This window comes from Haemophilus paracuniculus (genome assembly GCF_002015115.1).
In the GTDB taxonomy this organism is placed as follows: domain Bacteria; phylum Pseudomonadota; class Gammaproteobacteria; order Enterobacterales; family Pasteurellaceae; genus Haemophilus_E; species Haemophilus_E paracuniculus.
Map to the genome: position 1 here is coordinate 150113 of NZ_MUYA01000004.1, position 57671 is coordinate 207783.

At 42.6% G+C, this 57671-nt stretch carries 59 protein-coding genes and 1 other RNA gene (2 of these 60 running past the window's edge); 25 read left to right on the forward strand and 35 right to left on the reverse strand.

What is annotated here, in order from left to right; all coding sequences use genetic code 11:
* From rfbD to plsY, 19 genes are all read right to left on the reverse strand, one after another.
* Positions 1-556, reverse strand: partial view of a dTDP-4-dehydrorhamnose reductase gene (gene rfbD / locus B0187_RS03325; RefSeq protein WP_078236436.1) — the 5' portion only. It extends 317 nt beyond the left edge of the window; only the first 556 of its 873 coding nucleotides appear in the window; it begins with the start codon at positions 554-556; the stop codon falls past the left edge of the window.
* Positions 549-1433 carry a glucose-1-phosphate thymidylyltransferase RfbA gene (gene rfbA, locus B0187_RS03330; protein WP_078236437.1) on the reverse strand — a complete coding sequence of 295 codons (885 nt, stop codon included), beginning with the start codon at positions 1431-1433 and terminating at the stop codon, positions 549-551. Before rfbA ends, rfbD begins: the two co-directional genes overlap by 8 nt.
* The gene (gene rfbB / locus B0187_RS03335) at positions 1433-2524 is read right to left on the reverse strand and encodes a dTDP-glucose 4,6-dehydratase (RefSeq protein ID WP_078236438.1); all 1092 of its coding nucleotides are present in this window, start codon (positions 2522-2524) and stop codon (positions 1433-1435) included. The genes rfbA and rfbB overlap by 1 nt, the downstream gene beginning before the upstream one ends.
* Positions 2525-2533: 9 nt before the next feature.
* Positions 2534-3799, reverse strand: coding sequence for an O-antigen ligase family protein (locus B0187_RS03340; RefSeq protein WP_078236439.1), 1266 nt, complete (start codon positions 3797-3799; stop codon positions 2534-2536).
* Between the two features lie 2 nt (positions 3800-3801).
* Positions 3802-5712 (reverse strand): polysaccharide biosynthesis protein, encoded by a 1911-nt coding sequence (locus B0187_RS03345; RefSeq protein WP_078236440.1) that lies wholly within the window; start codon positions 5710-5712, stop codon positions 3802-3804.
* 43 nt (positions 5713-5755) lie between these two features.
* Positions 5756-6895 carry an aminotransferase class I/II-fold pyridoxal phosphate-dependent enzyme gene (locus B0187_RS03350; RefSeq protein WP_078236441.1) on the reverse strand — a complete coding sequence of 380 codons (1140 nt, stop codon included), beginning with the start codon at positions 6893-6895 and terminating at the stop codon, positions 5756-5758.
* A complete protein-coding gene (locus B0187_RS03355) occupies positions 6892-7533 on the reverse strand; it encodes an HAD family hydrolase (protein ID WP_211272703.1) in 642 nt (213 codons plus the stop codon). The genes B0187_RS03350 and B0187_RS03355 overlap by 4 nt, the downstream gene beginning before the upstream one ends.
* The gene (locus tag B0187_RS03360) at positions 7526-8488 is read right to left on the reverse strand and encodes an ATP-grasp domain-containing protein (protein WP_078236443.1); all 963 of its coding nucleotides are present in this window, start codon (positions 8486-8488) and stop codon (positions 7526-7528) included. Before B0187_RS03360 ends, B0187_RS03355 begins: the two co-directional genes overlap by 8 nt.
* A 1-nt stretch (position 8489) precedes the next feature.
* Positions 8490-9089, reverse strand: a complete 600-nt coding sequence (locus B0187_RS03365) for a sugar transferase (RefSeq protein WP_078236444.1) — start codon at positions 9087-9089, stop codon at positions 8490-8492.
* A 3-nt stretch (positions 9090-9092) separates the two neighbouring features.
* Positions 9093-10232, reverse strand: coding sequence for a glycosyltransferase family 4 protein (locus B0187_RS03370; RefSeq protein WP_078236445.1), 1140 nt, complete (start codon positions 10230-10232; stop codon positions 9093-9095).
* Positions 10233-10235: 3 nt separating this feature from the next.
* On the reverse strand, positions 10236-11675 hold the full coding sequence (locus B0187_RS03375) for an oligosaccharide flippase family protein (RefSeq protein ID WP_078236446.1): 1440 nt from the start codon (positions 11673-11675) through the stop codon (positions 10236-10238).
* A gap of 3 nt (positions 11676-11678) precedes the next feature.
* Positions 11679-12740 (reverse strand): glycosyltransferase family 4 protein, encoded by a 1062-nt coding sequence (locus B0187_RS03380; RefSeq protein WP_078236447.1) that lies wholly within the window; start codon positions 12738-12740, stop codon positions 11679-11681.
* Positions 12740-13789, reverse strand: coding sequence for an NAD-dependent epimerase/dehydratase family protein (locus B0187_RS03385; protein ID WP_078236448.1), 1050 nt, complete (start codon positions 13787-13789; stop codon positions 12740-12742). Before B0187_RS03385 ends, B0187_RS03380 begins: the two co-directional genes overlap by 1 nt.
* A gap of 4 nt (positions 13790-13793) precedes the next feature.
* Positions 13794-14513, reverse strand: a complete 720-nt coding sequence (ispD, locus tag B0187_RS03390) for a 2-C-methyl-D-erythritol 4-phosphate cytidylyltransferase (protein WP_078236449.1) — start codon at positions 14511-14513, stop codon at positions 13794-13796.
* 29 nt (positions 14514-14542) lie between these two features.
* Positions 14543-15502 carry a WaaS/CpsH family glycosyltransferase gene (locus B0187_RS03395; protein WP_143413757.1) on the reverse strand — a complete coding sequence of 320 codons (960 nt, stop codon included), beginning with the start codon at positions 15500-15502 and terminating at the stop codon, positions 14543-14545.
* A 33-nt stretch (positions 15503-15535) separates the two neighbouring features.
* Positions 15536-16615, reverse strand: coding sequence for an EpsG family protein (locus tag B0187_RS03400; RefSeq protein WP_078236451.1), 1080 nt, complete (start codon positions 16613-16615; stop codon positions 15536-15538).
* Positions 16616-16626: 11 nt separating this feature from the next.
* A complete protein-coding gene (locus B0187_RS03405; protein WP_078236452.1) occupies positions 16627-17538 on the reverse strand; it encodes a LicD family protein in 912 nt (303 codons plus the stop codon).
* 12 nt (positions 17539-17550) lie between these two features.
* Positions 17551-18675, reverse strand: a complete 1125-nt coding sequence (locus B0187_RS03410; RefSeq protein ID WP_078236453.1) for an LPS O-antigen chain length determinant protein WzzB — start codon at positions 18673-18675, stop codon at positions 17551-17553.
* Positions 18676-18764: 89 nt separating this feature from the next.
* On the reverse strand, positions 18765-19361 hold the full coding sequence (plsY, locus tag B0187_RS03415) for a glycerol-3-phosphate 1-O-acyltransferase PlsY (protein WP_078236454.1): 597 nt from the start codon (positions 19359-19361) through the stop codon (positions 18765-18767).
* Between the two features lie 77 nt (positions 19362-19438).
* Here plsY and folB point away from each other — a divergent pair, with 77 nt between their 5' ends.
* Together folB and cdd are read left to right on the forward strand one after the other, a co-directional pair.
* Positions 19439-19795 carry a dihydroneopterin aldolase gene (gene folB / locus B0187_RS03420; RefSeq protein ID WP_078236455.1) on the forward strand — a complete coding sequence of 119 codons (357 nt, stop codon included), beginning with the start codon at positions 19439-19441 and terminating at the stop codon, positions 19793-19795.
* A 22-nt stretch (positions 19796-19817) separates the two neighbouring features.
* Positions 19818-20711 carry a cytidine deaminase gene (gene cdd / locus B0187_RS03425; RefSeq protein ID WP_078236456.1) on the forward strand — a complete coding sequence of 298 codons (894 nt, stop codon included), beginning with the start codon at positions 19818-19820 and terminating at the stop codon, positions 20709-20711.
* Between the two features lie 69 nt (positions 20712-20780).
* On the opposite strand, the gene nagA is transcribed toward cdd, so the two are convergent.
* The 4 genes from nagA to rsmD all read right to left on the reverse strand — a co-directional run bounded on the left by nagA (position 20781) and on the right by rsmD (position 24218).
* Positions 20781-21929 carry an N-acetylglucosamine-6-phosphate deacetylase gene (gene nagA, locus B0187_RS03430; protein WP_078236457.1) on the reverse strand — a complete coding sequence of 383 codons (1149 nt, stop codon included), beginning with the start codon at positions 21927-21929 and terminating at the stop codon, positions 20781-20783.
* Positions 21930-21940: 11 nt separating this feature from the next.
* Positions 21941-22735 carry a glucosamine-6-phosphate deaminase gene (nagB, locus tag B0187_RS03435; protein ID WP_078236458.1) on the reverse strand — a complete coding sequence of 265 codons (795 nt, stop codon included), beginning with the start codon at positions 22733-22735 and terminating at the stop codon, positions 21941-21943.
* Positions 22736-22854: 119 nt separating this feature from the next.
* Complete coding sequence (locus B0187_RS03440; RefSeq protein ID WP_078236459.1) at positions 22855-23628, reverse strand: phosphotransferase; 774 nt, start codon at positions 23626-23628, stop codon at positions 22855-22857.
* The gene (gene rsmD / locus B0187_RS03445; RefSeq protein ID WP_078236460.1) at positions 23628-24218 is read right to left on the reverse strand and encodes a 16S rRNA (guanine(966)-N(2))-methyltransferase RsmD; all 591 of its coding nucleotides are present in this window, start codon (positions 24216-24218) and stop codon (positions 23628-23630) included. The genes B0187_RS03440 and rsmD overlap by 1 nt, the downstream gene beginning before the upstream one ends.
* A gap of 87 nt (positions 24219-24305) precedes the next feature.
* Here rsmD and ftsY point away from each other — a divergent pair, with 87 nt between their 5' ends.
* Genes ftsY through ftsX form a run of 3 tightly spaced genes read left to right on the forward strand, consistent with a single transcriptional unit; the run spans position 24306 to position 27315 of the window.
* Positions 24306-25718, forward strand: coding sequence for a signal recognition particle-docking protein FtsY (ftsY, locus tag B0187_RS03450; RefSeq protein ID WP_078236461.1), 1413 nt, complete (start codon positions 24306-24308; stop codon positions 25716-25718).
* Positions 25711-26370, forward strand: coding sequence for a cell division ATP-binding protein FtsE (gene ftsE, locus B0187_RS03455; protein ID WP_078236462.1), 660 nt, complete (start codon positions 25711-25713; stop codon positions 26368-26370). Before ftsY ends, ftsE begins: the two co-directional genes overlap by 8 nt.
* Before the next feature lie 9 nt (positions 26371-26379).
* Positions 26380-27315: a permease-like cell division protein FtsX gene (gene ftsX, locus B0187_RS03460; RefSeq protein ID WP_078236463.1), complete on the forward strand. Its 936-nt coding sequence runs from the start codon at positions 26380-26382 to the stop codon at positions 27313-27315.
* 70 nt (positions 27316-27385) lie between these two features.
* Here the strand turns inward: ftsX and glmM are convergent, their stop codons facing one another.
* The 4 genes from glmM to B0187_RS03480 form a co-directional block, all read right to left on the reverse strand.
* Entirely contained in the window at positions 27386-28720 is a 1335-nt protein-coding gene (gene glmM, locus B0187_RS03465; protein ID WP_078236464.1) for a phosphoglucosamine mutase, read from the reverse strand.
* A 111-nt stretch (positions 28721-28831) separates the two neighbouring features.
* Positions 28832-29428 (reverse strand): 5-formyltetrahydrofolate cyclo-ligase, encoded by a 597-nt coding sequence (locus B0187_RS03470; protein ID WP_078236465.1) that lies wholly within the window; start codon positions 29426-29428, stop codon positions 28832-28834.
* Positions 29429-29619: non-coding RNA, 6S RNA (ssrS, locus tag B0187_RS03475), on the reverse strand. It lies immediately after the preceding gene.
* Between the two features lie 126 nt (positions 29620-29745).
* Positions 29746-30054 carry a cell division protein ZapA gene (locus B0187_RS03480; protein ID WP_078236466.1) on the reverse strand — a complete coding sequence of 103 codons (309 nt, stop codon included), beginning with the start codon at positions 30052-30054 and terminating at the stop codon, positions 29746-29748.
* 86 nt (positions 30055-30140) lie between these two features.
* On the opposite strand from B0187_RS03480, the gene B0187_RS03485 reads away from it, so the two are divergent.
* The 5 genes from B0187_RS03485 (at position 30141) to ubiD (ending at position 34558) form a co-directional block, all read left to right on the forward strand.
* Positions 30141-30692 carry a UPF0149 family protein gene (locus B0187_RS03485; RefSeq protein WP_078236467.1) on the forward strand — a complete coding sequence of 184 codons (552 nt, stop codon included), beginning with the start codon at positions 30141-30143 and terminating at the stop codon, positions 30690-30692.
* A gap of 214 nt (positions 30693-30906) precedes the next feature.
* On the forward strand, positions 30907-31971 hold the full coding sequence (gene hemE / locus B0187_RS03490; protein ID WP_078236468.1) for a uroporphyrinogen decarboxylase: 1065 nt from the start codon (positions 30907-30909) through the stop codon (positions 31969-31971).
* A gap of 68 nt (positions 31972-32039) precedes the next feature.
* Complete coding sequence (locus B0187_RS03495) at positions 32040-32630, forward strand: YjaG family protein (protein WP_078236469.1); 591 nt, start codon at positions 32040-32042, stop codon at positions 32628-32630.
* 111 nt (positions 32631-32741) lie between these two features.
* Positions 32742-33014 carry a non-specific DNA-binding protein Hbs gene (gene hbs, locus B0187_RS03500; RefSeq protein ID WP_078236470.1) on the forward strand — a complete coding sequence of 91 codons (273 nt, stop codon included), beginning with the start codon at positions 32742-32744 and terminating at the stop codon, positions 33012-33014.
* Positions 33015-33091: 77 nt separating this feature from the next.
* The gene (gene ubiD / locus B0187_RS03505) at positions 33092-34558 is read left to right on the forward strand and encodes a 4-hydroxy-3-polyprenylbenzoate decarboxylase (protein ID WP_078236471.1); all 1467 of its coding nucleotides are present in this window, start codon (positions 33092-33094) and stop codon (positions 34556-34558) included.
* 32 nt (positions 34559-34590) lie between these two features.
* Here the strand turns inward: ubiD and trmL are convergent, their stop codons facing one another.
* A complete protein-coding gene (trmL, locus tag B0187_RS03510) occupies positions 34591-35070 on the reverse strand; it encodes a tRNA (uridine(34)/cytosine(34)/5-carboxymethylaminomethyluridine(34)-2'-O)-methyltransferase TrmL (RefSeq protein ID WP_078236472.1) in 480 nt (159 codons plus the stop codon).
* A gap of 25 nt (positions 35071-35095) precedes the next feature.
* Positions 35096-35653: a KdsC family phosphatase gene (locus B0187_RS03515; protein ID WP_078236473.1), complete on the reverse strand. Its 558-nt coding sequence runs from the start codon at positions 35651-35653 to the stop codon at positions 35096-35098.
* Positions 35654-35711: 58 nt separating this feature from the next.
* Here B0187_RS03515 and B0187_RS03520 point away from each other — a divergent pair, with 58 nt between their 5' ends.
* A complete protein-coding gene (locus tag B0187_RS03520) occupies positions 35712-36404 on the forward strand; it encodes a YggS family pyridoxal phosphate-dependent enzyme (RefSeq protein ID WP_078236474.1) in 693 nt (230 codons plus the stop codon).
* 71 nt (positions 36405-36475) lie between these two features.
* Here the strand turns inward: B0187_RS03520 and tehB are convergent, their stop codons facing one another.
* The 6 genes from tehB to sucA form a co-directional block, all read right to left on the reverse strand.
* Positions 36476-37336 (reverse strand): SAM-dependent methyltransferase TehB, encoded by an 861-nt coding sequence (gene tehB, locus B0187_RS03525; RefSeq protein WP_078236475.1) that lies wholly within the window; start codon positions 37334-37336, stop codon positions 36476-36478.
* Between the two features lie 110 nt (positions 37337-37446).
* On the reverse strand, positions 37447-37938 hold the full coding sequence (gene hpaC, locus B0187_RS03530) for a 4-hydroxyphenylacetate 3-monooxygenase, reductase component (protein WP_078236476.1): 492 nt from the start codon (positions 37936-37938) through the stop codon (positions 37447-37449).
* Positions 37939-37950: 12 nt separating this feature from the next.
* Positions 37951-38262, reverse strand: coding sequence for an HI1450 family dsDNA-mimic protein (locus B0187_RS03535; RefSeq protein ID WP_078236477.1), 312 nt, complete (start codon positions 38260-38262; stop codon positions 37951-37953).
* Between the two features lie 84 nt (positions 38263-38346).
* Complete coding sequence (odhB, locus tag B0187_RS03540) at positions 38347-39561, reverse strand: 2-oxoglutarate dehydrogenase complex dihydrolipoyllysine-residue succinyltransferase (RefSeq protein WP_078236478.1); 1215 nt, start codon at positions 39559-39561, stop codon at positions 38347-38349.
* 28 nt (positions 39562-39589) lie between these two features.
* On the reverse strand, positions 39590-39826 hold the full coding sequence (locus B0187_RS03545; protein WP_158078222.1) for a hypothetical protein: 237 nt from the start codon (positions 39824-39826) through the stop codon (positions 39590-39592).
* A gap of 53 nt (positions 39827-39879) precedes the next feature.
* Positions 39880-42699 (reverse strand): 2-oxoglutarate dehydrogenase E1 component, encoded by a 2820-nt coding sequence (gene sucA / locus B0187_RS03550; protein WP_078236480.1) that lies wholly within the window; start codon positions 42697-42699, stop codon positions 39880-39882.
* 243 nt (positions 42700-42942) lie between these two features.
* Here sucA and adk point away from each other — a divergent pair, with 243 nt between their 5' ends.
* The 14 genes from adk to sucD form a co-directional block, all read left to right on the forward strand.
* Positions 42943-43587, forward strand: a complete 645-nt coding sequence (gene adk, locus B0187_RS03555; RefSeq protein ID WP_078236481.1) for an adenylate kinase — start codon at positions 42943-42945, stop codon at positions 43585-43587.
* Positions 43588-43880: 293 nt separating this feature from the next.
* On the forward strand, positions 43881-46100 hold the full coding sequence (gene priA, locus B0187_RS03560; RefSeq protein ID WP_078236482.1) for a primosomal protein N': 2220 nt from the start codon (positions 43881-43883) through the stop codon (positions 46098-46100).
* Between the two features lie 151 nt (positions 46101-46251).
* Positions 46252-47514 (forward strand): serine hydroxymethyltransferase, encoded by a 1263-nt coding sequence (glyA, locus tag B0187_RS03565; RefSeq protein WP_078236483.1) that lies wholly within the window; start codon positions 46252-46254, stop codon positions 47512-47514.
* Positions 47515-47549: 35 nt separating this feature from the next.
* Entirely contained in the window at positions 47550-47825 is a 276-nt protein-coding gene (locus tag B0187_RS03570; protein WP_078236484.1) for a DUF1294 domain-containing protein, read from the forward strand.
* The gene (locus tag B0187_RS03575) at positions 47815-48291 is read left to right on the forward strand and encodes a PNPOx family protein (protein ID WP_078236485.1); all 477 of its coding nucleotides are present in this window, start codon (positions 47815-47817) and stop codon (positions 48289-48291) included. The genes B0187_RS03570 and B0187_RS03575 overlap by 11 nt, the downstream gene beginning before the upstream one ends.
* A 5-nt stretch (positions 48292-48296) precedes the next feature.
* Positions 48297-49172 (forward strand): NAD(+) kinase, encoded by an 876-nt coding sequence (locus tag B0187_RS03580; protein WP_078236486.1) that lies wholly within the window; start codon positions 48297-48299, stop codon positions 49170-49172.
* A gap of 120 nt (positions 49173-49292) precedes the next feature.
* Entirely contained in the window at positions 49293-49733 is a 441-nt protein-coding gene (gene dksA, locus B0187_RS03585; protein ID WP_078236487.1) for an RNA polymerase-binding protein DksA, read from the forward strand.
* A gap of 57 nt (positions 49734-49790) precedes the next feature.
* Positions 49791-51347 carry a polynucleotide adenylyltransferase PcnB gene (gene pcnB / locus B0187_RS03590; RefSeq protein WP_425432432.1) on the forward strand — a complete coding sequence of 519 codons (1557 nt, stop codon included), beginning with the start codon at positions 49791-49793 and terminating at the stop codon, positions 51345-51347.
* Positions 51348-51596: 249 nt separating this feature from the next.
* Positions 51597-52712: a spermidine/putrescine ABC transporter ATP-binding protein PotA gene (gene potA, locus B0187_RS03595; protein WP_078236489.1), complete on the forward strand. Its 1116-nt coding sequence runs from the start codon at positions 51597-51599 to the stop codon at positions 52710-52712.
* Positions 52699-53565, forward strand: coding sequence for a spermidine/putrescine ABC transporter permease PotB (gene potB, locus B0187_RS03600; protein ID WP_078236490.1), 867 nt, complete (start codon positions 52699-52701; stop codon positions 53563-53565). The genes potA and potB overlap by 14 nt, the downstream gene beginning before the upstream one ends.
* On the forward strand, positions 53565-54329 hold the full coding sequence (gene potC, locus B0187_RS03605; protein ID WP_078236491.1) for a spermidine/putrescine ABC transporter permease PotC: 765 nt from the start codon (positions 53565-53567) through the stop codon (positions 54327-54329). The genes potB and potC overlap by 1 nt, the downstream gene beginning before the upstream one ends.
* A 296-nt stretch (positions 54330-54625) precedes the next feature.
* On the forward strand, positions 54626-55921 hold the full coding sequence (locus B0187_RS03610; RefSeq protein ID WP_078236492.1) for an NCS2 family permease: 1296 nt from the start codon (positions 54626-54628) through the stop codon (positions 55919-55921).
* A gap of 42 nt (positions 55922-55963) precedes the next feature.
* Positions 55964-57130: an ADP-forming succinate--CoA ligase subunit beta gene (sucC, locus tag B0187_RS03615; RefSeq protein ID WP_078236493.1), complete on the forward strand. Its 1167-nt coding sequence runs from the start codon at positions 55964-55966 to the stop codon at positions 57128-57130.
* Positions 57130-57671 carry the 5' portion of a succinate--CoA ligase subunit alpha gene (sucD, locus tag B0187_RS03620; protein WP_078236494.1) on the forward strand. It continues 328 nt past the right edge of the window, so only the first 542 of its 870 coding nucleotides appear in the window; it begins with the start codon at positions 57130-57132; its stop codon lies beyond the right edge, outside the window. Before sucC ends, sucD begins: the two co-directional genes overlap by 1 nt.

Genomic DNA, 57671 nt, shown 5'->3' on the forward strand with positions numbered 1-57671 from the left:
CGTAAGTGGGCGATCCTTTTTGATCGGCGACCACGCCGAGGCTGTCTCGTTCTTTGCCTAAGCGGATCATCGTTTTGACAAAATTATGCCCGATTTCGCCGAAAACCCAAGCGGTGCGTAAAATCACGGAACGCGGGTTTGCCTGTTGCACGGCGATCTCGCCTGCGAGTTTGGTTTCGCCGTAAACGCTTTGTGGATCGGTCGGATCGCTTTCCAAATAAGGCTGCGAACCTTGTCCGTTGAACACATAATCGGTGGAAATATGCAACATCACCGCTCCGACTTTGGCACTTGCCTCGGCGAGATATAATGCCCCTTTTTCGTTCACCGCTTGGCAGAGTTCGGTTTCTGTTTCCGCTTTATCCACCGCCGTGTAAGCGGCGGCGTTAATCACTACATCAGGGCGATAGCTTTCAATCAGGGAACTGACCGCTTGCGGATCGGTAATATCAAGCTCGTTGCGATCCACCGCTAGAAATTCGGCTTTCCCCGTAAGTTGTTGCACGAGGCAATGTCCAACTTGCCCCTTGCTACCTGTAATCAGAAATTTAGCCATTGCGAGCGTCCCTCACTAAGCGTAGCAGATATTGCCCGTATTCGTTTTTTGCCATTGGCTTGGCAAGTTTTTCGACTTGCTCGCTCGAAAGCCAGCCATTTCGCCACGCAATTTCTTCAAGGCAGGCGACGCGTAAATTTTGAATATGCTCAACGGCTTTCACGAAAGCGGCGGCTTCGTGCAAGCTATCGTGCGTGCCAGTGTCTAGCCACGCAAAACCTCGACCGAGAATTTGTACGTTGAGCGTGCCGTCTTCCAAATACATTTGGTTGATGGTGGTAATTTCGAGTTCGCCACGGTCAGACGGTTTAACCTGTTTGGCAAATTCCACGACACGATTATCGTAGAAATATAAGCCTGTTACCGCCCAGTCAGATTTTGGTTTGAGCGGTTTTTCTTCGATAGAAAGTGCTTTGAAATTTTCGTCAAATTCGACCACACCGAAACGTTCAGGATCTTTCACTTGGTAGCCGAAAACCGTTGCCCCTTTTTCTTTCACGTTTTCGACCGCTTGTTTGAGGGTAGCGGTGAAACTTTGTCCGTAGAAAATGTTGTCGCCAAGCACGAGACAGACACTATCGTTGCTGATAAATTTTTCGCCGATAATAAAGGCTTGGGCGAGACCGTCTGGGCTAGGTTGGATTTCGTAGCTAAGATTGATGCCAAAATCTGAACCATCGCCGAGTAAGCGTTTGAAACTGTCGCTATCTTCGGGGGTGGTGATGATTAAAATATCGCGGATTCCTGCCAGCATTAGTACGGAAAGCGGATAGTAAATCATCGGTTTGTCGTAAACGGGCAGCAGTTGTTTTGACACGCCACGGGTGATTGGATAAAGGCGAGTGCCAGAGCCGCCCGCCAGAATAATGCCTTTCATTATTTGTTTACCCCCAAACGTTGCCCTGCGTAACTGCCATCTTGAATTGGCTTCCACCATTGTGGGTTGTTGATGTACCATTCCACCGTTTTGCGTAAGCCTGTTTCAAAGGTTTCTTGCGGTTTCCAGCCGAGATCTTTGCCGATCTTAGTGGCATCGATCGCATAGCGTTTGTCGTGCCCTGGGCGATCTTGAACGTAGGTAATTAAGGATTTGAAATCGTCAATATGGGCGATTTTGTCGGCGTAAGCGGTCAGTTTCCCCTCTTTTTTCGCCAGATTGAGGATTTCGCAAATTGCCGTAACCACTTCGAGGTTAGTTTTTTCATTGTGCCCGCCGATGTTGTAACTTTCGCCGAGTTTGCCCTCGTTTAAGACCAAATATAAGGCACGGGCGTGATCTTCCACGAATAACCAGTCGCGGATTTGATCGCCTTTGCCGTAGATCGGCAAGTTTTTACCGTGAATGGCATTGAGGATCACGAGGGGGATCAGTTTTTCTGGGAAGTGGAAAAAACCGTAGTTATTTGAGCAGTTTGTAAGCACGACTGGCAAGCCGTAGGTGCGATGCCACGCTCTGACTAAGTGATCGCTTGCGGCTTTTGAGGCTGAGTATGGGCTACTCGGCTCGTAAGGGGTGGTTTCCGTGAAAAGATCTGTTGTGCCGTCTAGATCGCCAAAAACTTCATCGGTAGAAATATGGTGAAAACGGAAAGTGGATTTTTTCTCGCCGTCAAGTTGGTTGTAGTATTGGCGAGCGGCTTCCAGCAGTGTGTAAGTGCCGACAATGTTGGTCTCAATAAAAGCAGCAGGCCCGTCAATTGAGCGATCAACGTGGCTTTCAGCGGCAAGGTGCATAATCGCATCGGGCTGATATTTGCTAAATAATTCAGCAATCTTACCGCTATCACAAATATCCACTTGTTCAAAATGGTAACGTGGGTTACTACTCACACTTTCAAGCGAGGACAAATTCCCCGCATAGGTAAGCTTATCAATATTAACCACAATGTCTTGGGTGTTGTTAATAATATGGCGAACAACCGCAGAACCGATAAAGCCTGCACCGCCGGTGATGAAGATTGTTTTCATAATTTTTCTCTATTTTACGATTTGATTAACGTAATTCTGCTTTTGAATATATATTGCTGAATAAAGTACGAACAATACAAAGAAATAGAAAATATTGCCTGAATTATGAGCTAAAAAACTTTGAGTCAAGCTATAACTCATTACTGAAATAATATGTACTATTCCTAAGGTAGATAATAATTTAAGTTCGACAGTATTATGGTATTTCCTTAATGTATGGATAAAAAATACCAATGGAATAATAAAAATAGCAAGTAGTCCTATTAAACCATTTATTCCTCGTTTGGCTAAGGCATCTATATATTGGTTATGTGCGTGAGTATAATTTTCAACTCGTTTTGCCAGTTTCTTTTCGCTAACCAATTTCTTTTGATTTTCTAAGAAACCTTCTTCGCCCCAACCAAATAATGGCTTTTCTTGGAAAGAGAAGTAAGCTCCTTTCCACATTTCAAAACGTTCACCCGCAGATGAGTTAATTTTATTTTGAGTGGAAAATCTTATTACTTCGTTCGTTGAAATAATAATTCTATCCATTATTTTTGTTTGAGAATTGAATAAAAACAAGCTTCCTATGAGTAGCGAGACGATAATAATCATCTTAGAAAGTAGTTTTTTATTTAATTCTTTACGATAAATGAACAATATAACAGCAAGTAGCAATGGAACACCAATCCAGCCACCTCTTGCCTGTGATAATACACTTGCTAAAATTCCACCAAAACTTGCAAGAAGAGTAATAAGTGCGTATTTATTCTGCTTTTTATGGCCAAAATATAATGCAATAACTAGGCTAAGCATACCTAATGACATTGAAATATCGCCTAGTTGTATTTTCATTTGTAGTCTAAATGCAGATGGAAGATTAAGAATGAATCTATGGTAAAGCGCTACTATGCCAGCAACCACAGAACCAATAGGAATACTCCAAACTAAAAATTTGTAATTAAATTTATGATGGCATAGAAAAATTACTATGGTAAATAATAGTAGAACTCTTAGTGGATTATCTAATTGTTTGAATGCACCTTTATTGAATATCCAAGAAATAAAAAATCCCACAAAATAAAACAATACGGTATAAAATAGCCATTTATGCTGAATGTTTATTTTTTTATTCTGGATAAGATAATAAATCCCATATAAAACAGAAACAACAAGTAATATATTTGCTGAATTATAACCTTTGGGAAAGGCGAGTAACACGATGAAAAAAAGTGCCACAAGCCAATTTGCGCCCAATGGGATATATCTCATCATATTTTTTATAGATGACATAATTAATATCTAATTCCTGAACAATGTACCACATCAACAATATCTGTGGTTGGATTAAAACCAGTTGGTGCATCAAGCAAAATTTGTCGGATTTTGCTATATTCAGATGCTTCGCAAGCATTGTCTAATTGTTCTAATACTGCAAGCAATTCATCAAAAGAGAGGGAAACCTCTTCCGAGGTCATAATGCGATCGTGCTGGGTTTGTTGAACATTATCGCCCGCAATAAGTAACTCTTCATAAAGTTTTTCGCCAGGTCTTAAACCTGTATAGGTAATCTCAATATCACCAGTTGGGTTATCTTCTGTTTTTAGTTTTAAACCAGATAATTCAATCAGATTTTTGGCTAACTCAACAATACGAACTGGCTCACCCATATCAAGAATAAAGACATCCCCGCCTTTTGCCATTGCACCCGCTTGTATTACAAGTTGGGCAGCTTCTGGGATGGTCATAAAATAGCGAATGATATCAGGGTGAGTAACAGTAATTGGACCACCTTTTTGTATCTGTTTTCGGAATAGTGGGATAACAGATCCCGATGAACCTAACACATTTCCAAATCTAACCATACTAAAACAGGTGTCCGTCTCTTTTGACATTTGCTGAGCTAATGCTTGCAAACATAATTCAGCCATTCTTTTCGTTGCACCCATAACATTAGTTGGTCTTACTGCTTTATCCGTTGAAATAAGCACGAATGATTTCACATTATACTTAGCGGCAAGTTTAGCTGTATAGTATGTACCAAAAATATTATTACGAACACCCTCAATGATATTGTATTCAACGAGCGGAACGTGCTTATAAGCGGCTGCGTGATAAATAGTATCAATTGGGAATGTCGATAATACTTTGTCTAAACGCTCAATATTTTGCACATTTCCTAAAATAGGAATAATTTCAATAGCGTCTAGTTTTTCTCTCTTAATGATTTCTTGTAATTCCATTTGAATGGAATATAAAGAAAACTCAGAAAGTTCAAATAAAATAAGCTTTTTAGGTGAGTTTCTAACAATTTGACGGCAAAGTTCGGAACCAATAGATCCACCAGCCCCCGTTACCATAACAACTTGGTCAAAAACGTTTTTTTGCAATAAATCCTTATTTGGTTGAACAGGATCTCGACCTAATAAATTTTCAATTTTAACTTCGCGTAATTCATCAATTTTTGCAGTCCCTTGCAAAATTTCTTCCATATCTGGGATAGTCTGAATTTTGAGCTTTAATGATGATAAATGCTTAATAATTGCTTTACGCTCAGCTCTTGAAGCACTTGGAATAGCTAATAAAATCGTTTTGATTTGATATGCACCAACTAATTTTTCAACATCATCAAGTGAATATACCCTTTTTCCAAGAATGTGAGTACCTTGTAGTTTTTTATTATCATCAATAAAACCATGAATACGATAGCGGTAAGCGTGTCTTAACATTACGGCTAATTGTCTGCCATTTGAGCCAGCACCGTAAATTAAAATAGATTCACTATCTTTATCTAAAATTAAGCCTATATAGTATCTCGCTAAAATGCGAATACTACTACATAACATAAACACATAGGCACAATAAATAATTGGAACTGTTTTAGGAATAAAAGAATCTGTTAATAGTGATAATAAGGTAACACAAATAGCAGAAACAATAGACCCTAAACCAATTAAAGCTAATGTTCTAAACGAAATATATCGTAATATTGCTTGATATAGCCCTAATTTAGCAAAGACAAGAATAGTAACAATCACTGTTCCAGATAAAACAATTAATACTTCATTAGTTTCAAAAGTATTAATATTTCCTAGCCTTGTCCAATAAGCAAGCAAAAAAGAAAACACGATAAGTAATGTATCAACAAACAGACTTATCATTTTCTTAATTGTTCTTGATAGATTAAAAATAATATAATCAATCATAATTTGTTTCGTCTATAAAATTGATAAAAGTATTAATCTTTAATTATCCTTGGAAGAAGGAAATAATTATTTGATCGATTTCTTGTAAATCTTGTTCTGTTAAATTTGATCCAGATGGAAGGCACAAACCATTTTGGAATAATTTTTCTGCCACACCGTTTCCATAGTACTCACAATCTTTAAAGATTGGTTGTAAGTGCATCGGTTTCCACAATGGTCTTGATTCAATACCTTTTTCCAATAATGCAAGACGCAACCCTTCCCGATCTTTTCCGTTTGTTAAAGTTGGATCGATAAGGATAGTCGTAAGCCAGTAATTTGAATAGTAATCTTCACTTGGCTCTGAAAGAATTGTTACACCCTTGATGTCTTTAAATAACCGACGATAATGCTGATTTATAGCACGTCTAGCATTAACTCGATCTGTCAATACTTCCATTTGACCACAACCAATTCCAGCACAAATATTACTCATTCGGTAATTGTAGCCAATGTTGCTATGCTCATAATGTGGTGTATTATCCCTAGCTTGCGTAGATAAGAAAGTCGTTTTTTGCTTATCTTGTTGTGAATGGCAAACTAAGGCACCACCACCTGATGTTGTAATGATTTTGTTGCCATTAAATGAAAGCACACCAAATTTTCCGAATGTACCACATTGTTTGCCTTTGTAAGTTGAGCCAAGTGCTTCCGCAGCATCTTCAATAAGGGGGATATCATATTTTGCACAAATTTCTTCAATTTTATCTGCTTTGAAAGGCATACCATATAAATGTACAGCAATAATTGCCTTAGGCTTTTTGCCTTTCTCTATGCAGCCTAAAATAGCTTTTTCGAGTGATTCAGGGCAAATATTCCAAGTGTCTTCTTCTGAATCTACGAATACAGGGGTAGCACCAAGATAAACAATAGGATTCGCAGATGCAGCAAAAGTCATTGACTGGCAAATAACAACGTCATTTTTTTGTACATCACATTGGACAAGAGCTAAATGCAATGCAGCTGTACCCGCAGAAAGAGCCGAAACATAGGTATTATCACCCAAAAAAGTTTCTAGCTTTTGTTCAAAATTATTAACATTGGGACCAAGCGGTGCGATCCAGTTTTGTTCAAATGCTTCGTGAATATAATTGAGTTCATTTCCACCCATATGTGGGGAAGATAAATAAATTCTAATGCTCATAATAAGTCCTTTAATTCGGAAATAGTTTGTATTTTATATTTTGGTAAGTACTCACTGCTTACTTGATCAAAATTTTGAGGATGAATGTTTCTTCCTCCATCAAGTAAGCATACTGTATCCCAACCTAGTTTATTTGGTGCTAAAAAATCTTTACGAGGATTATCTGCAATATAAATATACTTTTCGATATCATATTCGTTATCCATAAAGACTTTATAATTCTCTGGATTTGGTTTTTCTGAACCAAATTCCTCAGAAATAATGATTTTCTGAAAAATTGAATCCAGTCCTAATGCAATAATTTTATTTCTTTGAGTTAGACTACGTCCATCTGTTATTATTCCAAGTAAGTAGTCATTTTCTTTACAAAAATTAAGAACTTCGTTTGTCTCTTGGGATAATGAAATTGCTGGCATATGTTCTCTATACAATTTCAATAGAGTTTGCTTTTCTATATTAGGATAATGAGCAATTAGCCAATCAAACACATTTTCACTTAGGTGATACTTTTCTTTCATTTTAGAAAATAAGTTAGCATCTGGTGAAATATAATTTGCAATTTCCTTATAGGCTGAATAAAGAAAATCTATTTCATTATATAGAGTATCATCTAAATCAAAGACAACATATTTATTCATAATTTTCGACTAAAACTTCGGCATCATATCGTAACATTAATAGGTTATTCTTCCATTCAGCGAAAAATCCAATTTTTTGATTCAATAAGTATTCTTGAATAATGTACTTAGGATAATTAGCCCCTGCTAGGTAACTTAATGGATATCCTCCACCAAACCTTGGGTTTATTTCGATTCCTAGTATTTTATCTTTTTGCTTATGGAAAAATACTTGAATCGTTAAGCAACCTTTTGCACCCTCTAAATACGATAAATTTTCTTTAAAATAGGTTACAATAAAATTATTTTTAGTAACAGCTTTATTTACTTCGCCAGCTCTCACAAAAATTCTCTTTCTAGGCACAACACATTTTAATTCAGAATTTTTATCATAGTAGCAATCTACGGTAAATTCATCGTATTCTCCATTAGAGATCAATTCCATAAACATTAACTTTTCATTTGAAAAGTGTTCATCGGTTAAATCTTCTTTTTTCTTAGCAATAAAAATCCCTTTACTTAAACTTCCATCGCAAGGTTTTACAAAAAGTGGAAAACTTAATGAATTGATATCGTATTGTTTAGGAATTTCGATATGATGATTTAAAAATAGTTCATTCGTTTTTCTTTTATCTCTACACTGCATAATAAGAGAAGGCGAACTCACTATAATATTGACACCTTTATCTTTAAATAAATTTATATTTTCACTTAAAACCAACAATTCTGTATCAATAGTTGGAATAACTAGACTAATTTTGTTATTTAAGCAAATAGATAAAAGCTCAGGAATATAATTTTCGTCTAATACCTTAGGTACAGAAAAATAACCATCAGATATATGACAAGCGGGCGCTAACGATGGATTATTATCCACAGTAAAAACTTTTCCTTCTGGGAAAATTGCTTTAAGTTCTTTTTGAAAAAATTGAACTAAGGATACTCGTTGCCCAGCAGATGAAATTAAAATATTCATATTATTTACTTTGATTCCCCGTAAACTTAGGCATTGTTGCATCATTTTCCGCAGAAATGCCATCTTTAATAATTACTTTTTTTACTGTTTTGAATAGGATTTTTATATCTAACCAGAATGTTTGATTTTCTACATACCAAGCATCCAATTTAAATTTTTCTTCCCAGCTAATTGCATTTCGCCCATTAACTTGTGCATAACCAGTAATACCCGGGCGAACTAAATGCCGTTTAGCTTGTTCTTCATTATAAAGAGGTAAGTATTCCATCAGTAATGGGCGAGGACCAACCAAACTCATATCGCCTTTTAGAACATTCCATAACTCAGGTAATTCATCTAGGCTAGTTGCTCGTAGCTTTTTCCCAAATGGCGTCAAACGCTCGGAATCAGGTAAAGGTTCACCTTTTTCATCAATAGCATCTCGCATTGTACGAAACTTAATCATTTCAAATGGCTTACCATTCAGCCCCGGTCTTGTTTGACGAAATAAAACTGGACTACCTAAACGTTTCTTAACTAGGTAAGTAAGAATAGCATAGATCGGTAATAAAGTAACTAAGGCAATACTAGATACAATGATATCAAAAAGTCTTTTTAGCATAGGTTAAGCCTCAATAATGTCTATCAATCGTTGATTGACTTTGGTTATATCGAATTTTTGTTGTGCAATACGGTAACTTTCTTGCCCCATTGTAACAATAGAATGTGGGTTTTTGATAAAAAATTCCATCTTATCAGCTAAATCTTGGGCATCCCAAGGTTTAACAAGGAATCCATTAACACCATCTTCAACAGTTTCACGACATCCTGGTACATCAGTTGTGATAATCGCTCGCCCAATAGCCATTGCTTCTTGGGTACTTCTTGGTACACCTTCTCGATAGGATGGTAAAACGAAAATATGGCTTTTAGTGATCCATTCTACGATGTTAGTAACTTGCCCAGGATATTCAATAATTCCTAAATTGATAAGCGCATTCAGTTGTTCTTCTGAAATCGCCCCCAAATTTTCCTTATCAATACTACCTAATACGGTAAATTTTGTCTGAGGATACTTAGATTTTATATATTTTGCTGCTTGAATAAATTCATTGATGCCTTTTTCTTTAAGTAATCTTCCTATAAATAGGAAATTTACCTTATCATCTATATTGTTTGAATCAATTTCAGAATAAGGGTATTCAGATAAATCGATCCCTATGCCACCAAGTATGTGCTTTTCTTTAACCGTGATACCATACTTCTCTAATAGATCTTTTTCATCATCTGGGTTTAACACAATAAATTTATCTAATAGAGGTAAAGACAGCTTATATAGAACAATCTGAATTAGTTTAATAATTTTAGTTTTTAGTCTAATCCCATCTGGTTGCTCGGTAAACGTAAACCCTAGCCCTTCAAGCATTCCAATGATCTTAGGGGTTTTAGCTAGTTTAGCGGCAAATGTGCCAAAAATAACCGCTTTGGTAAAGAAACTAAATACCACATCTGGATTGATTTGTTTTAAATGCTTAGATAATGTAATTGAAGCTAATATGTCCGCAAAAGGATTTAGCCCCCCTCTTTTTAGTGGGTAAGTAATAACTTCCACACCCATTGATTTAATCTTTGTTAGTTCTTGTTCTGAATATTCAGAAACAAAAGCATAAATAGTGTACCCCTCTTGTAATAACTGTTTAATGAGAGGTCCTCTGAAACCATAGATGCTAGATGCTACGGTGGTTACGAAAGCAATTTTTTTCATATGTTAAATTTTCCGATGACGTACAATGTTATTTGTGATTTTTAAAATACTTGCATTGAATAGTTTTATAGCAAGTAAATAGAAAATAGAACCTAATAATATATAGGCTATAATTTCATATAGCTTGTTATTGAATGATATAATTGCTGATCTTTGTATGAAATAACAACTACTATACATAATTAAGCTTGAAAAGAAATATTTGTGAAATTCGGAAAAAACAAATCCTAGCTTAAAAAATCTATTTGTGTATATTATCTGAATAATAGTTATTGATAGTTCTCCTAAAAGAACTGAATAGCTCGCTCCGATAGCTCCATATTGAGGAATAAGGTATAAAGAACATAATCCAGAAATAATTATGGCAATAGATAAAGAAATAGTAATTCCCATTGGTTTATTAATTGCAATAAGTAATTGATTTCCTATAACTGAAGATATTCCCATTAGTATTAACTGAAATGAAAGTATGTTGATTACTAAATCTATACCATCAAACTTGTCGCCAAAAAATAAAATTGAAAATGGTTTACTAATTAATAATAATCCTAGAGCAGCTGGAAACGATACTAAATTAACCAAATCAAAAGTTAATTTTAGGTATTTTCTTACATTATCAAGATCATTTATATGATAGCTATACGCAACCCTAGGAAATATAACAGCACCAATAGCAAATATAAATGTCATTACTATTCTAATAAATTTATCAGCATTATCAAAGAATCCTATTTGGCTTAATGTTGATTGATCCTCTAATATTATTCTATTTAGAGCCATATAAGTTGATGACATTAATTGAGAAAGAAAAATAGCAATTAATGAACTGATATGTTCAAGTAAGTTAATTTCCGATAATTTAGGAAACTTCACATATTTACTCAAATATGGCCATAATGAAATGTTACCTAGAAAAGTAGATATTGCTAGTATAAAAATATATAAACTTAGGTCTTGTTCATTTTTTACTAATAAAAAAATCAATATACAAGAAGATAATTTTACAAAAATATTTCTTAATACTGATTTTTTAAACTCTTCTAAGCCTATGAAAAACCAAGATATATCCAACGAAACCGAAATGATGGATATGGCTTGTATAATAAAGTATTCATAGTAATTAGACTTAAAATTATTAATAAAAATAAAGAATAATATTAGTGATAAAATTGATGAAAATAATTTTATTATAACAATTTCCCCAAACTTCTTATTCAACATTTTAGGATCATTTTTGTAGTATGCAATGGTTCTATTACCATAAATGGATATACCTAAACTAGCTAACAACGTAAAATATGTTGATATAGAAGATGTGTAAGATACTATTCCTAATGATTCTGCCCCTAAAATACGAGATACATATGGAATAGTTATAAATGGAACAAGAATTCCAATAATTTGATTACTAAAACTATAAATATAATTAATTAGAATTTTCAAAAGTTATTCTTCCATTTTTAATATTTTATCTAGATTTCTTACCTGATTTTTCCAAGATATATTATTAATATCTACAACAGCTTGAGTTGCTAATTGAGATCTTAAATCGTCATTTTCTATTAGTATTATGATATTATTAGCTAATGCACTAGAATCATCAACTGGGGATAGTAGAGAATTTTTATTATGAGTTGCATATTCAAATACTCCACCATAATCAGTTGAGGCTAGAGCACAACCACAAGCCATACTTTCAGCTCCGGTTAACCCAAATCCTTCATTACGACTTGCACAGATAAATATTGCACATTTGTTATAGAGCTCAAGAAGTTGATCTGAATTTGCATGTTTAGTATAAGTTATCCAACTAGGCAATTCATTGGGATATTCAAATGCTCCAAACATATTTAAATGAATATTAGGGTATTTTTCTTTAACTTTTTCTAAAGCAGAAAAGGCAATATCAACTCCCTTATGTTCACTAGTATGGTATAACAGACCCAATTCTAATTTATCTCTCTTTTCTGGGGATATTTTAGGATAGAATTTATCTGTATCGATAGGATTAGATAAGACTATTGCATTTTCCTTAGATTTTGTTAGTACCATATCTTTTAGCCAATTTGAAATAACAATATTCTTCATTCCCAACTTATATGTTGAGATTACATGTTCATCAGAAAAACTCCAATTCTCGAAGCCTTGTATTAAATAAAATTTTTTTCCTTTATTATTTGGTAATTGAGAAACAACTTCAGCTGTTTCAACAGCTGTTGCAAAAATAATATCAGACTCAGGAAAATCTCTGCTATCTAAATATGGGGTAGCAATTTTTTTTATTTTAGGATCTAGTGTAAACCAATTGGGGTATTTATTTAGAAAAAATGAGCTGATTCTTTTATTTATCCATTTTGATTTAATATACTTTTTATAATGATTATTTGTTAGGAATACTATGGATACAACATGTCCATTTTCTGTTAATCTATTAGCATATTCAAAGACGATTTTAAATCCTCCACATGCTCTTTTCATCATTGATGGTAAACAAAATGTAATTTTCATTAATATTCCTCACTTTGCCACGACATAATTAAATTTTTAAACATTAATTCTGTATTTGTTGTTGCCTTCCAACCTAATTTTTCTAATTTCTCAGTTTTTAATTTTATTTTAACAACTGGGTTATAGCCAAGTGATTGACTATCTTTTAACTCAATAACAACTTTAACAGAATTTGTAGGATCTAATTTAGCAACCATTTCTGCCATCTTCTTGATAGAAATCATTGTATTTTCGTTGGCTACATTATAAGCATTACTAATATTTCCTTTAAGTAAAATATATAGTAATGCTGAAACAGCATCTTTGGTATAACAGTAATTACGTTCTGTCTCGCCAGTTGTATGTAAAACAATATCTTTTTTCTCAATCATTGAACGAGCAAACTGGGCAAAAACACGATTATCATTGTAATCAACACCAGGACCAAATGTTTGAGCTAAGCGAGCAATTTTTACTGGAATATTAAATTGGCTTGAGTAGGAAATACATAAACATTCCGCCATTCTTTTGCCTTCGGAATAACTACTACGCACATTGGTAAAGTCAATGTATCCAAAATCTTTTTCAAATACATCTTTTTTATCCACTGTTCCGTATACTTCCAAAGATGATAAATAAACGAATGATTTCACCTCTTTCTCTTTGGCAAGATTTAATAAATTTTTAGTTCCTTGCAAAGAAATTTCAATGGTATCTACTGGTTTTTTTACAAAATCGGATGAAGAGGTAATACTTGCACCGTGAATAATATAGTCGATATTCTGAGTAATAGTTGGTAAAGCTAATACATCCCCATTTATTAGTTCTAGCCCATTTAATGCTGTATATTTACCAAATAATGATTTGGCTTTTTCTAAATTCCTAATTAAAGCTAATACTTGGATATTAAGTTGATACCTTTTGTTTGCTTCTAAAATAGAGTAAACAAGATGTGATCCAATTAAACCCGTAGCACCTGTAATAAGTATTGTAGAATTTGCTAAACTATTAAGTAACTCGTCATTTTCAATAAGAAATGAATTAACGTCAGCTTCGATATATTTGTTCATAATATTATCCTAGGATTTGTGCATTTTCTCTTAATTCTGAGATAGCTCGGAAGATATAAAAATCAGATGGGGTCGTAATCTTAATATTTTCACTGCTACCCATTATAGTATAGAGTTGTTTGCCATAGTAACGCATTAACGTAGCAGAATCTGTAAAATCAAATAAATTTTCTTTTTGAGCATTTAAATGAGTTTGATAGATATCTTTAAGAAAAAAGCCCTGTGGGGCAACAGCAGTTTGGCAACTATCTCTATCAATAACATTAGTAATACTGTTATTATCATTTACTTGAATTACCGTTTCGATAACGGGTTTTACGGTAATAGCATTACCATTTTGTTTAATGCAATCAATATTATTTGAAATCGTTAATTCATTGATAAGAGGGCGGACACCATCGTGAATCAATACAATATCCTGATCGGATTCTTTTATATCATTTAAAGCATTTAATCCATTAAAAATGGACATTTGTCCTGTTTTTCCACCAGGTACGATTTTACTTACTTTTTTAATGTGGAATTTCTCTAAAAGCTCTTGAAGATAATCAATCCACTCTTCAATGCAAACTACAACAATATTATCTATTTTAGGGTGAGATTCAAAATGTTCTAATGTGTAGATGATAATCGGCTTTCCGTGTAATTCTAAAAATTGTTTAGGTTTAGTTGAACTCTTCATTCGAGAGCCTGTTCCGCCAGCAAAAATTACTGCGTTAATCATAATTCATTCCTCATTTATCTTGTTTAGAATTAAACGTTTTCTGCAATATGATCAATTAACTTCGTTGCAGAAAATTCATTGTTATAGCAATAATCAACAATAGTCTTATCTTGAATCCAGTCAAGATCTATTTGGTCTAAATTATCAATAATCACCATATTTTTCTCATTAAAAAATGGTAAATTGACAATATTCTTATTTGTGGTAATCAATTTTTTATTGTAAATAATCGCCTCTTGGTATCTTAATGAATTACCAGATTGTTTATGTTGCAATAATTCTAATATTACATTAGATTTTAGAATGTTACTTACGTTTTCAATGTAAGGAATATAATCAGAGTATATCCCTAATTTTCTAAAACTATCTTCTTCGGTTTGATTATCTGGCAAAACTTTAATGTTAAGTTTAAGCTGTTTATGATATTTTTCATAAAACTTTGCTAATTCACTACCTCGACCTTTACTTCTTCCTAGAAAATACAGATCATAGTCATTTTCACTAATTCCCTCATTCTTTAAATTCTGTTTTGCAATAGGTTGAACAAAATAAGTAAACTGATATTTTTTACAATCTTCATTATCAAAACTATAAATACGAGTAAGTATATTATATTGGAATAAGTATTGTCTTACTTCATATCCTCGATAAGTATTAACAGAATCAAGCATATAGAGATAAAAATCAATATTATACTGTTTTTTTAGATTTCTAAGATATTCAATATTATATTTAACAATAGATGTATTAATAAATATGATATGATACTTAACATCTTTACTGAAATTTATCGTAGATAAAGATAACGTCTTGTCCCATATTCCTCGTAATGGTAGTTCAACTTTCTTATTAATTTTAGTCGCCAGATGAATCTTTCTAAAATTATCAAGTAAAGATGAAATAGGATTTAATGGTTTTTCAAGATAAATAACTCTTTCATCAAATTTTAAATCACCAAAAACAAGAGGGGCTTCTGGTCCACCTGACATTACCATTATGTATTGTATTTTCATATAATACTCTTAATTTATACCTATTAGACTATTATTTTCTATAATAGTCTGAAAAACAGCTTCTGCAAAAGGAATATCATTACTTGCTCTGAAATAGTATTGAAAGAATATATATCCAAATATAGTCGCTGAAAATAGAATTGATAATAAAATTTTCTTTATTTGATTAACGCTATTAGTTGCTAAAATATTGAAATACAGTATATAAGAAAGTAAGTATCCTAATCGTGAGTATCTCTCAAATTCATTACTAAATAAAATGGCTATACTACTGAGTAATAAAATTAATATAGCAACATTAGCAAGAGTATTATCATATTTTGATATGGCACCATCTTTTATTAGCGTATATTTTAGGCTGGCAATAAGGATAATACTTGCCATTCCAATTGAAATTGTACGTATAACTTTATTTAATGTAATGTAATTATTTTCTGTATAGCTATCTAGTTTTCCTACTGATATTGTATTGATTAGATCAACTAAAAAAGGTGAGATAGCGATAAGTAATATAAAAGCTAAAATCCCTAGGATTAATATATAAACTCTATTTCTAATAAAGAAAATAAGCAAAATACCAAAGAATATAGAACTTAAATGTAAAGAGGTTGCTAAGACAATCGCAGTAATAAATTTAGCTATATTTTTGAAATTTCTTTCAGTTAAATATTGTAGGGCATAAACAATAATAAGCAGAGCTAAGAAAGATCTTAACTGGATGATGTTGATAAATAGAGGATAGAGTAAAATTAAACTCAGTACTGCATTTGGATAGGCACTATATTTATTGACAATTTTAAGTAGAAGTAATGCTGTAACCCCAAAATAGACAATTAAAAAATCTGCATAAGTTAATCCAAATGAATTTCCTAAATTAACTAATGCAACATAGCCAAAATCTGTGATCCAACCACCATAAGTTCCATTCCCAATGGCATTATACATATTCTGATAATTTTCAAAATCAGCGTTATATGTATTGAATGCCATTAGAATGAAAATATAACTAATGAGCAAGTATTTTACTAGGCAATTTCTCTTAAATATAAAACCTAAGAAAAACATAGCCCAAAACAATAAATAAATCATTTTAACAATATCTATTTAGTTTTTACTTTTTCAAAATAGACCACAGAATGTGTGTATTTTTTTTCAGGAATCTGCATATAAGTATTTCCATATAGCATTGTGAGATAATCTTCTATTTTATGAAATACTTTAACAGATAATTTATCAAATGGTTGCATTCTCAATGGAAGAACAATATCCCGTGAGATAATTTCGCCTAAGTAATGTTTAGATCCCATAGCACTTGTTATAAATTTGCTGTTTTGATCATCATTCTTCACAAAATTATCAATAATATCAAACCATTGTGAATGGGATCTGAATGAAAAAATTTTCCCAATCAGCGTTCTAATTTGATAATTAATTTTTCCTTTTTGAGAAGAATAAAACATCTCTTTGGTTGTTGGATCATTCTTTTCAACAATACCCACACAAGACGCAATTAACATTAGAGCATCAGATGTTACACCTTTTATTGTTCGAATAAATTTATTATCATTTACCGAATCATAAGGGAATATATCTAAGAATACCATTTGCCATTCAGGGCTACTACCGTTATGGATAGTCTTTAAAATGGTATTTTTATGATATAGCTGTAAGAATCTATTCGGATTATTTTGAGAATAATTCGGTGCTTTCAAAATATATTTTTGAGAAAGTGCAGAATTTTCAAATAATGAAATAAACTTACTATAATCAGAACGCAACATTCCTAAATCAATATCATCATCCCAAGGAATGAATCCATTATGTCTAATTGCACCGAGGGATGTACCACCAACAGCAAAAATATCTAATTGGTGCTGATCGCAAAATTGAATAACATCTTCATACATTTCCAGTAATGTTGCTTGTAGGTCTTTTAAATTCACATCATTACTTGGTATAGCATTCGTAAATTGAAGTGCCGTATTTTTGATTGAAAACCATTTTTTTAGCATATTCTAGCCCAATTACGATTTTTTATTAAAGATAATATGTTTAGCTAAAATAAATACTGAGGATAATAATAATCCGAAAACAAAACCAAGCAATAGAATTAACGCTCTTTTCGGTTTATCCTTAGATACAGGATAATCTGGCGAGGATAAGTATCTAAATGTACTCGTTTTTGCTGTTTCCAATTTCTTAAAGAGAGGTAATAATTCTCTTAATTGCTCTTGTATTTGATAATATCTTGGTGGATAAATAACCTTATCTTTATTTACCACATCAATTTGTGCTTTTAGATATTTCTCACCTAACATAAAGAGATATGAACCATCACTTAATTTCGAATCAGATAATGGAATTTTTGCATCACTAATCGCAAGAGCTTGATTGATATCATTATTTCCTAATGTTTTAGAATACTCTTTGATACCAGCTTTCTCTGCGATGTTGTAAGCTTTGTCTAAATTCTCTAATTGTACTGTTTTTGCAATGGATAGATCTTTTTCTAACATTGCTTTTTCATATTCTAAATCTTTGATTTTTTCTTGAAATCCAATTGTGAAATTTTGTTTTTCAGCTTGGTAAGTTTTGTTGTCGATAAATTGGATAAATTGTTCTAATGTACTTCTTGCCTCTTGAGCTGTTGTAGCAGAGAAAGATATTTTATATCCAATCATATCATCTTCTTTTTTAGGATCTGGTTTAGTAATCACTAAGTCTTTATTGATCATATCAGCCAGAATTGAACGTTGTTTTTTTTCATCAACATTTTCAATTTCTTTCTTATAGAAAGCAGAATTTTTAAAAAATTCTTCTCTCTCGTCTAGTGAGTTGGCGAGTTGATTAAAGTTTAGAAAGAAACCATTAATTAATGATAAATAATCTAATTCAGTATTGGTAATACGAGCATATTCTTGTCTAATTTCATAATAATTCCCGAGATCGACCAACTTAGGACGAATAATTTCAGCCGTTGAAGTCCAACGCTCTTTGGCTGTAAAAGCATAAATTCCTGCAAGCAGAGTAAATACAATAGTAAACAGCCCTATCCATAACTTTTTAGACCAAAGTAGTTGGGCTAATTCGATTAGATCAAGCTCAGATGCCTTGCCATTTGAAGATTGCGTATGTAAGTCTTTATTCATTTTAATAGCCTAAATAAGGGGGAAAGATCTTTGTTGCATTCTACTTGAATCCATTTAGCAAGTAAAACAAAAACCGAGAGAGGGAAGCCTTAAATTTTGTTTCTTTTAATAAGAGGTAGTTCTTGCCCCCGCCATAACCTTTGTATGTTGTCGTGGTGGCGATAGATGAGTAGGCAACATACCAATGCAACAGGAAAGGTAAATTCAGGTTTAAACCACCAAACAAAGGCTGGCAGGATGAGTGAAACCACTACCGCACTTAACGATGAGTAGCCAAAAATTAGAAATATCGAAAGCCAAACTAACACCGCAAGCCCTGCAATTTCATAGCCGAATGGAATAATTGTGCCAAAAGCTGTTGCCACGCCTTTTCCGCCTCTGAATTTGAAGAAAATAGGGAAAATATGCCCTAAACAGCTGGCAAGGGCTATCAAGCCGATTGCCGTTGGCGATAATTCAAGTTTGAATGCGATTGCCACGGGCAACATTCCTTTTAAAATATCGGCAAGTAACACGCCCAACGCAGACAGTTTTCCGCCGATGCGTAACACATTGGTCGCCCCTGGATTTTTCGAGCCTTCGGTGCGAGGGTCAGGCAAGCCCGCTAACTTACAAAAGAGAATTGCACTAGAAATTGAGCCTAATAAATAAGCGAAAACAATCATAAAATAGGCAATTACACTCATAATTTGTCCTGTATCAGTAAAATCTTGTGCTATTCTAGCCGAATATGAGCGAAAAAAATATAATTAAAGGAAAACCTATGAGCGACAAAGTTTTTATCCACGAATTAACCGCTTTTGCTTCGATTGGGGCTTATGAGTGGGAACACACTATCAAGCAACGTCTTATGTTTAACATTGAAATGGCGTGGGATTTCAGCCAAGCGGTCGCCACCGATGATGTACAATACTGCTTAAATTATGCGGAAATTTCCGAAAAAGTGTTGAAATTTGTCGAATCTCAACCCTTCAAATTAGTGGAAACGGTGGCTCATCAGGTGGCTGAAAAATTACAACAAGAGTACCAACTCAAATGGTTACGCATCGAATTACACAAACCGAAAGCCGTTGCACAAGCGACTAGCGTTGGTGTGATCGTGGAACGGGGATCATTATAAAAACATCAAAAAAGGGGGAAAAATGCCAAATCTTGCCGCCATTTCGCAACGTTTACACAATGTTGTGCAAACGCAAAATAATCCAGTAACCACCCACTTGTTCGAGCAACTTGAAAAGCAACAATTCAAAGGGCAATTCTCGTCTGATTTTATTGCTGAATGTCAGCAAGAGTTTGGATTATCGACTATCGAACTTGCCCTACACTGCGTGCCGTTGTCTGCTTGCTACGCCTATGTTCCCGTTTCAGAATTTTATGTTGGGGCTGTGGCAATTGGGCAATCTGGCACATTCTATTTTGGGGCGAACCAAGAGTATTCTGCGGTTGCCATTCAACAAACGGTACACGCCGAACAGAGTGCCATTTCCCACGCGTGGTTGGCTGGCGAAACAGCCATTACCGATATGGTGGTGAATACCACCCCGTGTGGACATTGCCGTCAATTTATGAATGAACTCAACACCGCCGAAAATTTGCAGATTCATCTGCCACACAGCCAAAATAATTTATTGCATAGCTATCTGCCCGATTCTTTCGGCCCGAAAAATTTGGCGATTGAAAAGGTATTGTTCGATCCACAAAATCACCCCGTTACCGTGCGAGGCGATCTTCTCACCCAAACCGCCATTCAACAAGCGGCACAATCCTATGCCCCATATAGCGGTGCGATCAGTGCGGTGGCAATCCAAGTGGGCGAGCAAATTCTCGCAGGGCGTTATGCTGAAAATGCTGCCTTTAACCCAAGTTTCTTACCGCTACAATCTGCGATCAACTATCAGCGATTACTAGGATTGAGTGATCAAAAAGTCAGCCGAGTTGTTTTTGCCGAACGAAAAGGCAAATCCAGCCATCTAGCGATTACCCAAGCATTGTGTCGAAGCCATTTCGGCTTAGAACTGGAAGTCATTGAAATTTAAATAAAAATCCCTTGAAATTCATTTCAAGGGATTTACAAGGGGTAGGATTAGCCAAAATTTCTGAGAATCCTACCCCTTGTTGGCTTTCCATTCCCCATTCACCGCCGTGCCGATCACTTCAAATTGATGATTGAAGGCGGTGAGGTTGGCGATTTTGCCGACTTCGATTGAGCCAAGTTTGTCGCTCACCCCAATCGCTCGGGCTGGGTAGAGGTTGCACATTCTTAGCACTTCATCGAGCGGCACATCGGTGTGTTGCGCCATATTGCGGACGGATTCGATCATTGTGATCGCTGCCCCACCGAGAGAGCCGTTTTCGTCAAAGCATTTGCCGTCTTTCACAAACACTTTTTTGCCGACAAAAATAAAGGATTCCATTTTCGTGCCAGCAGGGGCAACCGCATCCGTTACGATAATCAATTTGTCGCCTTTCACTTTTTTGGCGATCCGCACATTGCCCCATTCAACGTGTAAACCGTCTACGATAATGCCCGTATAAATATCACTATCTAGCACCGCCCCGACTACGCCTCCGTCTCGCCCCGAGCTGACGGGCGACATTGCATTATGTAAGTGAGTGGCGAAGTTGATCCCCTCGGCGATCCGCTGTTTGGCTTGGGCGTAAGTGGCGTTGGAATGTCCGATTGAGACGATAATCCCCGCCTCACGGAAACGGGGAATATAATCCGCCGTTGGATTTTCTGCCGCCAAGGTGATTTTGCTGATCACGTCGCTATTTTGGCAAAGAAAATCGATCATCTCACCGCTTGCAGTGCGGATATATTCAGGGCGGTGAACACCTTTCTTGGCAATGCTCAAATAAGGGCCTTCCAAGTGCAAGCCGAGGGCTTGATTTTGGTATTTGGCGAGGTATTCACGCATTACCGCCACCGCTTGCTTCATTCCCTCATCGGGGGCGGTGATAAAGGTAGGCAAATAGCTAGTCGTGCCTGATTTAAGGTTGGTTTCCTGCATTATTTCAAGGGTGCGGACGGTAGTTTCCTCATTGAACATCACGCCACCGCAACCGTTGAGTTGCAAATCAATAAAACCTGCGGTGAGATTTGCCCCTTGCAAATCAATACGAGGCAAATCGTCCGCTAAATTTTGCTCGGAAACCACCGCTTCTATTTTGTCGTTTTTGACGATCACGGCGTGCTGATAAAGCACCTGCGACCCCGTGTAAATCACGCCATTGGTGAGTGCGTAATGGTTCATTTTATCCTCTCTTAACGAGCGACATTTTGCTCTAACTGTTTGAAATATTTGACGGTTTTAACTTTGAGTTCTTGGGTAGCAGGCTCATCGCACACCACAATCGCACGGCGGTGCAACTGCAAGGCACTGATCGTCCACAAATGATTGACCGCCCCCTCAACGCAAGCCTGCAACGCCAACGCCTTATTATGCCCCGTAACCAAAATCATCACTTCTTCCGCATCAAGCAAAGTCCCCACCCCAACCGTTAGGGCAAATTTCGGCACTTGATTGACATCATTATTGAAAAAGCGAGAGTTCGCAATCAGTGTATCTTCGGTCAAGGTTTTAATGCGAGTGCGAGAACTTAAAGACGAAGCTGGCTCATTGAAGGCAATATGCCCATCCACCCCAACACCGCCCATAAACAGATGAATTTTACCGTAAGCACGGATTTTATCCTCATAACGCTGACATTCCGCTTCCACATCGTCCGCCATTCCGTTTAGCAAATTGATATTTTGCGGTTGAATATCCACGTGATCAAAGAAATTTTGGTGCATAAAAGTGTGGTAGCTTTCTGGGTGTTCTTTTGGCAAGCCGACATATTCGTCCATATTGAACGTAACCACGTTTTTAAAGCTCACTTCCCCTGCTTGATAGAGTTTTATTAACGCTTGATAGGTTTTTTGTGGCGTGCCGCCCGTTGGCAAACCTAGCACAAACGGCTTATCGGCAGTCGGTTGGAAAGCATTGATTCGATCAACAATATGACGAGCCGCCCAATGGCTCACGTCTTCGGCAGTATTTAATGGTACTAAACGCATAGTGTTCCCCTTTTAGATAGTTTATTGTTAGATAATTTGATAACCTTACTTCAATCCAAAAGATTATAATGAAGTTTTACTATGTTTTGTAGTTTAAATCGACAATTTTTCGATCAAAATCAATTTCTAGCCAATAATGCCCAAAGCTGATTCAGTTGAGTTACAAGCGGTTGGTATTCGCCAATTTTAGCTAAAAATAACGTTTTTTCCCAACCAGTTTGAGACAAATAGCGACTTAATAGCCTGTTTTGCTGATCTTGATTAAAGGGATTATTCGCCCACAATAACGCAAATTCTAAGGCAGGATCGGAAAGTGCCGCATATTCCCAGTCGATCAAATAAATATGATCGCCTTGTTGGATCAGATTACCTAAATGTAGATCGTGATGGCAAATTGCCTCGCCAAACGGCTCAATATGAGGAAACGGGGGCGAAAAGGGCAGGGCCTGCTGCTGGCAAGGCGAAAGCTGTTCCCACAAGAACTGGCAACGTTCCGCCAGGTTAAGGCGTGTTGAAATTTGGCGGAATCCTACCGCTTGTAATGGCGAAAATTGGTGTAATTTGGCAAGTAGATCGGCAAGTTGTATCAGCAAATGGTCGCTAAATTCGCGAGGGGATTGCCCCTCAATCCATTGCAACAGGCTAAATGTTTCCGTGTGAGCCACAACTTGCGGGGCAATGTTGAGAGGGGCGATCAGGCGTAAAATCTGCACTTCTTGCTGAAAATCCACCCCCAAATTGATGGCTCGCTGACTAGGCTGGCGTAGCACATACTGCTCGCCATCGGTGGTTTCAAGTTTGTGGCTACATCGGGTTTGCCCGTCTAAAATTTGGCAGGATCGCACCCCTTGCAAACGATTTTCCGCCAGCCATTGAGCGACTTTATTTTCCATTAGCTCGCACCATTTATCCGTACTAAGCGGCTCACCACCTGCCCTGCGGTTTTCTCTTTAAGGATCTGCCAGCCTTCGGGCAGAGTGAGAGGGGCGTGATCTTTTTCCGTCTCGATATAAAGCAATGCATTGTCGGCAAGCCATTGATTTTTTGCTAATAAATCAATCACTTGTGGAACTAACCCACAATGAAAAGGCGGATCGATAAACACCAGATCAAAAGGGGCATTTGGATTGGGTTGAGCGAGATAGCCTAAACTATCCGTCTGCACCACCGTGCCATTTGCCGATTTAAGGCTTGCCAAATTTTTGTTGAGTTGGTTCGCAGCAGGGGCAAATTTTTCGAGGAAAATCACCGCTTGTGCTTGACGAGACAACGCCTCAAAACCTAGTGAGCCACTGCCTGCAAAGCAATCCAAACAGCGAGCGTTGGCGATGTCCATCATCAACCAGTTAAATAGGGTTTCTTTGACACGGTCGGTGGTGGGACGTAAGCCCTCAGCATTTAACACGGGCAATTTTCGCCCCCGCCAAAGCCCTGCGATAATCCGCACCTCGCCCATTGCGTGAGAATGACGATTTTTTTTCATACAACACAAATAAAAATGATAAACTACGCAAGTTTAGTCCATTTTGGTGCAAAATGGGCATTTTTATGATGTCGAGAGAGCAAAAATATGTCAGAGAAGAAGAAAGGATTTTGGTCGTGGCTCGGTTTTGGTAAAAAAGAGCAAGCCGAACAGCCAGTCGAACAACAAGCCGAACAGGTTGAACACACAACAGAAATTGAAAACCTCAATCAGAGTATTGAACAACTGAACCAAACCACCGAGCAGTTGGCGGATCTTGCCGAACAACAAGAAAACGAGCAAACCGCACAAATCGAGCCAGAACAAGCGGTCAGTTCCGATGAAATTTTAGCTGAACCTGCAACCGTTGAGCCAGCAGTGGCAGAAGATGTTGAGCCAAAAATCGAGGAAATCGCACCGCTTGCCGAGCAAGAAACTGATTTTAACCAAGCACAAGCGGTCGTTTTCGAGCCAGAAACCGAAACTTTTGAAATTGAAGCTGAGGAACAAGTCGATCCGATTGAAACAGCAATCGAAGCCGAACCCGAAACTGAACTAGAAAGTGAACAATATCAAGAAAAACCAAGCGAGGGCGGATTTTTTAGCCGTTTAATCAAAGGCTTAATCAAAACCAAGCAAAATATCGGCTCGGGTTTCCGTAATCTGTTCCGTGGCAAAAAAATTGACGATGATCTGTTTGAAGAATTGGAAGAACAGCTGTTGATCGCCGATTTGGGAATGCCAACCACCCAAAAAATCATCAACAACCTCACCCAACACGCCAGCAAACAGCAGCTGCGTGATGCGGAATTGCTTTACCAACAGCTTAAAGTGGAACTTGCCAACGTGCTTAAACCTGTGGCTCAACCCCTCGAATTGAGCGACAAAAAACCTTATGTGATCTTAATGGTGGGCGTGAACGGCGTGGGCAAAACCACCACCATTGGTAAGCTGGCTCGCAAATTCCAAAGCGAGGGCAAATCGGTAATGTTGGCGGCGGGCGACACCTTCCGAGCGGCAGCCGTTGAGCAGTTGCAAGTTTGGGGCGAACGCAACAACATTCCTGTGGTCGCCCAAGCAACGGGGGCGGATTCCGCTTCGGTGATTTTCGATGCAATGCAATCAGCGGCAGCGAAAGGGATCGATGTGTTGATCGCTGACACCGCAGGACGTTTGCAAAATAAAAATCACTTAATGGACGAATTGAAAAAAATCGTGCGAGTGATGAAAAAATATGACGAAACCGCCCCGCACGAAATTATGCTCACCCTTGACGCTGGCACAGGGCAAAATGCGATCAGCCAAGCCAAACTGTTTAATGAAGCGGTGGGCTTGACGGGAATTACCCTCACCAAACTCGACGGCACAGCAAAAGGGGGCGTGATTTTTGCAATTGCTGATCAGTTCAACATTCCGATCCGCTTTATCGGGGTCGGCGAGAAAATTGACGATCTTCGCCCATTCCACGCCGAAGAGTTTATCGAAGCCCTGTTTGCCCACGAGGACGAAAAAAATGATTAAATTTAGTAACGTGAACAAAGCCTATATGGGCGGCAAGCAAGTTGCCTTGCAAAATATCAGTTTTGAATTGCCCGCAGGTAGTATGACTTATCTAACAGGGCATTCAGGGGCGGGCAAAAGTACCCTGCTCAAATTGATTATGGGAATTGAGCGAGCCAATGGCGGGCAAATTCTGTTTAACGGACACGATATTACCCGCTTGGCAAGCCACGAACAGCCGTTCTTACGCCGCCAAATTGGAATGGTGCATCAAGATTACCGTTTGTTGTCGGATCGCACCGTGTTGGATAACGTTTCGTTGCCGTTGATTGTGCGAGGTATCAGCCCAGAAATCGTCAAGCGTGAGGCGTATTATGCGTTGGAATGTGTCGGTTTAGAGGCGAAAGCGAACTATCTGCCGCACCACCTTTCGGGCGGCGAACAGCAACGGGTGGATATTGCCAGAGCAATTATTCATCGCCCTCAATTACTGCTTGCCGATGAACCGACGGGTAACCTTGACGAAAAATTATCCTTTGAAATTTTCCGCCTGTTTGAAGATTTCAACCGTCAAAATGGCACAACGGTGCTGATTGCGACCCACGACACCAACATTATCGCTCAACGTCCAAAACCTTGTTTAGTGTTAGAGCAAGGGCATTTGAGAAATTAAGGAAAAATAATGCGTTTTTTACTCAATACCAAATTAGGGGCAGAAACCCGTTATATTTTGCGTTCCGTTTGGCAGGATCTGCTGAAACGAAAATTTGGCACTTTTATTACGGTGCTGGTGATTGCGGTGTCGCTCACCATTCCAACCGTCAGCTATTTGCTCTGGAAAAACACCAGCAACGCGGCAAACCAGTTTTATCCTGAACCTGAATTGACGGTCTATTTGGATAAAAATTTATCGGAATTGGACATCAATGCGGTGGTGGATCGTATTCGTCAATTTGCCCCTGATAAGATCGAATCTTTGAACTACATTTCTCGCCAGCAAAGTTTAGAGGAATTTAGAACGTGGTCGGGCTTTAACGATGCCCTTGATATTTTGGACGACAACCCTCTGCCCGCGGTGGTAACCCTCAAACCGAAAAAAACCTTTACCAACAACGATTCAATGCTCTCATTCCGAGACGGTTTACAGCAAATCAAAGGGGTGCAAGAGGTGCGTTTGGATAATGGCTGGCTGGAAAAATTATCCGCATTAACCCAGCTCATTGCCCGTGTCGCAATGGTCTGCACTCTGTTAATGATGGTGGCGGTGTTCCTTGTGATCGGCAATAGCGTCCGTTCCGATGTCTCAAACAGCCGTGCATCAATCGAAGTGCAACAATTATTGGGGGCAACCGACTATTTCATCTCTCGCCCATTTATCTACAAAGGCGTAATTTATGGTTTGCTCGGTAGCCTGTTAGCGATGCTATTTAGTGCTTTTTTGATCGGCTATTTCGGCAGCGTGGTGAAATACGTTACCGATATGTTCACGGTCAAATTTGAAATGAACGGTTTAGCATTCAGCGAAATGTTCTTCCTGATCAGCTTCTGCATTTTTATCGGCTGGCTTTCCGCCAAAATCGCCACCAACCGCCATATCCAACGCCTTGGATCACGCTAACAAGCGGTGGGATTTTTAAAAATTTCAATCAATAAAAAAGGCGTATTTTAATACGCCTTTTTTATAAAGATTAGTTACGCTTTACCGCTTCAACAATTTCTTCCGCACAACGTTGAGCAAGTTCGCCGTCTTCGCATTCAACCATTACGCGGATCAACGGCTCGGTGCCGGATTTACGCAATAAAATTCGTCCTTTGCCTGCTAAACGTTGTTCCACTTCGGCGGCGACTGCTTTTACTTCGGCACTTTCAAGCGGATTTGCACCGCCAGCAAAACGCACGTTGAGCAACACTTGTGGGAACAGTGGCACGGCTTTGGCAAGTTCGTTGAGGCTCATTTTGTGGGTTGCCATCGCCGACAGCACTTCAAGGGACGCAATAATGCCGTCGCCCGTGGTGTTTTTGTCGAGGATAATCAAATGCCCCGAGTTTTCGCCGCCGAATTTCCAGCCTTTTTCTTTCAACTGTTCCAACACATAGCGGTCGCCCACATTGGCACGCACGAATGGAATGGCAAGCTCTTTGAGGGCAATTTCAAGGCTCATATTGCTCATTAGTGTGCCGACCACACCACCTTGCAATTTACCTGCACGCAAGGCTTCACGAGCGATGATGAACAAAATTTGGTCGCCATCGACTTTGTTGCCTAAGTGATCGACCATAATCAAACGGTCGCCGTCGCCGTCATAGGCTAAGCCCACGTCCGCCCCTGTTTCCACCACTTTGGCTTGCAACAATTTGATGTCGGTCGCCCCACATTTTTCGTTGATGTTGAGACCGTTCGGCTCGGTGCCGATTTCGATCACTTCCGCCCCTAGCTCACGCATTACATTTGGGGCGATGTGGTAAGTCGCACCGTTGGCACAATCGACCACGATTTTGTAGCCGTTCAAACTTAAATGGGCAGGAAATGTGCCTTTACAAAATTCGATATAACGCCCTGCGGCATCGTTGATTCGGCTGGCTTTCCCTAAGTGAGAGGATTCGACACAATCCATCGGCTGATCGAGCATTGCCTCAATCGCCTCTTCCACTTCATCGGGTAATTTTTCGCCAATGGACGAGAAGAATTTGATCCCGTTGTCGTGGTAAGGGTTGTGTGAAGCGGAAATTACGATCCCTGCCTCGGCACGGAAAGTGCGGGTCAAATAGGCAATCGCAGGGGTTGGCATCGGGCCGACAAACGCCGCCGATAACCCTGCTGCCGCCAAACCTGCTTCCAACGCCGATTCCAACATATAGCCCGAAATACGGGTATCTTTCCCGATTAACACTTTCTTCGTGCCTTGGGTGGCAAGCACCTTGCCCGCCGCCCAACCTAATTTCAGGGCAAATTCAGGGGTAATCGGAAATTTCCCCACCTCACCACGCACCCCATCGGTGCCAAAATATTTACGTTCAGCCATTTCTGTTTCCTTTTGTTGGCGAATAAAAAATAGTGGCATTTTAAAGGTTCGCAGGCGATGAGGAAAGGGCAAGGGGTAAGATTTTTTCAAAAATCCTACCGCTTGCAACGTCTAAACCGCCTCTGCCACGATCAAATGGCTCAAAGGCATATCCCAATTTTCAATGGGTAATTGTTCAACTTGTTGGCAATGATGAGCCAGCCCGACGCTGATTAAATGGGGGGATTGGGCGAGGGTGCGGTCGTAAAATCCGCCGCCCATTCCGAGACGGTTGCCTTGTTTGTCGCACGCCACGAGGGGGGTAAAAATCATCTCTAATTGTGAGACGGGCAGCACTTTTCGCACGTCAAGGCGGGGTTCTAAAATGCCAAAACGGTTCGGCACGAGTTGGCAGTCGCTTTCGTAGTGTAAAAAGAGCAGTTGGGTGTGGCTGAACGGGTGCAGGACGGGCAGGTAAATCTGTTTGTTGAGGGTTCGCAAGCGGTCAATTAACGGCAAGGGCGAAATTTCGCCGTTGAATGGCAGATAAAATGCTAAATGTTCGGCGTGGTATTGTTCGATCAGTTGTAACGCTGGCTCAATTAGGCTAAGGGCGGAACGCTGTTGTTGCTCGGCGGTGAGGGCAAGCCGTTTGGCTCGCATTTGCTGGCGAAGTTGTTGCCGTTGTTGGGCTTGTTGAGATAATTGCGATAGTTGAGAAATGTTCATAGGGTGTCCGAAGTGCCGTCATCAGTGATGGTCCTTGAACCAGACGGTTCAAGGCGAGTCGAACGTAACCGCTTTTAGGCTTCTCAATCTACCGAAGTAGCTGAGCCTGCTCACCAGCAGTTTAATGCCCAACTCAAAGTGTTTAATTATCGGCTCAGGGACGTAACCAACAACGCACACCCCAGACGAGCGAGATATTAACGGAATTTTGCCGATTTTCCTAGTGTTCCACATCAGAAAAAATGCGATGGCATAAATTTTATGCGGAAAAAGACCGCTTGCAAGCGGTCGGTTTACACGAAATTTTGCGGTGGGAATTATTCTAACACCACTGATTCACTGGTTTGAAATTTACTCAATGAGCTATCGAGCTGCTTGATGCAAGCCTCTAACACATTTTTATTGTCTGCATTTTTCTGCTTTTCTTGCTCTAATTCGTAATTGAGATTGAGGGCAACGATTGCCAACACTTTTTCAAACTGAATGATTTTTGACTGCTCTTTAAAGGCAGAAACCCGTTCCTCTAAGCGTTGTGCCGAAGCCAGCAGGGCTTCTTGTTGATCAACAGGGCAGCTCAAACGAAAAACCTGTCCAAAAATCTGCAATTCGATATTATTTGCCGACATAGGGGGAAAATCCTCACATAAAAATCAAAATTTTTGCTATTATGCCACCCTTTTAATCTCAATCAAATAGCGAGCTGACAAATCAAATGGCAATTCAACAAGCAAGCGATTTTCAAAAACTGATCAAAGATCTGCAAATCAGCGACACCCCCGCCGAATTTCACGGCTTTTTAAGTGGTTTGATCGCAGGTGGCGTGCAAGATGAATCGTGGAAAACCCTCACTTACCAATTCACTAATGATGGACACGCCTTTTCCCAAGCCCCTCTTGCTGAATTGAGCGATTTTTATCAGCAACTCGGCGAAAGCTACCAACAAGCCAACACTCTATTTAGCCTCTGGCTGCCCGCCAACGAGGAAGACGGTTTCGCCTTGGCGGACGGCATCGCCGAATGGACGAGCCACTTTTTGCTCGGCTTGGGCGTGGCTCAACCGAAATTACAGCAAGAAACGGACGAAGTGGGCGAAGCGGTGGACGATTTAGACGAAATCGCCAAATTGGGCTACCACGAAGACGATGACAACGCCGAACTGATTGAAGCGGGCGAGGAAATTGTCGAATATCTACGCGTGGTGGCGTTATTTTTGCATAGCCATTTCGCCCTCGACAAACCAGCGGAAAAGCCGCAATTGCATTAGTTCCAATACCCTCTCACGTTTACGGGAGAGGGACGATTTTTACTTCGTTCAGAAGTAAAAATCAGGGAGAGGGAAATTTATGAGAATCTTACCGCTTGTATCCCCTCTCCCTCCGAAAATCCTGCGGATTTTCTCCTCCCTCTCCCACAAGTGGGAGAGGGGATAAATAGTAAGAAAATGATTAAAATTTCACTAAATCTAAGAGAGAACCAAAATGACAACCCTCAAAAACGACCGATATTTGCGTGCTTTATTGCGTGAACCTGTGGATATGACCCCCGTGTGGATGATGCGTCAAGCGGGGCGTTATCTGCCAGAATATAAGGCAACCCGTGCCGAGGCAGGCGATTTTATGAGCCTTTGCCGTAATGCGGATTTGGCGTGCGAAGTTACTTTGCAGCCGCTTCGCCGTTATGATTTGGACGCAGCGATCCTGTTTTCCGACATTTTGACGATCCCCGATGCAATGGGCTTAGGGCTGAGTTTTGGGGCAGGCGAAGGCCCGAAATTTGCTCGTCCGATTGAACGCCAAGCCGATGTGGATAATTTGCCGATCCCTGATCCTGAAAGCGAGTTGCAATATGTGATGAACGCTGTTCGCACCATTCGCCGTGAACTAAAAGGCGAAGTGCCGTTAATCGGTTTTTCGGGCAGCCCGTGGACGTTAGCGACCTATATGGTTGAGGGCGGAAGTAGCAAAGCCTTTACCAAAATCAAAAAAATGCTCTACGCAGAACCTGCTTTGTTGCATAAACTGCTCGACAAACTTGCCGACAGCGTGATTTTATACCTCAACGCTCAAATCAAGGCAGGGGCTCAGTCGGTAATGATTTTCGACACTTGGGGTGGCGTGCTGGCTCACCGTGATTACCTCGAATTTTCGTTACGCTATATGCACAAAATCGTGGACGGCTTAATCCGTGAAAACGAGGGAAGAAAAGTGCCTGTTACCCTCTTTACCAAAGGCGGTGGCTTGTGGTTAGAGGCGATTGCGGATACGGGCTGCGATGCGGTGGGGCTAGATTGGACGGTAGATATTGGGGACGCTCGCCGCCGTGTGGGGCATAAAGTGGCGTTGCAGGGCAACCTCGATCCGAGCGTACTTTACGCCTCGCCAGAGCGAATTGAGCAGGAAGTGAAAACGATTTTAGACAGTTTTGGGCAAGGCTCAGGACACATCTTCAATCTCGGACACGGTATCCACCAAGATGTGCCGACCGAAAGCCCGAAAGTGCTGGTGGATACGGTGCATCATTATTCAAAAATCTACCATAAATAATCATTGCAAGCGGTGAGATTGCACGAAATTTTCGCGAATCTGACCGCTTGTTCAGCGAGAGGAATACAATGCGAAATCCTATCCATAAACGAATGGAACGTTTTGAATCGTGGCAACACCTCACTTTTATGGCGTGCCTGTGCGAGCGGATGATGCCGAATTTTCAACTGTTTTGCGAGGTGAGCAAGCGGTCGGATCACGCCAAAATTTTCCAAAACATTCTCAACCTCGTGTGGGAACATTTGACCGTCAAAGGGGCGAAAATCAACTTTGAAAATCAGCTCGAAAAGTTGGAAGAGATTATTCCTGACGTGAACGAATTTGATTTTTACGGCGTTTTCCCCGCCCAAGAAGCGTGCGAGGGGTTGAGCGAACTGCTGCATAGCTTGATTGCAGGCTCAACCCTCGAACAAGCGATTCGTCTTAGCCAAATTTCCCTCGGCACGGTGGCGACCTATTTGGAAACCCAACTCGACCGTGAATTGAATGAGCAAGAATTAAAAAATTCCGCCGAAATTCAAGAAGAATTGGACGTGCAATGGCAGGTTTATCGTTTGCTTAACGAGTGCGAAGAACGAGATGTCGAGCTGATTTTGGGCTTAAAAAATGAGATTAGAGAGAGCGGGATCAGCAATATTGGTTTAAAATTTAATCAATAAAACCATTTTTTAGGTAATTTTTCGATTTTTCTATTTGAGAAATCGACGGTTTGAATTAAGCTAGACAGGCATTTTATTGCAACAAACATAAATACCTCAGAGGATATTACTATGAACAAAACTGAATTGATCGATGCAATCGCAGCAGGTGCTGAGTTAAGCAAGAAAGATGCGAAAGCAGCATTAGAAGCAACATTAGACGCAATCTCTGCAAGCCTCAAAAAAGGTGATGCAGTTCAACTTATCGGTTTCGGTACTTTCAAAGTGAACGAGCGTAAAGCACGCACTGGTCGTAACCCTAAAACTGGCGAAGAAATCAAAATCGCTGCATCAAAAGTACCAGCATTCGTTGCAGGTAAAGCATTAAAAGATTTAGTAAAATAATTCTTTTTAGCAAGAAAAAATGGCTAGATGATAAAATCTAGCCATTTTGCTTTTTAGCCCCACAAAATCCAACCAAGATGAAATACAAAAACCTACGAGAATTTCTTGATCTGCTTGAACAGCAGGGCGAGCTGGTGCGTATCAAACAGGAAATCGACCCTTACCTTGAAATGACCGAAATTGCCGACCGCACCTTACGCAAAGGCGGGGCGGCGTTGTTGTTTGAAAACCCGAAAGGCTATGATATGCCTGTGCTTTGCAACCTGTTCGGCACGCCGAAGCGGGTGGCAATGGGAATGGGGCAAGCGGATACTTCCGCCCTGAGAGAACTCGGCAAGCTGTTGGCATTTTTGAAAGAGCCTGAACCGCCAAAGGGCTTCAAGGATTTGATCGGGCAGTTGCCACAATGGAAGCTGGTGCTAAATATGCCGAGCAAAGTATTGAGCAAGGCGGATTGTCAGCAGGTGGTGCTGTCGGGCGAGGATGTGGATTTGTACAAATTGCCGATTATGCACTGCTGGGAAGGGGACGTCGCCCCCCTCGTTACTTGGGGCTTGACGATTACCCAAGGGCCTTACAAAAAACGGCAAAATCTCGGCATTTATCGTCAACAGTTAATCGGCAAAAATAAGTTGATTATGCGTTGGCTCTCGCACCGTGGTGGAGCGTTGGATTTCCAAGAGTGGCAAGAGGCGAACCCAAATCAGCCGTTCCCTGTTTCGGTGGCGTTGGGGGCAGATCCTGCTACGATTTTGGCGGCGGTTACGCCGATTCCCGATACTCTGTCCGAATATGCGTTCGCAGGGCTGTTGCGAGGGTATAAAACCGAAGTGGTGAAATCGATCAGCAATGCTCTGGAAGTGCCAGCCAGTGCGGAAATTGTGTTAGAGGGCTACATCGACCCGAATGAAACCGCCCTCGAAGGCCCTTATGGCGACCACACGGGCTACTACAACGAGCAAGAATATTTCCCTGTGTTTACCGTAACCCACATCACAATGCGGAAAGATCCGATTTACCATTCCACCTACACGGGGCGACCGCCTGATGAACCTGCGGTGTTGGGCGAGGCGTTGAATGAAGTGTTTATCCCGATTTTGCAAAAGCAATTTCCCGAAATTGTCGATTTCTACTTACCGCCCGAGGGCTGTTCCTACCGCCTCGCGGTGGTAACGATCAAAAAGCAATACGCCGGCCACGCCAAGCGAGTGATGATGGGGGTTTGGTCGTTCTTACGCCAATTTATGTACACCAAATTTGTGATTGTGTGCGATGACGATGTGAACGCCCGCGACTGGAAAGACGTGATCTGGGCGATTACCACCCGCTGCGACCCTGCACGGGACACCACCCTGATCGAAAACACCCCAATCGACTACCTCGATTTCGCCTCACCCGTGGCTGGCTTAGGCTCAAAAATGGGAATCGACGCTACCAATAAATGGCAAGGCGAAACCCAACGAGAATGGGGCGTGCCGATCAAGAAAAACGCCGATGTCGTCAAAAAAGTCGACCAAATTTGGGAAAGTTTGGGGATTGATTAATCTTAAAAGGGGAAAGTATTTTCCCCTTTCCATTAAATCGCCTGCCTCGGCACGCTATTTGGGTAGCCAAACTGTCGCCACGCTTCGTAAACCACCACGGCGACCGAGTTGGATAAATTCATACTGCGGCTATCTTTACACATTGGGATTCGGATTTTTTGCGACATCGGTAGGCCGTCCAAAATCGCTTTCGGCAAGCCGCGGCTTTCGGGGCCGAACATCAAAAAATCCCCCAATTCATAACGCACATCGCTATGGTTGGGTTCGCCTTTGGTGGTGAGGGCGAACAGGCGTTTGGGCTTGGCTCGTTCGAGGAAATCCTCAAAATTGCGGTATTTTTGAATATCGACAAATTCGTGATAATCCAGCCCTGAACGGCGAAGTTTTTTGTCGTCCCACGCGAAGCCGAGGGGTTCAATCATATGCAGGCGAAAGCCACAATTTGCACAAAGGCGAATGATATTTCCGCTATTTTGCGGAATTTCGGGCTCAAATAACACAATATCTAACATAGCAAGCGGTCTGTTTCACGAAAATTTATTGGGCGATTTTCATTTGGCTGACGATTTTGAGAAAGCCGTCCGCCGAGTTGAACATCTCTTGTTTATTTTGGGCGGTCAAAATCAGGTCGGAAAGCTCACGCAACGCCCCGTGTCCGCCTGCGGTTTCCAGCACAAAATCGGCTTTTTCCTTGATGTAGCTGAACGCATCGCCCACCGCCACCGCCACGCCACACACTTCAAAGGCGGGCAGGTCGAGGCTGTCATCGCCTAAATAAACGGTCTGCTCGGCGGTTACCCCTGCTTTTTCCATTAGCTCAAAGCAAGCGGTGCGTTTTTCCATTTTGCCGAGCTGGCTCAATGTAATACCTAAATCGTCCAACCGCTTGCGTAAAAAAGGCTTATCGCCCCCCGATAATACCGCTACTTGAATGCCGGCGGCTTGCAACATTTTCGTGCCTAAGCCGTCTCGCACGTTGAAGCGTTTCATTGTTTCGCCTTGATCGGTGTAGTAGAGGCTGCCGTCCGTCAGCACGCCGTCCACATCGGTGATCACGAGCTTAATTTTGCTCAATTTTGCTAAAAGCTGTTCCATTGTTTTTCCTAATAATTTTCTTTATGATTTGTGCATTATAGCCGTTTGGAATTTAAAAATGTCGATTTCTCACAATTTATCTCAACTTTATCAACAAATTCAACAGGTTAGCCAACGGGCGAACCGTCCTCAAAATGCCGTAAAATTACTTGCCGTGAGCAAAACCAAACCCGTGGAAGCGATTGAACAAGCGATTTCGGCGGGGCAACGTGTCTTTGGCGAAAATTATGTGCAAGAGGGGGTAGAAAAAATTGCCTATTTTGCCGAACGCAAAGATTTGGAATGGCATTTTATCGGGCCGTTGCAGTCGAACAAAACCCGTTTAGTCGCAGAAAATTTTGATTGGATTCAAACGGTGGATCGGCTCAAAATTGCTCAACGCCTAAGCGAACAACGCCCTGCGGAACTGCCACCGTTGCAAGTGTTGATTCAAATTAACATCAGCGATGAAGAGTCCAAATCGGGCATCGCCCCCGAGGAAATGCTACCCCTTGCTAAACGGATTAGCGAGCTTCCCCGCCTGCAATTACGCGGTTTAATGGCGATCCCCAAACCCGAAAGCGACCCCGCTCAACAAAAAATCGCTCTGCAACAAATGCAGCGACTCTTCCAAACATTGCAAGCAAATTTTGACGGCATCGACACCCTCTCAATGGGAATGTCAGATGATATGCAAACAGCGATTGAATGCGGTTCGACAATGGTCAGAATCGGCACGGCGGTGTTTGGGGCGAGGGATTACAAGGGGTAGGATGTTGAAAAGTTCGTATATGTTATATTTATCAACAAAATGGACTTTTCAAAATATTACCGCTTGCTATCCTACCTCACTTTCCTTGCCAACATCGTCGCAAACTGTAATTGAATACGGTTGCCGTTGGCGTCGGTTTTGTGTAAATGCCCGAGATCTTCGTTATATTTCACCAATTCCCAACCTTGGTAATAATTTTTCAATTCGCCCTCTTTGAAGGTGAAAGAAAATGGCATTGGGCAGGGGTATTGTTCGGTACTCATTGCACAAACAATTAAATTATAACCACCGATTTTGGTGTTTTTTTGCATATTTTCGATGATGGCAGGAATGCGATCTCGGTTCAAAAACATCATTACCACGGTGGATAAAATCAGATCATAGTCGCCTTGAATATCCGCTTGGTTGATGTCGTAAATGGCGGTGTTGATGTTTCGTTGCTCTTTTTCGATCACTTGATTTAAGAATGAAATGCTCTCTTCGCTATGATCCACGGCGGTTACGTTAAAGCCGAGCAGATCCAAATAGAGGGAATTTCTGCCGCGTCCACAGCCCAAGTCAAGGGCTTTGCCTTGTTGGATATATTGGGTGGCGTTTAGCACTTCCGAGTGGGTGGCGGTGAGGTTATATTTTTTGCTGTAATAATCTTCGGGCTGGCAATAAAAGGCGAGCTGACATTCTAAATCGTCCGAAAGCGGGGTAACTTTATGCCAAAGTTGTGGCTCAACAAAATAGGGCTGATGTTGAGGATCAAAAATATGTTCGGCAACTACCTCGCCGTTTTCGGTTAATTCACTAAATTTGAGTTGCCCTTTTAGCACCGTTAATTTCGCCCAAGTGCCAACTTTGGTGTTGTGTTTTTCTTGGAACATTTGCGGTAGGGTCTCTTTTGTCCAGACGGGCATTTGTTTGTAGCAGCGTAGCTTTTCCATTTTGGTTTCCTCGATCAAAATAAAACGGCAAGATCTTAGGGATTTGGCGATCATCAGGCAAGAAAAAACCGACTAAAATAGTCGGCTATTCTGCATTCGCTTGATTTTTATCAAAGTTCCACTTGATTAAACTGCCGTCCAAAATAAACCAAACTATGGTTTGGGGCGGTGTCTATTTGGGTGAGGCGTGTAATAAAAATGGTGTGGCTGCCGACGCTGTGGCTGTCGATAATTTCCCCTTGCAAGGTGGAAATTGCCCCTTTCAATAACGGCAGACCTTGCTCGCTTTCTTGCCAAATGTCCCAACTGAAACGCTGTTCCATTGTGCTATCCAGCATACAGGCGAAATGTTTGGCGAGTTCTTCCTGCTCGTGGCTCAATACGTTTACGCACACTTGGCGGTTTTGGGCGATGATGTCGTGCAGGTCGCTGCTTTGGTTGATGCAAAAGAGCAGCGTGGGTGGGCTGTCGCTGACGGAACAGACCGATGAAACGGTGATCCCCACTTTGCCCGCTTTGCCGTTGCTGGTTACGATACTGACAGCGGCACAAAGATGAGCCATTGCATCGCGAAATTGTTGTGAAAATTCAATCGGTTGCATTCTTTTTTCCAATTAGGCTTTCCAAATAACGTGGTATTGGCGATCTTCCGCATCGTGGGAAATCAGAAAACGGGCGAAAATATCGTCCATTTCATCTTGCTCATTGACTAAGCCCACCCACACTTCGGCAAAGGCTTCGGGGTCAATCAACGTGCCGATTTCTTCGTCCCAGTTGTCGGCGGTTTCCACCATTTCCACCGCACCACGTTCTTCAAATTGTAAGTTGAATAATAAAATATCGGCAGGATCGAGATTTTCGCCTGCCATTTCCAAGAAAATATCGTAAGCGAGGTCAATCGCTTCATCAGGGGTTAATTTTTGCATTGTTTGAATAATGGGTAAAAATTGAACAAAATCAGACCGCTTGCAAGCGGTCTGATTCTTTGAAATTTCGGCTAAATGTTGGGTTTAAATTTCCAACAACAGACGAGTTGGATCTTCAAGCAGGTCTTTGACCGCCACGAGGAAACCAACACTTTCTCTGCCGTCAATCAAACGGTGATCGTAGCTGAGGGCGAGGTACATCATCGGGCGGATTTCCACTTTGCCGTCAATCGCCACAGGGCGATCTTTGATGGCGTGCATTCCCAAAATCGCACTTTGTGGTGGGTTGATGATCGGGGTAGACATCAATGATCCGAACACGCCGCCGTTGGTAATGGTAAAGTTGCCGCCCGTGAGATCTTCCACGGTCAATTTGCCGTCTCTGCCTTTTTCGGCGAGGGTTTTGATCGTTTTCTCGATCTCTGCCATACTCAATTTATCGCAATCACGCACTACTGGCGTAACCAATCCGCGTGGGGTGGATACGGCAATGCTGATGTCGAAATAGTTGTGATAAACAATATCATCGCCGTCAATTGAGGCATTGATTTCTGGGTAGCGTTTGAGGGCTTCCACCACCGCTTTGATGTAGAACGACATAAAGCCCAAACGCACGCCGTGCTGTTTCTCAAATTTTTCGCCGTATTGTTTACGCAGGGTCATAATTGGCTGCATATCCACTTCGTTGAAGGTGGTGAGCATTGCGGTGGTGTTTTTCGCTTCGAGTAAGCGTTCCGCCACGCGTTTGCGTAAACGGGTCATCGGGACGCGTTTTTCGCTGCGGCTTTGATACGCCACGGTGCTGACGGTGTTTTCCGCCACCGCAGGTTTGGCTTGGCGTTTCGCCACCACCGCTTCAATATCTTCACGGGTGATACGACCGCCTACGCCCGTGCCTTTCACTTCATTAGCATTCAAGCCGTGTTCGGCGAGTAAACGGCGAACCGCAGGGCCTTGCGAATCGGCATCGCTATGATCATTTTCCACCGCAGAGGTTTTGCGATCCGCAGGGGTTGGCTCGTTGGCTGGGGCAACGGTTTGTGCGGTAAAATCGCCCGCTTGTTGTGAGTTGAGCGTGCCGAGCAACTGCTTACTCACCACGGTTGCCCCTTCATCTTGCTGAATTTCGGCAATCACACCATCGCTGGTAGCTGGCACTTCAAGCACCACTTTGTCCGTTTCGATTTCAACAATCACTTCATCACGTTTTACGCTGTCGCCCACACGTTTATGCCATTTCGCCACTGTCGCATCGGCAACGGATTCAGGTAAATCTGGAACAAGAATTTCGATAGTCATTTTAGTTTTCCTTTTAATTTGTGAGCGATTAGCCTAAGCCACCCGTAGTTTGAGCACCGATTTGCACGGTTTGAATGTCGGCATTGACCATTTTCAAGGCTTGTGCGTCGGTATTGACCGCATACATTTCAACCCCTTTACTATTCAAATCTGCCACATTTTCGGTTTCAGCAATGCGATTTAATGCATTACAACCGCCACCACCTACGCCTATAATCTTAATGTTGGCTTGGAATGATTCTTCTGGAATTGGGTTAAACATCATTTTATTCTCCGTATCTTATCTAAATTGCCTCAACCTAAGCTGAGGCGTGATGATTAAAGGGTTAAAGCGTCAGCGATTAACGCTTTTTGCTGTTTGGTGTGTAACGACATATAGCCCACCGCTGGCGAAGCGGAAGCTGGTCTGCCTGCGTATTTCAGTTTCGCATTGTCAGGGATTGACGCCTCGAAATTGTGCTTACTGCAATACCACGCTCCTTGGTTGAGCGGTTCTTCTTGACACCAAACGAAATCGGTAACGTGAGCGTAAGGAGCAAGTGCCTTTTGCACGTCTTCGTGTGGATATGGGTAGAGCTGCTCAATGCGGATAATCGCCACATCGGTTTGTTCGTTTTGACGGCGTTGTTCGAGCAAGTCGTAATAAACTTTACCCGAGCAAAGTACCACACGTTTTACCTGTTTTGGATCGAGGTTGTCGATCTCGCCGATCACATTTTGGAATTCGCCATTGGTTAATTCTTCAAGGGAAGAGACCGCTAGCGGGTGGCGAAGTAGCGATTTTGGCGAAATTGCCACCAACGGACGACGCATTTTGCGGATCGCTTGACGGCGTAGCATATGGTAAACCTGTGCAGGGGTACTCGGTACGCACACTTGCATATTTTGTTCCGCACAAAGTTGCAGATAGCGTTCTAAGCGTGCGGACGAGTGTTCTGGGCCTTGCCCCTCGTAGCCGTGCGGTAGCAACATCACTAAGCCGCACATTCTGCCCCATTTTTGTTCGCCCGAGCTGATAAATTGGTCGATCACAATTTGTGCACCGTTGGCGAAGTCGCCGAATTGGGCTTCCCAAATGGTGAGGGTTTTCGGATCGGTGGTGGCATAGCCATATTCAAAGGCAAGTACCGCCTCTTCGGAAAGCACCGAATCCCACACCTCAAAACGCCCTTGGTTGGCGTGTAAGTGGGCTAACGGAACATAGCCCGTACCGTCATTTTGGTTGTGGATCACGGCGTGGCGGTGGAAGAATGTGCCACGTCCTGCGTCCTCGCCCGATAGGCGAATGTGCGTTCCCTCGTCAAGCAAGGTCGCATACGCCATTGTTTCCGCCATACCCCAATCAAGCAATTTTTGACCTTGATACATCTCTTTGCGGTCGTTGTAAATTTTCTCAACACGCGAGTGCGGTTTGTGCTGTTCTGGGTATTCGCACACCCGTTTGGCTAGGGTGGTAAAGCGATCTTGTGGGAATTTGCTTTCGTAAGGGCTGGTCCAGTCGTAGTTGAGATATTGCAACCAGTCCATTGCAGCGGTATCCATTTCACGCCATTCAGGTACGACACGGTCGCCTTGATCGAGGGCATCACGGTAGCCGTTGAGCATTTCTAATTCTTGCTCTGGGGTAATCACACCCTCGGCGATCAAACGATCCGCATACACCTTGCGAGGGGTTGGATGTTTTTTGATGATGCTATACATCATCGGCTGGGTTGCCAACGGCTCGTCCGCCTCGTTGTGTCCGTGGCGGCGGTAAGAGATCAAATCAATGAAAATATCACGTTTGAATAGGGTGCGATATTCCACCGCCATTCTTGCCGCAAAAGCCACCGCTTCTGGATCATCACCATTAACGTGAATGATCGGGGCTTGGATCATTTTGGCAATATCGGTGCAATATTCGGTTGAACGGGTGTCGTTCGGGTTCGAGGTGGTAAAGCCGATTTGGTTGTTGATCACAATACGGATCGTGCCGCCCACTTTATAACCACGGGCATTTGACATATTCAGCGTTTCTTGCACCACCCCTTGCCCTGCTACTGCCGAGTCGCCGTGAACGGTAATCGCCAACACTTTATTGTGTTCGGTGTCGAAAATACGAGCCTGTCTTGCACGCACCGAGCCAATCACCACAGGGCTAACAATTTCAAGGTGAGACGGGTTGAACGCCAACGCCAAATGCACCTGCTTATCGCCCACCGCAAAATCAGACGAGAAGCCTTGGTGATATTTCACATCGCCCGTGCGGTTATCGTCCGCGTGCTTACCCGCAAATTCATCAAAGAGTTCGGCAGGCTTTTTGCCCAACACATTGACGAGCATATTTAAACGCCCACGGTGAGCCATTCCCATTACCACATCAGACATCCCTTGACGACCTGCGTGGCGGATAATCTCTTTCATCAACGGAATAAAGGCATCGCTACCCTCTAACGAGAAGCGTTTTGCCCCTGGGAATTTCGCCCCTAAATAACGTTCCAAACCATCAGCAGCGGTAAGTTCTTGTAATAAATTGATTTTTTCCGCCGCCGTAAATAACGGTTTATTCAAAACGCTTTCCATTTTGGCTTGCAACCAGTTGCGTTGCTCGATGTCTTGAATGTGCATAAATTCAAGCCCAATCGTGCCTAAATAGGTTTCTTTCAAGGCTTCGGCGAGTTCGCCCAATTTCATTGTGTCTTTACCGAACACATAACGCCCAATGGTAAAGGTCTCATTCAGATCCGCCTCGCTAAAACCGTGGTGGCGATAATCCAACTCTGGCACTTTTGAGGTTTTCCAACGGTAATAATTAAGCGGATCGAGCTTCGCTTCTAGGTGTCCACGGATACGGTGAGCGTTGATCCACTGCAACAAACGCACCTGTTTGGCACTGGCTTCTGGGTCGATCACCGTTACCGTTTCCGAATGATTTTCACGGGCAAGTTTGCGGAAATAATCACGCACTTGGGAATGGGGTTGCTCTACGGCGGTGGTTTGCGGTAGCGAAGCAAAAATCGCCTGCCAGCTCTCATCAACGCTTGCAGGATCTTCCAGATACTGCTCGTAGATTTCCTCAACATAAGATTGGTTTGAACCACCGAAAGCGGTTGAGGCTAACCAATCATCAAAATTTTTATGCACAGGATCACGTTGCATACAGACCTAACCTTATTTGAGTGTAGTGTTTACAAATTACCGCCATTATATATGGCAAGTGAAATTTTGAATGCTATTATGCCCGAAATTTTTCAGAAAAAATGTGAAGTAAGTCGAATTTTTACAATTTTGTAACAAAATTTAGCCAGAACGATGTGCAAGCGGTTTGTTCCGAGAAAAAATTTGCAATTTCAAGCGGTAATCGGTAAGGTTAGCACCATATTTTTTCTTAATGAGGTTAGTATGAAAATTATTCTATTAGGTGCCCCTGGTGCTGGCAAAGGCACACAAGCACAATTTATGATGAACAAATTTGGTATCCCACAAATCTCAACGGGGGATATGTTCCGTGCGGCGATTAAAGAGGGAACGGAACTCGGCAAACAAGCCAAAGCGTTAATGGACGAAGGTAAACTCGTGCCAGACGAATTAACCGTTGCCTTAGTGAAAGATCGTATCGCTCAACCTGACTGTGCCAACGGTTTCTTGCTAGACGGCTTCCCTCGCACCATTCCACAAGCCGACGCCCTCAAAGAATCGGGCGTGAAAATCGACCTCGTGTTGGAATTTGACGTGGCAGACGAAGTGATCGTAGAGCGAATGAGCGGTCGCCGCGTGCATCAGCCGTCTGGTCGCGCCTACCACGTGGTTTACAACCCACCAAAAGTGGAAGGCAAAGACGATGTAACAGGCGAAGATTTAATCATTCGCCCAGACGACAAAGCCGAAACCGTGTTAGAGCGTTTGGCGATCTACCACAAACAAACCAAACCACTCATCGCTTACTACACCGCCGAAGCCGAAGCCGGCAACACCCGCTACGAGCGTTTAGACGGCACAAAACCTGTTGAGCAAGTGAGTGAAGAATTAGCGAAGATTTTGGGTTAATTTCGCTTTGCAAGGGGTGGGATTTTTGAAATTTTTCAAAATCCTACTCTTATGTTTTGCCCCCTTCGGTTTCGCTACGCTCAACCACTTCCCCCGCAAGCGGGGGCAGATCTTACTTTCGATAGTTCTAAAATTTTCCCTCGCTTGCGGGGAAAATTTTGCTTTCAATCGTTCCGATATCTTCCCCCGCTTGCGGGGGAAGTACCGCCAAAGGCGGGGTAGGGGGCAAATATATCCCTTTTTCATTCTCGAAGAATAAGCATTCATAACCTTCCATTTATCTAGGATTTTCGATGAACCTCGTCCGCCTCGCTTTGCCCGTGCCGTTGGCTCGGTTGTTTGATTATGTTGTGCCTGATGAATGGGCGGATGTGCCGTTGGTGCAAGGGGCGAGGGTGTGCGTGCCGTTTGGCTCGCAGAGCAAAATCGGGATTGTGATTGAACAGCCCACCACCAGCGATGTGCTAGCGGATAAATTAAAACCGATCACCGCCATTCTCGATCAGCAAAGCCTGTTTGACGAACAGAGCTGGCAACTGCTCAACTGGGCGGCTCGCTATTATCACGCCCCCCTCGGCGAGGTGTTACACAACGCGTTGCCAGTCAAATTACGCCAAGGCGACAGCACCGAACGTAGCGTTCCCGAACAATTCCAACTGACCGAAACCGCCCTTTCCGCCCTGCAAAATGGCGAATTGAAACGTGCTAAAAAACAGCAATTATTGCTAGAAGAACTGGCTCAATCGGCAAAAATTTTCGAGAAACCGACCGCTTGCACCGCCGCCATTTGGAAGCAATGGCTGGAAAAAGGCTATGTCGAACCCGTTGAAACCACTTTTGAGCCACAATCTTGGCAACAAACCTTAGGCGAACGGGCGATCTGCAATAAACAAAACCGGCTGGTGCTGAATAAACAGCAGTCGCTGGTGGTCAGCCGTCTGCTTTATCAAACGCATTTTGAGGCGTTTTTGCTGAATGGGGTAACGGGATCGGGCAAGACGGAAGTTTATCTGCAAGTGATTGAAAAAGCGTTGGAACGGGGCGAACAAGTGCTGGTGCTTGTGCCAGAAATCGGGCTAACCCCACAAACGGTGCAACGCTTTAAGGCACGTTTTAATGTGGAAATTGACGCCCTACATTCCAACCTCAACGATAGCCAACGACTCAACGCGTGGCTACGGGCGAAAAATGGCGAAAGTGCGATTGTGATCGGCACCCGTTCCGCCCTGTTTACCCCGTTCGCCAACTTGGGGCTGATCATTATTGACGAAGAACACGATAGCTCATTCAAACAGCAAGACGGCTGGCGTTATCACGCCCGAGATTTGGCGGTGGTGCGAGCCAAAATGGCGGACGTGCCGATTATTTTAGGCTCGGCGACCCCAAGCCTTGAAAGCCTGCATAACGTGCAGAGTGGCAAATTTACCGAATTGCAACTTACGGCTCGGGCAGGTAATGCGAAATTATCCCACCAGCAGCTGATCGACCTGAAAACTCAACGCATTTTTAACGGCTTGTCGGAAAAATTGCTGGCAATGATGAAAAAGCACCTCGCTGAGGGCAATCAAGTGATGTTGTTCCTCAATCGGCGAGGCTTCGCCCCTGTGCTGCTCTGCCACGAATGTGGTTGGATGTGCGAGTGTGGCTCGTGCGACAAGCCCTTTACCTATCATCAAAAACAGCGTGTGCTGCGTTGCCACCACTGTTCCGCCCAACGGATTATCCCTCGCCAATGCGAGCATTGCGGTTCGACCCATTTGATCACCACAGGGCTTGGCACGGAACAGTTGGAACAGACCCTCGCCCAGCATTTTCCCGATTATCAAATCACGAGAATTGACCGTGATAGCACCGCTCGCAAAGGCTCGCTAGAACAGCATTTGAGCGAAATTCAGCAGGGCAAAAGCCAAATTCTGATCGGCACGCAAATGCTTGCCAAAGGACACCATTTTCCGAATGTTACTTTGGTGGCGATTGTGAATGTGGATTCCGCCCTGTTTTCGACCGATTTCCGTGCCGAAGAACGGCTGGCTCAACTTTATGTGCAGGTGGCTGGGCGAGCTGGGCGTGCGGAAAAGCAAGGCGAAGTAGTGCTACAAACCCATTACCCCGACCATTCCCTGCTCAAAGCCTTGCTGGAACAGGGCTATCCAGCCTTTGCCGAGCAAGCCCTCACAATGCGGAAATTGATGAATCTACCGCCCTATTCCGCCCAAGCTCTGTTTCGAGCAACGGGGCGACAAAGCGAACAAGCGGAAAAAATTTTGCAGGATCTGACCGCTTACTTCCAACAAAAAATCCACGAACAAGGCTGGCAAGGCTTCCAAATCCTACCCCCATTCCAAGCCCCAATGCCGAAAAAAGCAGGGCATTACCGCTGGTTGCTACTCATTCAACACCCCAACCGCAACGCCCTGCAACAGTTACTTACTATTTTCGACCAAGATCGAGATCGCTTCCTCGCCAACAATTTACGGGTTTCGTTGGATGTTGATCCTTTGGAATTAGGATAAATTGAATAGAAAATCAGCATATTAAAATTTTTCATTTTGATATGAATTTTTAGGCAACCGTTTAATTAAAAAAGGCTAACACTTTGGGGCGAAAATGCCGTAAAATGCCGTCTCTCATTACTACGCAAACGTTTACTTATAGGAGAAACCGATGTTAAGACGTGATATGAACATCAAAGATTATGATCCTGTGTTATGGCAAGCGATTCAGGACGAAAACCGCCGTCAGGAAGAGCATATCGAGCTGATTGCTTCTGAAAACTATGCCAGCCCACGGGTGATGGAAGCCCAAGGCTCACAATTTACCAACAAATATGCGGAAGGTTACCCTGGTAAACGTTACTATGGTGGTTGTGAATATGCGGACATCGTTGAGCAGTTGGCGATTGACCGTGCCAAAGAGCTTTTCGGGGCGGATTATGCCAACGTGCAGCCGCACTCGGGTTCGCAGGCGAATGCGGCGGTGTATATGGCGTTGTTGCAGCCGCATGATACCATTTTAGGTATGAGTCTCGCCCACGGCGGACACTTAACCCACGGGGCTTCGGTCAGCTTCTCGGGCAAAATTTACAATGCGGTGCAATACGGCATTACCGCAGACGGCGTGTTAGATTATGAAGATATTCGCCAAAAAGCGTTAGAGTGCAAGCCAAAAATGATCGTGGGTGGTTTCTCGGCTTATTCACAGGTGGTGGATTGGGCGAAATTGCGTGAGATCGCCGATGAAGTGGGGGCGTATTTATTTGTGGATATGGCACACGTTGCAGGCTTAATCGCGGCAGGCGTTTACCCAAGCCCGATCAATCACGCTCACATTGTAACCACGACAACGCATAAAACCTTGGCTGGCCCGCGTGGTGGTTTGATTTTATCGAACGCCAAAGATGAAGAATTGTACAAAAAATTACAAAGTGCCGTGTTCCCAGCAGGTCAAGGCGGTCCGTTAGTCCACGTGATGGCGGCGAAAGCGGTCTGTTTCAAAGAAGCGTTAGAGCCAGAATTTAAAACCTACCAAGCCCAAGTGGTGAAAAACGCCAAAGCAATGGTGGAAGTGTTTAAACAACGTGGCTATAACGTGGTGTCGAACGGCACGGAAAACCACTTATTCCTCGTGGATTTAGTTTCAAAAGGCTTAACGGGCAAAGCGGCAGATGCGGCACTCGGTCGTGCCAATATTACCGTGAACAAAAATGCGGTGCCGAACGATCCGCAAAAACCGTTTATCACATCTGGTATCCGTGTCGGTACGCCTTCGGTAACCCGCCGTGGCTTTAAAGAGGCAGAAGTGAAAGAGTTGGCAGGTTGGATGTGCGATGTGCTAGATAGCATCAACCAAGACAATCACGAGCAAGTGATTGAAGCCACCAAAGCCAAAGTGCTTGAAATCTGCAAGCGTTTGCCGGTTTATGCTTAATTGAGAAAACCCCGCTTGCGGGGTTTTATTTTTTGATGATGTTAGCAATTTTCATTTATCTGGTGCTGATCAATTTGGTCAGCTTTTGTTTTATGTATGTCGATAAACAACGGGCGATCAAAAATCAGTGGCGAATCCCTGAATTGACTTTATTGCTACTCTGTTTGGCGGGCGGATTTATCGGCACATTTTTAGCGATGAAATACGTTCGCCACAAAACCAAACATTTGCCGTTTCACGCCTGTGTGATTTTTTCGGCAATTTTGTGGCTATTTGCGATTCCCTTTGGTTATCTGAAATATGTTGCGTGAATTTTCCCCAGAAATGTTGGCGTTTTTGCAACGGCAATTTGTGTTGAGTCTAGCGGTCAGTTTCGGCGAAAAATCGTGGTCGGCGAACTGTTTTTATCTATTTGAACCTGCCGAAAAATGGTTGATCATTACCACCGAAGATCGCACTTTACACGCCCAAATAATGCAGCAAAATCCTCAGGTTTCAGGCACGATTGCTCACTCGACTCGCAATCTCGCAGAGATTGAGGGGATTCAATTTTTAGGGCGGATCGCAAAAATTTCGGCGGATCTCACCGCTTGTTATCAGCAAAAATTCTTTGAGCAATTTCAATCGGCACGGGTGTTTGACACGCCAATTTGGGCGATTGAACTTGATGCAGTGAAATACACCGCCAACCAACCGCAATTCGGCACGAAACAAATTTGGCAACGCCATTTTGGCGAAAATCTGTTAGAATCCGCCCATTTTTTACAGCAAGCGTAACGACTATGGCTCATTTTAAAATCATTGCGATTGTGGGCAAACCTCGCCACGACATCGCCCTTGAAACGCACCTTTCCGTCTATAATTGGCTGAAAGAGCGTAAATATCAAATTTTGGTGGAAGAAAATATCGCCAAATTGTTGAATTTGCCGAATGCGACCACCCTCGACCAAATCGGGCAGGTGGCGGATTTAGTGATCGTGATCGGCGGCGATGGCAATATGCTCGGAATGGCTCGCCATTTTGCCAAATATCAAGTGCCGCTGATCGGTATCAATAGAGGTAATTTGGGCTTTTTGACCGACATCGCCCCCCAAACGGCGTTTGAACAGCTGCATAATTGTTTGGAACGGGGCGAATTTTTTATTGAAGAACGCTTTTTGTTAGAAGCGAAAGTGGAACGCAACGGCAAAATTATTGCCGAGCATAATGCCTTGAATGAAGTGATTATCCACGCCAGCCAAGTGGCGAAAACCATTGATTTTAAGGTAAGCATTGACGGCAAATTCGCCTTTTCGCAACGCTCGGACGGCTTGATTATCGCCACCCCAACGGGTTCGACCGCCTATTCCCTTTCGGCGAATGGCCCGATTTTGACCCCCAATTTGAATGCGATGGCGTTGGTGTCGATGTTCCCCCATTCCCTTTCTTCTCGCCCTGTGGTGATTGACGGCGATAGTCAGCTTTCGTTGCGGTTCGCCCAATATAATCAGCCTGAATTGCGAGTGAGTTGTGATAATCAGGTTTCCTTGCCGTTTGCCCCCGAAGATCGGATTCTGGTGCAAAAAAGCCCTGAAAAATTACAACTTTTACATTTAAATGATTACAACTATTTTAATGTTTTGGGGTCAAAGCTCGGTTGGCTCACAAAATTATTTTAGTGAATGTGTAAAATTGATTGCCAAGTAATCAAAGTTCTGCTATTTATACGCCTTTTTTTGAATAGCCTAACTCTTTTTGGCAGGATTAAATTGAGAGAAATCTCGTACAAGGAGTGAATGATGACTCAACAAACCGCATTAGGTTTATTAGCGTTAGCAGGGGTAACCCCTTATCAACCCAAGAAAAATGAAGAATATATGAATGATGCTCAAAAAGAGCATTTTCGTAAAATTTTAAGAGCGTGGCACGCTCAAATTATGGAAGAAGCGGAACGCACCAAAAGCCAAATGCAAGAAGAAGTGGCGAACTTTGCCGATCCTGCGGACCGAGCCACCCAAGAAGAAGAATTTAGTTTAGAGTTACGCAACCGTGATCGTGAGCGTAAATTATTGAAAAAAATTGAGCAAACGTTGCACAACATTTCCGAAGATGAATATGGTTACTGCGAAGCCTGTGGCGTAGAAATCGGTTTACGCCGTTTAGAGGCTCGTCCAACCGCCGATATGTGCATTGATTGCAAAACCCTTGCCGAAATTCGTGAAAAGCAAATGGGTCATTAACAGAGCAGAGCGGGGGAAATCAAATTTCCCCCGATTTTTGTTTTTATCCCAATTTTATTGAGGTGGATTATTTTTAATTACATCAAATCTTTGTTTACTCGCAAAAAAATAAGTGAAACGAAGGCGGAAAAGCCCGTGCAAGCGGTCGGATCTGCCCAAAAAACGGCGAGTAGCAAAACGGAACGCCCAAAGCGTGCCAAACCCAAATTTGTTGAGCCAGAACGTGCGGCGAAGAAAAAGCCATCGGCGAATGAACCAGCACATCTGTTGCATAAAAAATTTACCCAGCCCGCAGGGCATTATCAGATCACGCCCAAAGATTTCCCAACGAACGCCTTAACGATTGTCAATAAACTGCAAAAAGCAGGTTATGAAGCCTATATCGTGGGCGGCTGTTTGCGTGATTTACTACTCGGACAAAAGCCGAAAGATTTTGATGTGGCGACCAACGCTCGCCCCGAGGAAATCCAAAAATTGTTTGGTCGTCAATGTCGTTTGATCGGACGCCGTTTCCGCCTTGCCCATATCGTTTTTGGGCGAGATATTTACGAAGTGGCAACCTTCCGAGCCGATCATCAAACCCATTCCAACGATAAAATTTCCAAAGTGAGCGAGGCGGGAATGTTGTTGCGAGACAACGTTTACGGCACGCTGAAAGAAGACGCACAACGGCGCGATTTTACCGTCAATGCCCTCTATTATGATCCAACCCACAATCTGCTGTTTGATTTCTTCAACGGCATTGAGGATCTCAACGCAGGCAAATTGCGTTTGATCGGCGATCCTACCACCCGTTATCAAGAAGATCCCGTGCGAATGTTGAGGGCGATCCGCTTTATGGCGAAATTGGAAATGTTTTTGGACAAACCAAGCGAAGCCCCGATTAAATCGCTGGCTCACTTGCTGAAAAATATCCCTGCCGCCCGCTTGTTTGATGAATCCCTCAAATTATTGCAGTCGGGCAACGGCGTGAAAACCTACCAATTACTGCGTGAATATGGCTTGTTTGAGCTGTTATTCCCTGTGTTGAGCGACTTTTTCACGCCACAAAAAAATTCACCAACGGAACGAATGATCGAAAAAGCCCTCACTTCTACCGATGAGCGGATTAAAGATAAGTTGCGTGTGAACCCGGCGTTCCTGTTTGCGGCATTGTTGTGGTATCCGCTACGGGAAAAAATTGACGAGCTGAAAAATGAAGGCGGTTTGAACAGCCACGATGCGTTAATGCTGGCGGCAAACGAAATTTTAGATGCGAGCTGCAAAGCGGTGGCGTTACATCGCCGACACACGGCGGTGATCCGCGATATTTGGGCGTTGCAGTTCCAACTCACCAAACGTTCGGGCAAACGCCCATTGCAAACCCTCGAACATATTAAATTCCGTGCAGGTTTTGATCTACTCGTGATGCGAGCGGAAATTGAGGGCGGCGATTTGGTAGAATTAAGTGCGTGGTGGCACGAATTCCAATTCAGCAACGACAATCAACGCAACGAAATGCTACAAGCGGTGCGATCCTCGCCAAATTTCGTCAATGAGGAAAAGAAAAAACGCCGCAAACGCCCATTCAGACGTAAAAAGAAAAAAGCCTCAAATTCGGTGGTTGAGGCGTAATACAAAGCCTCAGTCAAGGGGGTAGATTTTGCAAAATTTCCCAAAATCTACCCCCTTGTTTGTAAATTTTCCGCCGTTCCCTCTATTCCTTGCTCAAATTTGCCAATTTGTCGCATTTTTTTCTTTCAATCCCCCCCTATTCGCTATATCATACCCGATATTTTTTCGTGGGATTTCACACGACTTCGCCCTGAATTTTTATTCAGAATTTCTGTCATTCTCAATTTTTAAGGGAAACACATTCGTAAGATGGAAACGTTAGATCAAAAACCAATCATCGAACTCCGTTCTTTAACTAAACGTTATGGCAACAAAACGATTATTGAGAACTTAAACCTCACTATTTATAACGGTGAATTTTTAACAATTTTAGGTCCTTCCGGTTGTGGTAAAACCACAGCGTTACGTTTAATTGCGGGTTTTGAGGAACTCACAGAGGGTTCTATTATTCTTGACGGACAAGATGTGTCTAACGTTCCCGCAGAGCAACGCCCTGTGAATACTGTATTCCAAAGCTACGCCCTTTTCCCACATATGACTATTTTTGAGAACGTGGCATTTGGGTTAAGAATGCAGAAAGTACCGAATGATCAAATCCGCCCGCGTGTAATGGAAGCCTTGCGTATGGTGCGTTTGGAAGATCGTGCCGATCAAAAACCAGCACAGCTTTCTGGTGGTCAGCAGCAGCGTATTGCGATTGCTCGTGCGGTGGTGAACAAGCCAAAAGTGTTGTTGTTAGATGAATCTCTTTCAGCACTCGACTACAAACTGCGTAAAGAGATGCAGAACGAGCTGAAAGCCTTACAACGTCAATTAGGGATCACCTTTATTTTCGTAACGCACGATCAAGAAGAAGCCCTCACGATGTCGGATCGTATTATCGTGATGAACGGCGGTAAAATCGCCCAAGACGGTTCGCCGCGTGAAATTTACGAAGAACCGAAAAACTTGTTCGTGGCTCGCTTTATCGGCGAAATCAACGTGTTTGATGCGACCGTGATTGAGCGTGTCGATGCGAAAAACGTGAAAGCGAATGTGGAAGGGCGTATCTGCAACATTAAAGTGGAAGATATGGAAGTAACCCCAAATCAAAAACTGAAAGTGTTGTTGCGTCCAGAAGATATTGTGATTGAAGAATTGGACGAAAATGAAAGCTCGAAAGCGATCATCGGACACATTTCTGATCGTAACTATAAAGGGATGACCTTAGAATCCAGCGTGAAACTTGATCACAACGGAATGAACGTGTTGGTGAGCGAGTTCTTCAACGAAGATGATCCGCACATCGATCACTCTATCGGTCAAAAAGTGGCATTAACGTGGCACGAAGGTTGGGAGGTTGTACTCAGAAATGAAGATCTCTAATAACAAATTCCAAAATGGAACTGTTGCGGTTATCTTCGGTTGGTTATTGCTATTTGTTCTTGTACCGAATTTACTCGTACTGTTAATCAGTTTCTTAACCGAAAATCGTCAAAGTCAGTATTTCGTTGATTTTACATTTAGCCTTGATGCTTATGTTTCCTTGTTCAACGATACTTACGCCACCGTGTTGTGGAACTCGCTTTATATGGCGGGAATTGCGACTTTCTTCTGTTTAATTATCGGCTATCCGTTCGCCTTTATTATTGCCAAAATGCCAGCGAAAATCCGCCCGATTTTGCTGTTTTTGGTGGTGTTGCCGTTCTGGACGAACTCACTGATCCGTATTTATGGGATTAAAATTTTCCTCGGGATCAAAGGCGTACTCAACGAAAGTTTAATGTGGCTTGGCGTTATTGACGAGCCAATGCGATTACTCAATTCCGAAACGGCGATTGTGATCGGTTTGGTGTATATCTTGTTGCCATTTATGATCTTACCGCTTTACTCATCAATTGAGAAAATTGACGGGCGTTTACTCGAAGCGGCGAAAGACCTCGGTGCAAATGCGTTCCAACGTTTTGTGCGTGTAACCATTCCACTCACAATGCCAGGGATTGTAGCGGGTTGTTTGCTCGTATTATTACCTGCAATGGGAATGTTCTACGTTGCGGACTTACTCGGCGGCGGCAAAACCCCGTTAATCGGTAACATCATTAAGAGCCTATTCTTGAATACCAACCAACTTCCGCTTGGTTCAGCAGTGAGTATTGCCCTCACCGTGTTAATGGCGTTAATGTTGTATGTTTACTATCGTGCGAATAAATTATTAAATAAAAAGGTGGAGCTTGAATAATGAAACGTCTATTTAGAAACCTTTTTATGTTGATCGTGTTTGCGTATCTCTACATTCCGATCATTATTCTCGTGGTAAACTCATTCAACGAAGACCGCTACGGCTTGCAATGGAAAGGGTTTAGCTGGAACTGGTATGAACGTTTATTCAATAACGACACCCTCATTTCCGCCACAATGAACTCGGTAACTATTGCGTTCTTTGCCGCCACATTCTCAACCATTTTAGGGGCTTTAACCTCAATCGCCCTTTACCGCTACCGTTTCCGTGGTAAGCAGTTGGTGGGCGGAATGTTGTTCGTGGTAATGATGTCGCCAGATATTGTAATGGCGGTGTCAATGCTTGTGTTGTTTATGATTTTAGGGATCAAACTCGGTTTTATCTCGTTGCTGATCGCTCACATCACATTCTGTTTACCTTATGTGGTGATCACCATTTCTTCTCGTCTAAGCGACTTTGACGGCAAAATGCTCGAAGCCGCCAAAGACTTAGGGGCGAGCGAGGTAACGATTTTACGCAAAATCATTCTTCCGTTGGCATTGCCGTCCATTATTTCGGGGTGGTTATTGAGCTTCACGATTTCCTTAGACGATGTGGTGGTATCCTCTTTCGTTACCAGCCCAAGCTATGAAGTGTTACCGCTCAAAATCTTCTCACTTGTGAAAACAGGGGTAACGCCAGAGGTCAATGCCTTAGCAACCTTGATGATTATCTTCTCATTAACCTTAGTGCTATTAAGCCAAGTTGTTGTGAGAAAAAAATAATGTAAACAAATTCCCTTTGGTCGCTGATCAAAGGGAATTTTTTATTTATATCCCTTTACAAGGGGTAGGATTTTCAAAAATTTCGCCCCCTATCCCCTGCTATGCAGGGTACTTCCCCCATAAATGGGGGAAGATCAGATCTGCCCCCGCTTGCGGGGGAAGTGGCACGCAGTGCCGTAGGGGGCTTGCAAGCGGTAAGATTTTACAAAATTTTTACAAATGATTGATTTCGTAAAAATTTAGCGTTATCTTACCGCTTGTTTTCGGTCTTATCTTTCATTTTAGGAGTCTTTTTAATGCTAGAACGCCTTTTCCAACTTCGTGAAAAAGGAAGTAACGTCAAAACCGAGATTGTGGCAGGCATCACCACATTCTTCACAATGGTTTATATCGTGTTTGTAAACCCGTCCATTTTAGGCGTGGCGGGAATGGACACCCAAGTGGTGTTTGTTACCACCTGTTTGATCGCTGCTTTCGGCACAATCGCAATGGGTTTATTCAGTAACTTGCCGATTGCCCTTGCACCCGCAATGGGCTTAAACGCCTTTTTTGCATTCGTGGTGGTGCAAAAATTGGGCTATTCGTGGCAAGTGGGAATGGGGGCGATTTTCCTCGGCTCAGTTGGCTTATTCCTTTTAACGGTGTTACAAGTGCGTTACTGGTTTATGTCGGCAATTCCCCTCGGTTTGCGTGTCGGCATTGGGGCGGGCATCGGCTTGTTCATCGCGTTAATCGGCTTTAAAAATATGGGCTTAGTGGTGGCGAACCCAGACACCTTAGTCGCCCTCGGCAACTTGCACGATCCAAAAGTGTTAATGGGCGTGCTAGGCTTTTTCATTATCGCAGCTCTTGCCGCTCGCGGCATTCATTCGGGCGTGTTGGTTTCAATCGTGGTGGTAACGGCGTTGGCGTTACTGTTCGATCCTGATGTCAAATTCTCTGGCATTATCTCAACCCCACCAAGCCTTGATCCCGTTGTTGGGCAAGTCGATATCGCAGGGGCGTTTGATGTGGGTTTGCTCGGCATTATCTTCTCATTTATGTTGGTAAACTTGTTTGACTCATCAGGCACGTTAATCGCCGTTACCAACAAAGCAGGCTTAGCCGATGAAAAAGGGCGTTTCCCGAAAATGAAACAAGCCCTCTATGTGGACAGCACCAGTGCAATGGCAGGCTCATTTATGGGAACTTCTGCGATCAGCACCTACATCGAAAGTGGCTCGGGCGTATCCGTTGGCGGTCGCACGGGCTTAACCGCCGTTGTGGTTGGCGTCTTATTCTTATTAACGATTTTCTTCTCGCCACTTGCAGGGTTAGTGCCTGCTTACGCCACCGCAGGGGCGTTAGTGTTTGTCGGCATCTTAATGGCGTCAAGCCTGATTGAAGTGAAGTGGGACGATCTTACCGAAGCGACCCCAGCGTTCATTACCACCGCAATGATGCCATTTACCTATTCGATTACCGAGGGGATCGCCTTTGGTTTCATCAGCTACTGCTTAATGAAGCTCTTTACGGGGCGTGCGAAAGAGATCAATCTTTCGGTGGTGGTTGTGTCTGCATTATTTATCGCAAAATTTATTTGGGTGGGATAATTCACACGAATTTCCCAGTAAAACACAATAAAAGGAGATGCTATGAATCTACACGAGTATCAAGCAAAACAAGTGTTTGCGAAGTATAAATTGCCCGTGAGTGTCGGGATTGCGTGCCAGTCGGCGGACGAAGTGGCACAGGCGATCACCAAGCTCAATGGCGATGTTTGGGCGGCGAAATGCCAAGTTCACGCAGGTGGGCGAGGCAAAGCAGGCGGCGTGAAGCTGGTGCGTAACGAGCAAGAAGCCCGAGCCTTTGCTGATCAATGGCTTGGCAAGCGGTTAGTTACCTTCCAAACCGATGCCAACGGTCAGCCCGTCAATACCATTTATGTGGAAGAGTGTTCACAAATCGAGCGTGAACTCTACCTCGGGGCGGTGGTGGATCGTGCCTCGCAAAAAATCGTGTTTATGGCATCTTCGGCAGGCGGTATGAATATCGAAGAAGTCGCCGAGAAAACCCCTGAACTCTTGCACAAAATCGCTCTCGATCCGCTCGTAGGCGGAATGCCGTACCAAGGGCGTGAATTGGCGTTCAAATTGGGCTTATCGGGCGATCAAATCAAACAATTCAGCCATATTTTTACCCAACTCGCCAAATTGTTTGTGGAAAAAGATCTTTCCCTGTTGGAAGTCAATCCGCTTGTGGTTACTAAATCGGGCGATTTGCTCTGCTTAGATGCCAAAATGGTGGTGGACAACAACGCCCTTTACCGTCAGCCAGAGTTATTGGCGATGCAAGATCCAAGCCAAGACGATCCGCGTGAGGCATTGGCGGAATCACACCAGCTCAACTATGTGGCGTTAGACGGCAACATCGGCTGTATGGTAAACGGTGCAGGGTTGGCGATGGGAACGATGGACATCGTCAAACTGCACGGCGGTCAGCCAGCCAACTTCCTTGATGTGGGCGGTGGGGCAACCAAAGAGCGTGTCGCCGAAGCGTTCAAAATCATCTTATCCGATAAAGCGGTCAAAGCGGTGCTGGTGAACATTTTCGGCGGTATCGTCCGTTGCGATTTGATTGCCGAGGGCATTATCGCCGCCGTGAATGAAGTGGGCGTAAATGTACCAGTGGTGGTGCGATTAGAGGGCAACAACGCACCGCTTGGGCGTGAAATTTTGGATAAAAGCGGGCTGAACATCATCGCCGCCAACACCTTAACCGAAGCCGCAATTTCTGCGGTGCAAGCTGCGGAGGGCAAATAATGGCTATCTTAATCAACAAAGACACCAAAGTAATCTGCCAAGGTTTCACTGGCGGACAAGGCACATTCCATTCTGAGCAAGCCCTTGCTTACGGCACGCAATTAGTCGGTGGCGTGTCGCCAAACAAAGGTGGCACCACCCACTTAGGCTTGCCTGTTTTCAACACCGTGCGTGAAGCGGTGGAAGCGACTGGGGCGACCGCCAGCGTGATTTATGTGCCTGCAAGCGGTTGTAAAGACGCCATTTTAGAGGCGATTGACAGCGGTATTCAGCTCATCGTTTGCATTACCGAAGGCATCCCAACCCTTGATATGCTTGAAGTGAAACAACGCCTCAACCAAACGGGCGTGCGAATGATCGGTCCGAACTGCCCAGGTATTATTACCCCAGAAGAATGCAAAATCGGCATTATGCCAGCCCACATTCACAAAAAAGGCAAAATCGGCATTGTTTCTCGCTCGGGAACGCTTACCTACGAAGCGGTTAAACAGACCACCGATGAAGGCTTTGGACAATCCACCTGCGTAGGTATTGGTGGCGA

Excerpts from the sequence above, each read along its gene's own strand:
- rfbA (WP_078236437.1), bottom strand. The coding sequence starts at position 1,433 with ATGAAAGGCATTATTCTGGCGGGCGGCTCTGGCACTCGCCTTTATCCA.
- rfbB (WP_078236438.1), bottom strand. The coding sequence starts at position 2,524 with ATGAAAACAATCTTCATCACCGGCGGTGCAGGCTTTATCGGTTCTGCG.
- B0187_RS03340 (WP_078236439.1), bottom strand. The coding sequence starts at position 3,799 with ATGTCATCTATAAAAAATATGATGAGATATATCCCATTGGGCGCAAAT.
- B0187_RS03345 (WP_078236440.1), bottom strand. The coding sequence starts at position 5,712 with ATGATTGATTATATTATTTTTAATCTATCAAGAACAATTAAGAAAATG.
- B0187_RS03350 (WP_078236441.1), bottom strand. The coding sequence starts at position 6,895 with ATGAGCATTAGAATTTATTTATCTTCCCCACATATGGGTGGAAATGAA.
- B0187_RS03355 (WP_211272703.1), bottom strand. The coding sequence starts at position 7,533 with ATGAATAAATATGTTGTCTTTGATTTAGATGATACTCTATATAATGAA.
- B0187_RS03360 (WP_078236443.1), bottom strand. The coding sequence starts at position 8,488 with ATGAATATTTTAATTTCATCTGCTGGGCAACGAGTATCCTTAGTTCAA.
- B0187_RS03365 (WP_078236444.1), bottom strand. The coding sequence starts at position 9,089 with ATGCTAAAAAGACTTTTTGATATCATTGTATCTAGTATTGCCTTAGTT.
- B0187_RS03370 (WP_078236445.1), bottom strand. The coding sequence starts at position 10,232 with ATGAAAAAAATTGCTTTCGTAACCACCGTAGCATCTAGCATCTATGGT.
- B0187_RS03380 (WP_078236447.1), bottom strand. The coding sequence starts at position 12,740 with ATGAAAATTACATTTTGTTTACCATCAATGATGAAAAGAGCATGTGGA.
- B0187_RS03385 (WP_078236448.1), bottom strand. The coding sequence starts at position 13,789 with ATGAACAAATATATCGAAGCTGACGTTAATTCATTTCTTATTGAAAAT.
- ispD (WP_078236449.1), bottom strand. The coding sequence starts at position 14,513 with ATGATTAACGCAGTAATTTTTGCTGGCGGAACAGGCTCTCGAATGAAG.
- B0187_RS03395 (WP_143413757.1), bottom strand. The coding sequence starts at position 15,502 with ATGTCAGGTGGACCAGAAGCCCCTCTTGTTTTTGGTGATTTAAAATTT.
- B0187_RS03400 (WP_078236451.1), bottom strand. The coding sequence starts at position 16,615 with ATGATTTATTTATTGTTTTGGGCTATGTTTTTCTTAGGTTTTATATTT.
- B0187_RS03405 (WP_078236452.1), bottom strand. The coding sequence starts at position 17,538 with ATGCTAAAAAAATGGTTTTCAATCAAAAATACGGCACTTCAATTTACG.
- B0187_RS03410 (WP_078236453.1), bottom strand. The coding sequence starts at position 18,675 with ATGAATAAAGACTTACATACGCAATCTTCAAATGGCAAGGCATCTGAG.
- plsY (WP_078236454.1), bottom strand. The coding sequence starts at position 19,361 with ATGAGTGTAATTGCCTATTTTATGATTGTTTTCGCTTATTTATTAGGC.
- folB (WP_078236455.1), top strand. The coding sequence starts at position 19,439 with ATGAGCGACAAAGTTTTTATCCACGAATTAACCGCTTTTGCTTCGATT.
- cdd (WP_078236456.1), top strand. The coding sequence starts at position 19,818 with ATGCCAAATCTTGCCGCCATTTCGCAACGTTTACACAATGTTGTGCAA.
- nagA (WP_078236457.1), bottom strand. The coding sequence starts at position 21,929 with ATGAACCATTACGCACTCACCAATGGCGTGATTTACACGGGGTCGCAG.
- nagB (WP_078236458.1), bottom strand. The coding sequence starts at position 22,735 with ATGCGTTTAGTACCATTAAATACTGCCGAAGACGTGAGCCATTGGGCG.
- B0187_RS03440 (WP_078236459.1), bottom strand. The coding sequence starts at position 23,628 with ATGGAAAATAAAGTCGCTCAATGGCTGGCGGAAAATCGTTTGCAAGGG.
- rsmD (WP_078236460.1), bottom strand. The coding sequence starts at position 24,218 with ATGAAAAAAAATCGTCATTCTCACGCAATGGGCGAGGTGCGGATTATC.
- ftsY (WP_078236461.1), top strand. The coding sequence starts at position 24,306 with ATGTCAGAGAAGAAGAAAGGATTTTGGTCGTGGCTCGGTTTTGGTAAA.
- ftsE (WP_078236462.1), top strand. The coding sequence starts at position 25,711 with ATGATTAAATTTAGTAACGTGAACAAAGCCTATATGGGCGGCAAGCAA.
- ftsX (WP_078236463.1), top strand. The coding sequence starts at position 26,380 with ATGCGTTTTTTACTCAATACCAAATTAGGGGCAGAAACCCGTTATATT.
- glmM (WP_078236464.1), bottom strand. The coding sequence starts at position 28,720 with ATGGCTGAACGTAAATATTTTGGCACCGATGGGGTGCGTGGTGAGGTG.
- B0187_RS03470 (WP_078236465.1), bottom strand. The coding sequence starts at position 29,428 with ATGAACATTTCTCAACTATCGCAATTATCTCAACAAGCCCAACAACGG.
- B0187_RS03480 (WP_078236466.1), bottom strand. The coding sequence starts at position 30,054 with ATGTCGGCAAATAATATCGAATTGCAGATTTTTGGACAGGTTTTTCGT.
- B0187_RS03485 (WP_078236467.1), top strand. The coding sequence starts at position 30,141 with ATGGCAATTCAACAAGCAAGCGATTTTCAAAAACTGATCAAAGATCTG.
- hemE (WP_078236468.1), top strand. The coding sequence starts at position 30,907 with ATGACAACCCTCAAAAACGACCGATATTTGCGTGCTTTATTGCGTGAA.
- B0187_RS03495 (WP_078236469.1), top strand. The coding sequence starts at position 32,040 with ATGCGAAATCCTATCCATAAACGAATGGAACGTTTTGAATCGTGGCAA.
- hbs (WP_078236470.1), top strand. The coding sequence starts at position 32,742 with ATGAACAAAACTGAATTGATCGATGCAATCGCAGCAGGTGCTGAGTTA.
- ubiD (WP_078236471.1), top strand. The coding sequence starts at position 33,092 with ATGAAATACAAAAACCTACGAGAATTTCTTGATCTGCTTGAACAGCAG.
- trmL (WP_078236472.1), bottom strand. The coding sequence starts at position 35,070 with ATGTTAGATATTGTGTTATTTGAGCCCGAAATTCCGCAAAATAGCGGA.
- B0187_RS03515 (WP_078236473.1), bottom strand. The coding sequence starts at position 35,653 with ATGGAACAGCTTTTAGCAAAATTGAGCAAAATTAAGCTCGTGATCACC.
- B0187_RS03520 (WP_078236474.1), top strand. The coding sequence starts at position 35,712 with ATGTCGATTTCTCACAATTTATCTCAACTTTATCAACAAATTCAACAG.
- tehB (WP_078236475.1), bottom strand. The coding sequence starts at position 37,336 with ATGGAAAAGCTACGCTGCTACAAACAAATGCCCGTCTGGACAAAAGAG.
- hpaC (WP_078236476.1), bottom strand. The coding sequence starts at position 37,938 with ATGCAACCGATTGAATTTTCACAACAATTTCGCGATGCAATGGCTCAT.
- B0187_RS03535 (WP_078236477.1), bottom strand. The coding sequence starts at position 38,262 with ATGCAAAAATTAACCCCTGATGAAGCGATTGACCTCGCTTACGATATT.
- odhB (WP_078236478.1), bottom strand. The coding sequence starts at position 39,561 with ATGACTATCGAAATTCTTGTTCCAGATTTACCTGAATCCGTTGCCGAT.
- B0187_RS03545 (WP_158078222.1), bottom strand. The coding sequence starts at position 39,826 with ATGATGTTTAACCCAATTCCAGAAGAATCATTCCAAGCCAACATTAAG.
- sucA (WP_078236480.1), bottom strand. The coding sequence starts at position 42,699 with ATGCAACGTGATCCTGTGCATAAAAATTTTGATGATTGGTTAGCCTCA.
- adk (WP_078236481.1), top strand. The coding sequence starts at position 42,943 with ATGAAAATTATTCTATTAGGTGCCCCTGGTGCTGGCAAAGGCACACAA.
- priA (WP_078236482.1), top strand. The coding sequence starts at position 43,881 with ATGAACCTCGTCCGCCTCGCTTTGCCCGTGCCGTTGGCTCGGTTGTTT.
- glyA (WP_078236483.1), top strand. The coding sequence starts at position 46,252 with ATGTTAAGACGTGATATGAACATCAAAGATTATGATCCTGTGTTATGG.
- B0187_RS03570 (WP_078236484.1), top strand. The coding sequence starts at position 47,550 with ATGATGTTAGCAATTTTCATTTATCTGGTGCTGATCAATTTGGTCAGC.
- B0187_RS03575 (WP_078236485.1), top strand. The coding sequence starts at position 47,815 with ATGTTGCGTGAATTTTCCCCAGAAATGTTGGCGTTTTTGCAACGGCAA.
- B0187_RS03580 (WP_078236486.1), top strand. The coding sequence starts at position 48,297 with ATGGCTCATTTTAAAATCATTGCGATTGTGGGCAAACCTCGCCACGAC.
- dksA (WP_078236487.1), top strand. The coding sequence starts at position 49,293 with ATGACTCAACAAACCGCATTAGGTTTATTAGCGTTAGCAGGGGTAACC.
- potA (WP_078236489.1), top strand. The coding sequence starts at position 51,597 with ATGGAAACGTTAGATCAAAAACCAATCATCGAACTCCGTTCTTTAACT.
- potB (WP_078236490.1), top strand. The coding sequence starts at position 52,699 with ATGAAGATCTCTAATAACAAATTCCAAAATGGAACTGTTGCGGTTATC.
- potC (WP_078236491.1), top strand. The coding sequence starts at position 53,565 with ATGAAACGTCTATTTAGAAACCTTTTTATGTTGATCGTGTTTGCGTAT.
- B0187_RS03610 (WP_078236492.1), top strand. The coding sequence starts at position 54,626 with ATGCTAGAACGCCTTTTCCAACTTCGTGAAAAAGGAAGTAACGTCAAA.
- sucC (WP_078236493.1), top strand. The coding sequence starts at position 55,964 with ATGAATCTACACGAGTATCAAGCAAAACAAGTGTTTGCGAAGTATAAA.